This window comes from Pseudomonas mandelii (assembly GCF_024138395.1).
In the GTDB taxonomy this organism is placed as follows: domain Bacteria; phylum Pseudomonadota; class Gammaproteobacteria; order Pseudomonadales; family Pseudomonadaceae; genus Aquipseudomonas; species Aquipseudomonas mandelii_E.
In genome coordinates, this window is sequence record NZ_JAMYDU010000019.1 from 57672 (window position 1) to 102834 (window position 45163).

Genomic DNA, 45163 nt, shown 5'->3' on the forward strand with positions numbered 1-45163 from the left:
GCATGCGGCGTCCTTCAAGCAGTGGTCGGAATGAGGCGCTCGAATAGCGCCTCTACAGTGTTAAAGCGCTCTTCCGGGCGCTCCATAGGCACCTGGAATTTGAACATCGTGGCGCCTTCGAATTTGTAGCGTTTGGGCTGGCTCTGAATCAATTTGATCAGTGTCAGCGGATCGACCGGGGTCTGCGCCGCGAACTCGATACGACCGCCTTGCGGACCGCCGTCGACTTTCTTGATGCCCAGTTGTTCGGCCTGCAATTTCAGCGCCGTGATCCGCACCAGGTTCTTGGTCGGCTCCGGCAGCAGACCGAAACGGTCGATCATCTCCACTTGCAGGTCCTTGAGGCCTTCCTCATCGGTGGCCGAGGCAATGCGTTTGTAGAGAATCAGTCGAGCATGCACATCCGGCAGATAGTCCTCGGGAATCAACGCCGGTACACGCAGATTGACTTCGGGACCACCGCCCAACGGTTGATCAAGGTTCGGCTGTTCGCCCTTGCGGATCGACTTCACCGCGCGCTCGAGCATTTCCATATACAGCGTGAAACCGACGGCCTGGATCTGCCCGCTCTGGCCATCGCCCAGCAGTTCACCAGCGCCACGGATTTCCAGGTCGTTGGTCGCGAGCACGAAGCCCGCGCCGAGGTCCTGGGTATTGGCGATCGCTTCCAGGCGCTTTTCCGCGTCGGGAGTGATTTGCTGGCGCGGCGGTGTCAGCAGGTAAGCATACGCCTGGTGGTGACTGCGCCCGACGCGACCACGCAATTGGTGCAGCTGCGCCAGGCCGAACTTGTCGGCACGCTCGATGATGATGGTGTTGGCGCTCGGCACGTCGATGCCGGTCTCGATGATGGTCGAGGCGATCAGCACGTTGAAGCGCTTGTGGTAGAAGTCGCTCATCACTTGTTCGAGATCGCGTTCACGCATCTGTCCGTGGCCAATGCCAATCCGTGCTTCCGGCACCAGTTCAGCGAGGTCGGCGGCGCATTTCTCGATGGTCTTCACGTCGTTGTGCAGGTAGTAGACCTGCCCGCCACGCAGCAACTCACGCAGCAGGGCCTCTTTGACCGTGCTCTTGTTCTGCTCCATGACGAAGGTACGCACCGACAGGCGACGGGCCGGTGGCGTGGCGATGATCGACAGGTCACGCATGCCCGACACCGCCATGTTCAGCGTGCGCGGAATTGGCGTAGCGGTCAGCGTCAGGATGTCGACTTCGCTGCGCAGTGCTTTGAGCTGTTCTTTCTGACGGACACCGAAACGGTGCTCTTCGTCGATGATCACCAGCCCGAGGTTTTTGATTTTGACGTCATCTTGCAGCAGCTTGTGCGTGCCGATGACGATGTCGATCTTGCCTTCGGCCAGGTCCGCGACCGCGGCGTTCACTTCCTTGGTCGACTTGAAGCGGCTCATCACTTCCACGCTCACCGGCCAGTCGGCGAAGCGGTCGCGGAAGCTGTTGTAGTGTTGCTGGGCGAGCAGGGTGGTCGGCACCAGAATCGCCACCTGACGACCGCCATGCACGGCAATGAACGCCGCGCGCATCGCCACTTCGGTCTTGCCGAAACCGACGTCGCCGCAGACCAGACGATCCATCGGTTTTGGCGCGAGCATGTCGGCGCGCACCGCTTCGATGGTGGTCTGCTGGTCCGGGGTTTCTTCGAACGGGAATCCGGCGCTGAAGGTCGCGTAATCGGCTTTCGGATCGGCAAAGGCATAACCCTCGCGAGCGGCGCGGCGGGCATAGATGTCGAGCAACTCGGCGGCCACGTCGCGCACCTGTTCGGCGGCTTTGCGCTTGGCTTTCTGCCAGGTCTCGGAGCCGAGGCGGTGCAGCGGCGCCAGGGCATCGTCGCTGCCGGTGTAACGGGCAATCAAATGCAGGTTGGCTACCGGGACGTACAGCTTGGCGTTCTCGGCATATTCAAGGGTCAGGAACTCGGCGGCTTGATTGTCGATTTCCAGAATCGTCAGCCCCAGATAGCGGCCGACACCATGATCGATGTGCACCACCGGCGCGCCTTCGCGCAGCTCGGTGAGGTTTTTGATCACGGCATCGTTGTTGGCGTCGGCGCGTTTCTCGCGACGACGGCGCTGCATTACGCGCTGCCCGAACAACGGGCTTTCGGCGACCAGGGCCAGGGCTGGATCGTCCAGCAACAGACCTTCGTCGAGCGGTGCAATGGTGATCGCCAAGCGCTCCTTGCTCGCAACGAAGTCTGGCCAGCTGTCGACGGTTTTTGGTCGCAGCTTCAAGCGTTCCAGCAATTCCAGCAGCACTTCACGACGGCCCGCGGACTCGGCGGTAAACAGCACGCGGCCAGGGAATTCGTCGAGGAAACCGGCCAGCGCCGCCAGCGGCTGAGAGGCCTTGGCTTCGATGGCCAGATTCGGCAGCGGCTGAGCCGGGAAGCGTTCGCGGCCGACACCGGTTTCCACGTCCTGTTGACTGGCAACTACACGAGGCCAGCTCTTTAGGCGGGCAAAGCAATCTTCCACAGGCAAGAACAGCTCGGCCGGTGGCAATAAAGGACGGGATGGATCGACGCGGCGCTCTTCGTAACGATTGCGCACGTCATTCCAGAAATTTTCCGCGGCCTGTTCGATACCCGGCAAAGAGAACACTTGTGTGTCCTGGGGCAGATAGTCGAACAGGGTGGAGGTTTCGTCGAAGAACAGCGGCAAGTAGTACTCGATACCCGCCGGTGTAATCCCGCTGCTCAAATCCTGAAAGATCGGGCAGCGACGGAAATCGACATCGAAGCGCTCGCGAAAGCGCGCCTTGAAACGGGTGACCGCATCCTTTTGCAGCGGGAATTCCCGCGCCGGCAGCAGGCGAACAGTGTCCACCTTGTCGATGGAGCGCTGGTTTTCCGGATCGAAGGTACGCAGGGTTTCGATTTCGTCGTCGAACAGATCGATGCGGAAGGGCAGTTTGCTGCCCATCGGGAACAGATCGATCAACGAGCCGCGTACGGTGAATTCGCCATGCTCATAGACGGTATCGACGTAACGATAGCCGCTGGCCTCAAGCCGGCTGCGCATTTGCTCGACATCAAGCTTCTGGCCGACGTCCAGCACCAGGCTGCTGCCGAGCAGAAACTTGGTCGGCGCCAAACGGTGCAGAGCCGTGGTGATCGGCACCACCAGAATCCCATGCTCCAGCTCCGGCAACCGATACAGGCTGGCGATGCGCTGAGAGATGATGTCCTGGTGTGGCGAGAACAGGTCGTAGGGCAGGGTTTCCCAGTCGGGGAAATGCAGGACAGGCAAATCCGGGGCGAAGAAACTCAGCTCCTGTTCCAGCCGTTCGGCACTCTGGCTGTCGGCGGTCAGTAGCAGGGTAAAGCGCTTGGCAGCGCTGGCGGCCTCGGCAATGGCCAGGCTCAGGGCAGCACCGGGCAAGTTGCCCCAGTGCTGTTTACCTGCCGCGGCAGGGAGAAGCGGTAGACGCAGAACGGGCACGGAAGGTTGAGCTCCAAGCGTTGCGACAAAGTCGACAATTGTAACGGCCTCAGGTGCCGGCTGTCAGTTGCAGACTGTGTCTATATGCACAGGTTGGGGAAAATGTAGTGGTAATGACAAAAACTGGCGGTTTGATACTGAAAATGTAGTGCCAAAACCGCTCAGTGTTACGGAGGGTTACGGACACGGCAGCGTTATCGTCGAAAAATTGACTGTGCTGAAAGCCCCGGTTTTACTGGGCTGGCGCAGGGCGTGATTTTTTTGAACAGGATTTTGTTACCGCCTGTGCGACAGGCGCGCATTGCTACGGGAGGCACTCGGCGGCATAATGTAGCCCCTTTTTTCTGCCCCTACATGTGGAAGGTTCCCGTGACTCAGAAGCCCGACCAGTGTCTTGGTGAATGGATCGACCGTGAAGCACTCGCAGAAGCGATGATTCCGCTTATCGGTCAGCTCTACCGCAATAACAACGTGGTGAGCTCGATCTATGGCCGCAGCCTGATCAATCGTTCAGTCATCGCGATTCTCAAAGCTCACCGCTTTGCTCGCCATCGCCAATCCGATGCCAGCGAATTGTCCGTCCACGAAACATTCCCGCTGCTCAAAGCAATGAGCGAGCTCAAGCTCGGCGCCGCTTCGGTAGACCTGGGCAAGTTGGCCGTCAAGTTCAAGGCCGAAGGCAATGGCCGCAGCGCCGAAGAGTTCGTCCGTGACGAACTGGCTGATGTGGTCGGCAAGCAAAATGGTTCCGGTCGCACAGGCACCGACGTTGTTCTGTACGGCTTCGGTCGTATCGGCCGTCTGCTGGCGCGCATCCTGATCGAGAAAACCGGTGGTGGCGACGGCCTGCGTCTGCGCGCCATCGTGGTCCGCAAGGGCGCCGAGAACGATCTGGTCAAACGTGCCAGCCTGTTGCGTCGTGATTCGGTACACGGTCCATTCGATGGCACCATCACTATCGATGAAGCCAACAACACCATCACCGCCAACGGCAACCTGATCCAGGTTATCTACGCGAAGAACCCTACCGAAGTGGACTACACCCAGTACGGCATCAAAGATGCGCTGCTGGTGGACAACACCGGTGTATGGCGTGACGCCGATGGTCTGGGCCAGCACCTGGCATGCCCGGGTATCGACCGCGTTGTTCTGACCGCGCCTGGCAAAGGCAAGCTGAAGAACATCGTTCACGGCATCAACCACGGTGAAATCACCGCTGACGACAAGATCGTGTCCGCCGCTTCCTGCACCACCAACGCCATCGTGCCGGTGCTGAAGGCTGTGAATGACAAGTTCGGCATCATCAACGGTCACGTCGAAACGGTTCACTCGTACACCAACGACCAGAACCTGATCGACAACTTCCACAAGGGTGATCGCCGTGGCCGTAGCGCCGCGTTGAACATGGTCATCACCGAGACTGGTGCTGCCACCGCTGCCGCCAAGGCGCTGCCTGAGCTGGCCGGCAAGCTGACCGGTAACGCGATCCGTGTTCCGACACCGAACGTGTCGATGGCCATTCTCAACCTGAACCTTGAGAAAGCCGCCACCCGTGAAGAGATGAACGAGTACCTGCGCTACATGGCGCTGCACTCCGATCTGCACAAGCAAATCGACTACGTCAATTCGCAGGAAGTGGTTTCCACCGACTTCGTTGGCTCGCGCCACGCAGGCGTGGTGGACGCTGAAGCGACCATCGTTCAGGACAACCGCGTTGTTCTGTACGTTTGGTACGACAACGAGTTCGGTTACAGCTGCCAGGTAGTTCGCGTGATGGAAGACATGGCCGGTGTAAACCCGCCAGCATTCCCGCGCTAAGCCTTAGCCGCAAATAAAAACGCCCCGACTTTGTTCGGGGCGTTTTTATTTGTGGATGATCGTTCCCACGCTCTGCGTGGGAATGCCTCAACGGACGCTCTGCGTTCGGCTTTGGAAGGGACGCGGAGCGTCCCGGGCTGCATTCCCACGCAGAGCGTGGGAACGATCCTCAGGGGGTGCATAATGGCCGGTCTTGGTGGTTTTTTGGGGATGCAGGATTTGTTGAGATGGCGGCTGTGCGGTCTCGTGGTTCTGATGGGTGCCTTATCCGGCTGCGACAAAGGCGCCTCCATGGAAAGTTTCGGCGGTCCGACCATGGGCAGCACCTATTCGATCAAGTACGTGCGTCTTGCAGGTCTTCCCCATCCGGCAGAAGTCCGCGTCCAGGTCGAAAGAATCCTCGCGGATGTCGATCAGCAAATGTCGACTTATCGCAGCGACTCGGACATCGAACGTTTCAATAATTTGCCCGCCAACCACTGTCAAAAAATGCCCGCACCGATCCTCGAATTGGTCCGCGTCGGCGAACAACTGTCTTCGCTAAGCGATGGTTCCTTCGACCTGACGGTGGAACCGCTGCTCAACCTCTGGGGATTCGGTCCGCAGGCGCGCGAGGAAAAAGTCCCGAGTGCCGAGGCGCTCGCCGAGGTGCGGCAACGCGTTGGCCACGGCCACCTGCGTATCGAGGGTGATCGGTTGTGCAAGGACGCCGCGGTCGAGGTCGACTTCAACAGCATCGCCGCCGGTTACGCGGTCGACACGATTGCCGCCAGACTTGAAGCGCTGGGTATCCACAACTACCTCGCTGAAGCCACTGGAGAACTCAAGGCCGCCGGCAAAAAGCTCGATGGCTCACCTTGGCTCATCGCGTTAGAAGAACCTCGGGACGATCAGCAAGTCGCGCAAAAAATCATAGCCGTCGACGGCTACGGTGTGTCCACGTCCGGCGACTACCGCAATTATTTTCAACAAAACGGCCAGCGCTATTCCCACACCTTCGATGCCCGCACCGGAGCGCCGGTCCTACACACCCTGGCGTCAGTCACAGTCATTCATCCTTCAGCGTTAATGGCCGATGGCCTATCGACGCTGTTGCTGATTCTCGGTCCTGAACGGGGTTGGGACTATGCCGAAACCCATGACATTGGTGCATTCTTTGTGATTCGTGCCGATACAGGTTTCATCACACGCACCAATCAGGCTTTTGAGCGTCTCGTGGGTAAGAAAACCAAGTGATTACGGCTTAAAAAAGCATTTTTGATGGCGTTGTAGTGCAGGCAAAACTAGCCTACGACGCGACCAAGGGTTAATGTGCCCGGCGTTGACGCTTCTATAGACTGTGTCCGGGTTCTGCACTGGCCCCAAATTGTTCCTTCACGCCGCAGATCGGCGTGATTTAGCCGCAGGTGCCGAGGGCGCCGCGGCCTGTTCTGAGGAGTATGCATGGCTGTCTACAACTACGACGTGGTGGTGTTGGGTTCTGGCCCGGCGGGAGAAGGTGCGGCAATGAATGCCGCCAAAGCAGGGCGCAAGGTGGCGATGGTCGATAGTCGTCGCCAGGTCGGCGGCAACTGCACCCACCTGGGCACCATCCCGTCCAAGGCCTTGCGTCACTCGGTCCGGCAGATCATGCAGTTCAACACCAACCCGATGTTCCGGGCGATTGGTGAGCCGCGCTGGTTTTCGTTCCCGGACGTTTTGAAAAGCGCCGAAAAAGTCATCTCCAAACAAGTCGCCTCGCGTACCGGCTACTACGCCCGTAACCGCGTCGACGTGTTCTTCGGCACCGGCAGCTTCGCCGACGAGCAAACCATCGAAGTGGTCTGCGCCAACGGCGTGGTTGAAAAACTGGTGGCCAAGCACATCATCATCGCCACCGGTTCGCGCCCGTATCGCCCGGCGGACATCGATTTCCATCACCCGCGTATCTACGATAGCGACACTATCCTCAGCCTCGGCCACACCCCGCGCAAACTCATCGTTTACGGCGCTGGCGTGATTGGTTGCGAATACGCCTCGATCTTCAGTGGTCTGGGTGTGCTGGTCGAACTGGTGGATAACCGCGGTCAATTGCTGAGCTTCCTCGACTCGGAAATTTCCCAGGCGCTGAGCTATCACTTCAGCAACAACAACATCACGGTTCGCCACAACGAAGACTACGACCGCGTCGAAGGCGTGGATAACGGCGTGATCCTGCACCTGAAGTCCGGCAAGAAGATCAAGGCTGATGCCTTGCTCTGGTGCAACGGCCGTACCGGCAACACCGATCAGTTGGGCCTGGAAAACATCGGCGTGAAGGTCAACAGCCGTGGCCAGATCGAAGTCGACGAGGCCTATCGCACCTGCGTACCGAACATCTACGGTGCCGGTGACGTGATCGGCTGGCCGAGCCTGGCCAGTGCCGCCCACGACCAAGGTCGTTCAGCGGCTGGCAGCATCGTCGATAACAACAGCTGGCGCTTCGTCAACGACGTGCCGACCGGTATCTACACCATTCCGGAGATCAGCTCGATCGGCAAGAACGAGCAAGAGCTGACGCAGGCCAAGGTGCCGTACGAAGTCGGCAAGGCATTCTTCAAGAGCATGGCGCGGGCGCAGATCGCCGGCGAGCCGCAAGGCATGCTGAAGATCCTGTTCCACCGCGAGACGCTGGAAGTGCTGGGCGTTCACTGCTTCGGTTATCAGGCGTCGGAGATCGTGCACATCGGTCAGGCGATCATGAGTCAGCCGGGCGAACTAAACACCCTGAAGTACTTCGTCAACACCACGTTCAACTACCCGACCATGGCTGAAGCCTATCGGGTAGCGGCGTACGATGGCCTCAACCGGCTTTTTTGAGCGGCTCCGGCCGGTGGCCTGAGCCGGCCGGGGAGACCGATTTCAGCAATTCTCGAGCGTGGCAGTGGCCAAACCGGGAAAGTCTGTAATCAGGCTGTCAACGCCGAAGTCGGCGAGTCTGCGCATCAGCGCGGGCTCGTTGACTGTCCATACCGACACATGCAGCCCCTGACGCTGCGCCTTCTGCAGGCGTTCCGGCGTACACAGGGTCCAGTTCAGCGCCAGAATCTCACAGCCATAGTTTTGCGCGACCTTCAGCGGGTCGAGCCACGCATATTCGGCCACCAATCCGCGAGACACGTCCGGCACCAAGTCCAGCGCGGCTTTCAATACTTCGCGTGAACTCGACGTAATCGTGATCTTGTCCCGCATGCCAAAACGCTGAGCCATTTCGCGAATCGCCAGCACGGTGGTCGCGGCACGGGTGCGTGAAGCGCTTTTGACTTCCAGTTGCCAGTGCTCGAAATCACATTGCTCGAACAATTCTTCAAGCGTTGGAATCGGGCAGGGTTTGATCCAGCCCGGGCCACCCTTGCGCGCGTCGTAGGTCACCAACTCCGCGGCGGTATGCTCGACGACTTTGCCGCGGCGGTCGGTGGTGCGTTTGAGGGTCGGGTCGTGAATCACCATCAACTCGCCGTCCCTGGACAGGTGCAAGTCCAGTTCGCAGCGGCGTACGCCGTGCTTGAGGCATTCCTGAAAGCTGGTCAGGGTGTTTTCCGGTGCTTCGCCCTTGGCGCCGCGATGGCCGTAGATGAGAGTCACGGTTCTTCCTTAATTAAATGCCTGATTCGTTTTGTTCGCGGGCCAGGCGTCGTTCTTGTGCCTGTCGCTGCAAGATGTAACGGGCCAGCAATTGCCGCTGGGCATCGGACAGGTATTCGAACTCGGTGCCGACATCGTAGCCGTCGCCCTTGCGGTCGCAATGGGTGACGCGGGCCCGCAGCAGCAGCCCAAGGGCTTGCGGCATCAGCACCAGTTTGACCGACAGGTGCGCGCCGGTGGCGATGGGCGTCGGATGCTGAAAGTCGATACCGCCTTCGGAGATGATTACCGGCTGCGGTTCGCCGATCTGTCCGAGCACAGTCAGGGCGACCACCTGACTCAGCAGATCGATGCGTTTGTTCTGGGATTTCAGGAACGCGGCGATGGTGCGGTCGCGTTCGCTGATCTGTCGCAGCAGGTGTTGCGACTCGAATTCGCTCAGGTGCAGTTCGCTGAGCAGGTTGAATAGAGGGGAAGCATCCTGCAACACTTCCTGGCCTGCGGCTTCGGGAGCAGACAGGGGCCGAATTTCCAGTGCGATCGTGTCCTCGATACGGTAGTATTCGCGGCGATCTTCTTCATCTAATGTCGACATGGCGAACCCATGGTAGCGGCGGTGGTCTGAGTGTAAAGCTGGTTATCGACCCCCGCCACAAGGACGTTCCTTTTCCCTCCGAACAAGCCCCGACATGTTCAGACCTCTCTTCGTATTTATTGGCACGCGTTATACCCGTGCAAAGCGTCGCAATCATTTTGTGTCATTCATTTCCCTGACCTCGATGATCGGACTCGCCCTCGGCGTGGTCGTGATGATCGTCGTGCTGTCGGTCATGAACGGCTTCGATCATGAGATGCGCACCCGCGTGCTGGGCATGGTGCCCCACGCGACCATCGAGTCCGGTGAGCCGATCAGCGACTGGCAAAGCCTCGCCGCCAAGGTCAAGCAGAACCCGCAGGTGACGGCGGTTGCGCCCTTCGTCCAGATGCAGGGCTTGCTGACCAACAACGGCAAGGTCTCCAAAGTGCTGCTCAATGCCATCGACCCTGTGCAGGAACGGCAGGTGTCGATCATTGATAATTTCATGCAGCAGGGCAAACTCGATGACCTGGCGCCGGGCAGTTTCGGCATCGTCATCGGCGACAAGGCCGCAGCCAAGCTCGGCGTGGCGGTTGGCGACAAGCTGACGTTTGTCGCGCCGGAAGTCACCGTGACCCCGGCCGGGATGTTCCCGCGCATGAAACGCTTTACCGTGGTCGGCATCTTTCATGTCGGCGCCGGTGAGATCGACGGCTATCTGGGCATCACCAATTTGCAGGATCTGGCGAAGCTGCACCGGTGGAAGCCGGATCAGGTGCAGGGCATCCGTCTGAAGTTCGACGATTTGTTCCAGGCGCCACGCACGGCGTGGACCATCGCCCAGCAGCTTGGCGAAGACACGTATTACGCCCGCGACTGGACCCGCACCCATGGCAATCTGTATCAGGCGATCCGCATGGAAAAAGCCATGATCGGCCTGCTGTTGCTGCTGATCGTCGCCGTTGCGGCGTTCAACATCATTTCCACGCTGGTGATGGTGGTGAACGACAAGAAGGGCGACATCGCGATCCTGCGCACCCTCGGCGCCACGCCGGGTTCGATCATGGCGACGTTCATGGTTCAGGGCACGGTCATTGGTGTGGTCGGGACGCTGATCGGCGCTGTGGTCGGGATCTTCGCCGCGCTGAACGTCAGCGCCGCGATTTCGGCCCTTGAAGGGCTGATCGGTCATAAATTCCTCAACGCCGACGTGTATTTCATCGATTACCTGCCGTCGCAAGTGCAGAGCCAGGACGTGTTGATGGTCTGCGCCGCCGCGTTGGTCCTGAGTTTCCTCGCCACCCTGTATCCAGCCTGGCGTGCCGCGCGCACCCAGCCTGCGGAGGCGCTACGTTATGAGTGAGTCGGGCATGAGTGATAAAGCAATCTTGAGCTGCCGCAACCTGGGCAAATCCTATGTGGAAGGCCCGGAATCGGTAGAGGTTCTGGCCGGTCTGCAACTGGAGCTGCACCCCGGCGAGCGCGTGGCGATCGTCGGTACGTCGGGTTCGGGCAAAAGTACCTTGCTCAACCTGCTGGGCGGTCTCGATACGCCGACCAAGGGCAGCGTCTGGCTGGCCGGTGAAGAGCTCTCGGCATTGAACGAAAAGGCCCGTGGCCTGCTGCGCAATCGGTCGCTGGGTTTCGTTTACCAGTTCCACCATTTGCTGCCTGAGTTCACCGCGCTGGAAAACGTCTGCATGCCGTTGCTGATCGGCAAAACCGCGATCCCGGAAGCGCGTCAGCGTGCGACGGCGTTGTTGGAGCGGGTAGGGCTGGGTCATCGACTGGAGCACAAACCGGCGGAATTGTCCGGTGGCGAACGCCAGCGTGTGGCCATCGCCCGTGCCCTGGTGAACAAGCCAGGCCTGGTGATGCTCGACGAGCCGACCGGCAACCTCGACTCTCACACCGCACAAGGCATTCAGGATTTGATGCTGGAACTCAGCACCTCGATGCGCACCGCGTTCCTGGTGGTGACCCACGACATGAACCTGGCTCGCCAGATGGATCGCGTCCTGCATTTGCAGGAAGGTTACCTGACACCCATCTGATTGACCGAAACCCGGCGTACTGAACAGTGCGTCGGGTCTTTTATTTTTATACGGTGCCCCAGCGAATGTTCAGACCGTTATCGATCTTTATCGGCACGCGCTATACCCGCGCCAAGCGCCGCAATCGCTTTGTTTCCTTCATCTCGATGACCTCGATGATCGGCCTCGCCCTGGGCGTGCTGGCGATGATCGTGGTGCTGTCGGTGATGAACGGCTTCCAGCGCGAAATGAGCTCGCGCATCCTCGGCATGGTGCCCCACGCGACCATCGTCGGCGTGAATCCTATCGACGATTGGCAGCCGGTGGCCGCCGCGGCGATGAAGAATCCTGCGGTAACAGCGGCGGTGCCGTTCACCGAGATGGAAGGCATGCTGTCCTACAAGGGCACGATGCAGCCGATCCAGGTCAGTGGTGTCGACCCGGCACTGGAAGGCAAGGTGTCGATCGTTGCCAAGCACATTGTTCAGGGGCGTCTCGACGCCTTGAAGCCGGGCGAGTTTGGTGTAGTGATCGGTGAGATCACTGCGCGGCGCTTTCGCTTGAACGTCGGCGACAGGATCACCCTGATCGTGCCGGAAATCAGCACCGCACCGGGTGGGATTACCCCACGCATGCAGCGATTGAACGTGGTCGGCGTGTTCAAGGTTGGCGCCGAGCTGGACGGCTCCATGGCGCTGATCCACCTCGCCGATGCCGCGCAGATGCAGCACTGGCAGCCGAATCAGGTGCAGAGCGTGCGCCTGGCGGTGACGGATCTGTACGCCGCGCCGCAAGTGTCGAGCGACATCGCGACAGGCCTGGGCGCCGCCTACAAGGCGGACGACTGGACTCACACCCAAGGCAGTCTGTTCAGCGCGATGAAGATGGAAAAAACCATGATCGGCCTGTTGTTGCTGATGATCGTCGCGGTGGCGGCATTCAACATCATCGCCACCCTGATCATGGTGGTGAACGACAAGGGCGCGGACATCGCAATCCTGCGCACCATCGGCGCCACGCCTCGGCAGATCATGGCGATCTTCATGGTGCAGGGCACGGTGATCGGGGTTGTCGGTACCTTGATTGGCGGAGTGCTGGGCGTGATCGCGGCGTTGAACGTCAGTGAGCTGGTGGGCTGGATGGAGCGGGTCAGCGGGCAGCACATCTTCAGTTCCGATGTGTACTTCGTCAGTAACCTGCCGTCGGAGCTGCAGGGCGCGGATGTGTTGTTGATCTGTTCCGCCGGTTTCATCATGAGCTTTTTGGCGACGGTGTACCCAGCGTGGCGAGCGGCGAAAGTCGAGCCGGCTACTGCGTTGCGGTATTCGTAAGCCTGTAGATCGCTATCGCGGGCAAGCCCGCTCCCACAGTGACCGAGTTGAATCGCAATGACGTGAACGACTCAAAACCCTGTGGGAGCGGGCTTGCCCGCGAAGGGGCCGGCCCAGCTGGCCTCAATCCCCCTTCGGCAACTCAATCACAAACCGCGTCCACCCCTGATCCGATTCGCAACGAATCTGCCCGCCATGGGCGCGGATGATCGACCGGGTAATCGCCAACCCCAACCCCGCATGCTCACTGCTGCCTTCACGGCGTGCCGGGTCTGCCCGGTAGAAACGGTCAAACAAACGCGGCAACAAGTCCTCAGAAATCCCTTCACCACTGTTTTCAACGGTCAGGCTCAAGCCATTCGGCTGCTCGATAATCCGCACCCGAACCTCGCCACCGACTGGGGTAAACCGCAGTGCATTGTCCAGCAAATTGGACAGTGCCCGACGCAACATGCTGCGATCGCCCTGCATGCTCGCGCTGCCGTCACGACTCAACTTCACCTGCGCGTCCTCGGCCAGCGGCGCGAAAAACTCCAGCAGCACATCGGTTTCTTCCGCCAGTTCCAGCGGTTCGCGCTTGGGCATCAGCAAGCCGTGGTCAGCCTTGGCCAGGTACAACATGTCGTTGACCAGTTGCGCCATCCATTGCAGTTCTTCGAGGTTGCTGTGCAGCGCTTCGCGGTAATCCTCAATGGGGCGCGGGCGGGTGAGGGTGACCTGAGTGTGGGTCAGCAGGTTCGACAGCGGTGTGCGCAGTTCATGGGCGATGTCGGCAGAGAAGGCCGAAAGCCGCTGAAAAGAGTCGTCGAGGCGTCCGAGCATGGCGTTGAAGCTGTGGGCCAATTCCTCGAGCTCTGGCGGCATGTCTGCTTCTGGCAGGCGAGCATTGAGCGATTGCGCCGACACGCCGCTGGCAACCGCGCTCATGCGCCGCAACGGGCGCAAACCACTGCGCGCCGCCCAGGCACCGAGCAGGGCGGTGGCCAGCGCCGACAAACCGACCGTCAGCCAGATCAAATGCTGCATGCGCTGCAGAAAGTGCTGGTGATGGGTGATGTCCAGCAGCAGTGTCAGTTGCGGTGAATCAGCTTTGTCGGGGTACAACGGCGCGTTCAATACCCGATAGTCGGTGCCGTTGTCGCTCATCGTCGACAGGCCCGGTTGGCGCGGCAAGTCTTTGGGTAAGCGGGCTGAGCTGTCGTACAAGCGTTGCCCGTCACTGCCGATGATGCGCAGGGAAAGATCGGCTTGTTGGCTCAATTCATCGGCCAGTTTGGTCTCGCTTTCGCTGGACTGAATGTCATCCAGCGCCCGGCGTAAACCAATCAGTTTGCCGTCGAGCAATTGCTGGTCCAGTTCCACAAAATGCGCCTCGCTGGCGCGGCTGAATAACACCCCGGCGAACAACGACACCACCGCGGTGCAGGCCGCAAACAGCAGCGCCAGACGGCTGCTCAAAGAAAGTCGGCGCATCAGGCAGGGCGCTCTTCAAGGACATAGCCCATGCCGCGCACGGTGTGGATCAACTTGTTCGGGAAGTCATCGTCGATCTTCAGGCGCAAACGACGGATCGCCACTTCGATAACGTTGGTGTCGCTGTCGAAATTCATGTCCCACACCTGGGAAGCGATCAGTGACTTGGGCAGAACTTCACCCTGACGTCGTAGGAGCATTTCCAGCAGGGCGAATTCCTTGGCGGTCAGGTCGATGCGCTGGCCGTTGCGCTCGACCCGGCGGCGGATCAGGTCCAGGCGCAAGTCGGCCAGTTGCAGGCTGGTTTCCTGAGGTGTGGCGCTGCCACGACGCAGCAGACTGCGAACCCGCGCCAGCAGTTCGGAGAAAGCGAAAGGCTTGACCAGATAATCGTCGGCGCCCAGTTCGAGGCCGTGAACCCTGTCCTCCACCGCATCTCGGGCTGTAAGAAACAGTACCGGTGTGTCGAGTCCGGCACCGCGCACCGCTTGCAGAATCTGCCAACCATCGCGACCGGGCAGCATTACATCGAGGATCAACAAGGCGTAATCGCCGCTCAACGCCAATTGCTGGCCGGTGCTGCCATCGGCCACCAGTTCGGTAGTGAAACCGGCCTCGGTCAGGCCTTGGCGCAGGTAGTGGCCGGTTTTCGGTTGGTCTTCGACAATCAGCAGTTTCATGGGCGGCTCGGGCAGTTGGAACAGGTGCGTTATACCGTGGGCGGCGGCGATAAAGGCCAACCTGACAAAGTTGTAATCTGCCTGTCAGGTGGCTGGCAGAGCCCGCGGGTTAGAGTTTCCCACAAGCTGAACCTCATCTTGTTGGAGTGCGATTATGTTTTTGCGAAAGCGTCTGGTGTTGGCGGCTTGCTTGCTGACACTGAGTGTAGGGCTTGAAGCCTCACCGGCGCAGACCTACGACTTCGGTCAATCGGCCCCGGCCGCCCAGGCTACCCGTAGCATTGAAGTGGTAATGGGCGATATGTCGTTCGATCCGAAAGCCATCGAGATCAAGGCCGGTGAGACCGTTCGCTTTGTACTGGTGAATAAAGGCCAGTTGCTGCACGAATTCAACCTCGGCGACGCGGTGATGCATGCCCGGCACCAGCAGGAAATGCTGCAGATGCAGCAAAGCGGCATGCTGATGCCTACAGGCATGAAGGCCATGGACCACGGCTCAATGGGCCATTCTTCCGAAGGGCATGGGATGAAACATGATGACCCGAACAGTGTGCTGGTGGAGCCGGGCAAAACCGCCGAGCTGACCTGGACCTTCACCAAGGCCACCAACCTGGAATTTGCCTGCAATATTCCAGGCCACTATCAGGCCGGTATGGTCGGCAAACTGACAGTCAGTCAGTAAGCACTCAAAGGCGGGAGCAAAGGCTGGTAGAATCCGCTGATTCTTCAGTCAGGTTTCCGCCATGCATCCCGCAGCCGAACATTCGCCGCTGGGCAAATCCAGCGAATACATCGCCACCTACACGCCGTCCTTGCTGTTCCCGATCCCGCGCACCGCGAAATGGGCCGAGCTGGGTCTGACGGCGCAAACCCTGCCGTACAAGGGCGTGGATTTCTGGAATTGCTTCGAACTGTCGTGGCTGTTGCCGTCCGGCAAGCCCGTGGTGGCGATTGGCGAATTCAGCATTCCGGCGGATTCGCCGAACATCATCGAATCCAAGTCGTTCAAGCTGTACCTCAACTCGCTGAACCAGACAGCGTTTGTCGACACCGCGAGCCTTGAAGCGACACTGGCGAAAGACCTCTCGGCCGCTGCCGGCAAACCGGTGGGCGTGCGAATTCGCAGCCTGAAAGAGGTTGAGGCAGAAGGTGTCGTGGCATTGCCGGGTGTGTGCATCGATGACCTGGACATCAGTGTCAGCAACTATGAGCATCCGCGACCGGAACTGCTGCGGTGCGATGAGTCGCGCATTGTCGAAGAGTCCGTGCACAGCCATTTGCTCAAATCCAACTGCCCGGTCACCAGCCAGCCGGATTGGGGCAGCGTGGCGGTGGAGTACCGCGGCGCGGCGCTGGATCATGCGAGTTTGCTGGAGTACATCGTGAGTTTCCGTCAGCACTCGGACTTCCATGAGCAGTGTGTGGAGCGAATCTTCCTCGACCTGCAACGGTTGCTGAAGCCAGAGAAACTGACGGTGTATGCACGGTATGTGCGTCGCGGCGGGTTGGACATCAACCCGTATCGCAGCACCGAAGACGTACAGCTGCCGAACCATCGCCTGGTCCGTCAGTAGAATCAAGATCAAAAGATCGTCCGAACGCGGCCCGAGCCTTCGGCAGCTTCCTACAGGGTGTACGCCGTCCCAATGTAGGAGCTGCCGAAGGCTGCGATCTTGGCGCAATTCCAGTCGCCCAATAACTCAGCGGCTGGAAACCAAAAAGCCCCGCTATCAATAGTGGGGCTTTTTGCATCTGGCGGGTTCAGATCCCCATGTTGGCCAAGGCTTGCACGATGTTGCGCAAGGTGCCGGCAAGGGTCGGGTGTTCGAGTTCGAAGCGCTCGACGGCCAGATTTACATTGTCGGCGAGGTTGGTGTTCTGGGTTTTGGTTTCGAGTTCAAGTTCCAGTTCGATCTGTTCCATCAGCGCGTGCAGGTCAGCGCGCTCGGCTTCGGAAAGCGGTGGATTCTGTTCCAATTGCTCGCGCAGTTTGTTGAGCTGTTCTTGCAGTTCGCGGGCAGGCATGGCGTTCTTCCTTTTATCGATAGGCACTGGCATAGACCGCGGCGGCGCGCCAAAGGTCTATGGCTGACCTTTAGATTAATCCACTCCCGGGCTATCTGCATGATCTCAGTCAGGGCTTTTCGCCCTTGAGCCGGCGCAGGCTGATATCGGCCAGGCAAGTGTCGAGCTCGCCCAGATGATCGATCACCGAATGCACGCCCAGGCCGAACAACTGCATTGTCGCCCTGCCGCGCAGATGTTCCCGTTCCTTTTGACTCAAGGCCTGCCATTCGCTGGGAGCCAGCCCGCACAGCGAGCCGCAGGACGCCAAGCCAATGGTCCACAACCCGGCATTCAGGCCCGATTGCAGAAGTCGCGGCTCACCGCTGACCAGCACGCAGCCGTCCAGACGCTTGACATTCAACGCCATCAAGGCTTGCCAGCAGGCATTCGGGGCCGGCCATGGATTGATAGTTGCCGGGTGTTGCGAAGGTTTGATCCAGTCCGGGAGTGCCGCGGCCAAAGAGTGGCTGAGGGCGGGGGGCAGTTCATCGAGCCAAGCACAAGGAATCTGTTGGCGCTGCAAGCTGGACAGGCTATCCAGAGCACCGAGCGTGACTTCGGCGTGCTCGGCAGTCAGGGTCCCGGCTTGACGAGTGCGTGCGCCAAAATCCACCAGACATCCACTGAGGCCGAACAGTACAGCGGTCAGGCTGGGTGCGATGAGAGGCGAGGTTTCGGCGCGTGGCATGTCAACATCCTTGAAATAGTAACAAGGCTATTCGTGGACGGTGACAGTTGAGTGACACGGATGTGAATGGAGCGAAGTCAAACGAATCATCTGTAGGCCATCGCGCACGATGCTGCCTAAACCGATTTTTACGTCATATACTAGCGGCCTTTGCGCCTGGGCCAAGCCCCAGCGCCAGTACGAATCCAAGGAGTTTCTCTATGCGCTGGAGCAATCATCTCGCTCAGCTTTGTTTGTGTGCCAGTGTATTGCTGGTTCCGTTCGCGGCCCAGGCTGCCACCGAAGAAGATCCTTGGGAAAGCATTAACCGCCCGATCTACAAATTCAACGATTTTGTTGACACCTACGCACTGAAGCCATTGGCTCAGGGCTATCAGTTCGTTACGCCGCAGTTTCTGGAAGACGGCATCCACAACATGTTCCGCAACGTCGGCGACGTGACCAACCTGGCCAACGACGTGTTGCAGGCCAAACCCGCTGCGGCAGGCGTCGATACTGCGCGTTTGATCTTCAACACCACCTTCGGCCTGCTGGGCTTCTTCGACGTGGGTACCCAGATGGGTCTGCATCGCAATGACGAAGACTTCGGCCAGACCCTCGGTTACTGGGGTGTGGGCAGCGGCCCGTACCTGATGCTGCCGCTTCTGGGCCCAAGCACCTTGCGCGATGCGCCTTCCAAGTATGTCGACGGCTATACCGGTCCGTACCGTTATATCCACGACGTGCCGGTGCGTAACTCGATCTTCGGCCTGAATATCGTCGACACCCGCGCCAATCTGCTATCGGCCGAAAAGCTGGTCAGCGGCGACAAATACACCTTCATTCGCAATGCGTACCTGCAAAATCGCGAATTCAAAGTCAAGGACGGCCAGGTCGAAGACGATTTTTAATCTCGACCGGTAAAATGTAGAGGGCGGCCATTTGGCCGCCTTCTTTCGTTTGGCTTGCGGGTTAAATGGGGGTTATTTCATCTTCAGGATTGTAAGCCCGAGTTTCTGATTACCGCCGTCCTGTGCTTTCACCCATACCACCTCGGTGTCGGCTTCAAGGCCTTTTAGCGCCGCATGATCGGAATCGATCCGCACGCTGAGCCGGTCACCGACCTTGAATAAGCGGGGCGCGTGAACCTGCATACCGCTGCTGGAAAGGTCGATGCAGACGGCTGGCACCTCGTCGCCTTCATGGATAAGCGCCACATCAGCATCAACCCGCATGCGGATGAAATCGCGCTTTTCGCTGTAGTCCCGATCAGTTTGGCTCATGGGCTAGATCCTTCCTTTGGGTTACGGTTTTGCCTGTTCTTATAACTCCCGGTCATTTGACAAGTAAAGACGTCAAGCGACCATCGGCGTGAGCTTGAAACGCCTCGCGGATGGGAGTACCGTCTGCGCCTTAGAAGGGCACCTTTGGTGTACCTGTGAGTAGGGCGAATGCTCGAAAACGGTGCGGCAGAGAGGCTAGAAGCGAATCCAGTAGTGTGTGCGGGGCTAATGCCCAGCCAGCTACGCCAACCTAATTCTGGCGCCGTTTGCCCACATGCCAAAAACCAGTGCCACGCTGCTGATAATCGATGATGACGAAGTAGTGCGCGCGAGCCTCGCCGCCTACTTGGAAGACAGTGGTTTCAGTGTCCTGCAGGCCAGCAACGGCCAGCAGGGTCTTCAGGTATTCGAGCAAGACAAGCCCGACTTGGTCATCTGCGATCTGCGCATGCCGCAGATGGGCGGACTCGAACTCATTCGCCAGGTCACCGAGCTGTCACCGCAAACCCCGGTGATCGTGGTATCGGGCGCGGGCGTGATGAACGACGCGGTCGAGGCCCTGCGCCTGGGCGCGGCGGACTACCTGATCAAGCCTCTCGAAGATCTGGCCGTGCTCGAGCACTCCGTGCGCCGGGCCCTGGATCGTGCGCGCCTGCTGCTGGAAAACCAGCGCTACCGCGAGAAGCTGGAAAAGGCCAACCGCGAGCTCGAAGCCAGCCTGAACCTGCTCCAGGAAGACCAGAACGCCGGTCGCCAGGTGCAGATGAACATGCTGCCGGTCAGCCCCTGGCGCATCGACGAGTTCCAGTTTGCGCACCAGATCATTCCGTCGCTGTACCTTTCGGGCGATTTTGTCGACTACTTTCGGGTCGACGAACGTCGGGTAGCGTTTTATCTGGCAGACGTTTCCGGTCATGGCGCCTCTTCAGCCTTCGTCACCGTACTGCTGAAGTTCATGACCACGCGCTTGCTGTTCGAGTCCAAGCGCAACGGCACATTGCCAGAGTTCAAGCCTTCAGAGGTTCTTGGTCATATCAACCGGGGCCTGATCAGTTGTAAGCTGGGTAAACACGTCACAATGGTCGGTGGAGTCATCGACGAGGAGACCGGTTTGTTGACCTATAGCATCGGCGGTCATCTGCCGTTGCCTGTGTTGTACACGCCAGACAGTGTTCGTTACCTGGAAGGGCGCGGTTTGCCGGTGGGCCTCTTCAATGAAGCCACCTACGAAGACCACGTACTGGAATTGCCGCCAGTGTTCAGCTTGACGCTGATGTCTGATGGCATTTTGGACCTTTTGCCAGAACCCACACTCAAAGATAAGGAAGCTGCTTTACCTCAACGGGTGAAAGCAGCGGGCGGCAGCCTGGATGGTCTGCGCCAGGTTTTTGGATTGGCCACGCTAGGGGAGATGCCGGATGATATCGCCCTGTTGGTGTTGAGCAGGAATCTTTAATGAGTACCGGTAGAATCCAGTTCGCCGAGCAGGACGGCACCTTCGTCCTGAAGTTCGTCGGTGAAGTTCGCCTGACCCTGTGTTCGGCGTTGGATGCGACTATTGAGCGGATCTTCACTGCGTTGAATTTCAACGCCATCGTGATCGACCTGACCGAAACCCGCAGCATCGACAGCACCACCTTGGGCCTGCTGGCCAAACTGTCGATCCTGTCGCGGCAAAAAGTCGGCCTGCTGCCGACCGTCGTCACCACCCACGAAGACATCACCCGTCTGCTGCAGTCCATGGGCTTCGAGCAAGTGTTCAACATCGTTGACCGTCCGATCCCATGCCCTGAATGCCTGACCGACCTGCCAGACCAGGATCAGTCCGAAGAAGTGGTACGAGTCAAAGTCCTCGAAGCGCACAAAATCCTCATGGGCCTGAACGATTCCAACCGTGAAGCATTCCATGACTTGGTGAATGCGTTGGAGCGGCATTGATTCCCTGAGGCGGTGTGGGTCAGTCTGATCCCTACCGCGACCCACCACAAATCCCTTGTAGGAGCGAGGCTTGCCCGCGAAGGCGTCCGCACACCCACCATGGCCACCAGCGCGAAGCCACCTCAATCCCCCCTACCAAACGCACACAAAAAAGGGCGAACCCGCTAAGGTTCGCCCTTTTTGCATTACTCCGAGCTAGATCACAGCTTGGCCTGCAACAACGCCTCAAGCTTCTCCTGATCCCGAGCGAACTGACGAATACCCTCAGCCAGCTTCTCGGTCGCCATCGCATCCTCGTTGGACAACCAGCGGAACTGCGCTTCATTCAAGCTCAGACGCGCTTCACCGGCATGCCCCGGCGCCAATTTGCGCTCCAGCTTGCCAGTGTCCGCCGCCAGTTTCTCCAGCAGATCCGGGCTAACGGTCAGACGATCACAACCGGCCAACTGCTCGATCTGATTCAGATTACGGAAGCTCGCGCCCATCACCACAGTCTTGTAGTCATTGGCCTTGTAGTAGTTGTAGATACGCGTCACCGACTGCACGCCCGGATCATCCGCGCCGGTGTAGTCGTTGCCGGTCGCTTTCTTGTACCAGTCGTAGATGCGGCCCACGAACGGCGAAATCAGAAACACCCCGGCATCGGCACAAGCGGCAGCCTGAGCGAAGGAGAACAGCAGCGTCAGGTTGCACTGAATGCCTTCCTTTTCCAGCTTCTCGGCAGCACGAATACCTTCCCAGGTCGAAGCGATCTTGATCAGAACGCGGTCACGGCCAACGCCGGCCTTTTCGTACAGGTCGATCAGACGGTGCGCACGCTTCAATACGGCGTCAGTGTCGAACGACAGGCGCGCATCCACTTCAGTGGAAATACGACCCGGTACAACCTTCAGAATCTCTTGCCCTACCGCAACGCCAAAACGGTCGCTGGCCAGACCCACATCGCCCTTGCAGTCGTGAACGCAAGCGTTCAGCAACTCGGCATAACCGGGAATGGCCGCCGCTTTGAGCAGCAGGGAAGGGTTGGTGGTAGCGTCCACGGGTTTAACGCGAGCGATTGCTTCGAAGTCGCCGGTATCAGCAACCACGGTGGTCATTTGTTTGAGTTGTTCCAGCTTGGAAGTCATGAGCGTGCTCTGTCCTATGGGTCCAATGACATTACCCGAGCGCTTGCAGCCACTCAAGGGCGCGTACGTGTATCGATGGCCCCAGCGGCAACAACCTGAAAACGGCTGTTTGAAAGGCGGGGCGGGGTATCGGTAAATACGATGCGGAAATGGGGGGGAGGTTCAATGCAGGTGACCGTTAACGCGCTGGGCCGGCCTGGGCCATGTCCTTGATGTGTACCGGTTTGGCCGGTTTGCGGATTAGACCTTTGAGCGTTCGGGCTGAACAAGTGACGGCCATAATTTCAAAGCTGCCATTTTCTAACGAAACAAACTGAACGCGATCACCGGCGCGAAGCCCCAGTGAAGCGCGCAGCTCGGCTGGAAGGGTGACCCGTCCTTTAGAGGTCAGCGTGGCCATTGCCATAGGTGATTACTCCGTTTCGTTTTACGAATGAGCGGCAGGAGAATCAACGCCCCTCCAACAACTCCGCCGCCTGATCCAGCAACGCCAAAGGCTCTTTGGCCTTATGAATATCCACCGACAACAACTGCCGAAACTTCCGCGCCCCCGGAAACCCGGTGCCCAGCCCCAGCACATGCCGGGTGATATGGTGCATCGATCCACCCGCCAGCAAATGCTCAGCGATATAAGGCCGCAACTGCGCCAGCGCCTCGGCCCGGCTGATCACAGGGGCCTTGCTGCCGAACAGCTGCTGATCCACCTCAGCCATCACATAAGGATTGTGATACGCCTCACGGCCCAGCATCACGCCGTCGAATGTCTGCAAATGCTCGTGACAAGCCTCCAGCGTCTTGATCCCGCCGTTGAGAATAATCTCCAACTCCGGAAAATCCGTCTTCAACCGCGCCGCCACATCATAGCGCAGAGGCGGAATGTCGCGGTTCTCCTTCGGCGACAACCCCTCCAGAATCGCAATCCGCGCATGTACCGTAAAACTTGTGCACCCGGCGTCCCGAACCGTGCCGACGAAATCGCACAACTGCTCGTAACTGTCCCGCCCATTAATCCCGATCCGATGCTTCACCGTCACCGGAATCGACACCGCATCCCGCATCGCCTTCACACAATCGGCTACCAACTGCGGATGCCCCATCAGGCACGCACCGATCATATTGTTCTGCACCCGATCACTCGGGCAGCCGACATTCAGATTCACCTCGTCATAGCCGTGCTCCTGGGCCATGCGTGCGCAGGCGGCCAGGTCCAGCGGAACACTGCCGCCGAGTTGCAGGGCGAGCGGGTGTTCGGCTTCGTTGTGACGGAGGAAGCGGTCGTGATCGCCGTTGAGGAGCGCGCCGGTGGTGACCATTTCGGTGTAGAGGAGGGCGTGCTTGGAGAGTAGGCGTAGGAAGAAACGGCAGTGGCGGTCGGTCCAATCCATCATCGGGGCGACGGAGAAGCGGCGGGAGAGGGCTGGGTAGGTGTTTGGAGCGAGATCTAGAGGCATTGGGGGGTCTGTTGGATTGCGGTTTTTTTAGCTGGGCGCAGAAATGAAGAGTTTGCTGGCTTGGCTACGGAATTCGCAGGTTGGGCAAAGAATGAAGTTTATCAGGATTGGAGAAAGATTGACTGGGCAGGGACTCGATTGGAAACCGTGGTCTGTCCCTATTTTTCCGTCCCTGTTTTTCCATTTTTCCCCTGCGCAGCTGAGAGGGCAATCAATGCCATGGGCCGCAAGACGTGTTCCGGCAAAAAACGAGGGAGGTAGAGCCGGATGGAGGAGGGCTTCGACATCGCTAATTGCTAATAGAAGACCCCTGTGAGATTGCCATCTTCTACGAATTTACGCGGCTCGCGTAAAATTTGCTCCAAAACTGCGAATCTCGAGCCGCTTTCTTGGCGTAGAAGGGTACCGATGAGTAAGCCTCTTTTAAACGTTGCGAGCCCTGCGCCCGCCTTTCGGCTTCCTGGATGCTCAGAACTCCACGTTGCCAGATCTCCATCCAGAAGCTGTCTGCCCGCAGCGTCGCGGAAGGTTTTACTTTCGAAGTCGTAACAAGCATTTCGTACCTCCGGCACGTAGAAGGCTAAGGATTCGTATGTGGTTTCAATCATACGTTGGATATTGCCAATAATATCACCGTCTATCCATTTGAGCGACGGGATGCCTAGCAGTTCATCACCGTCAGCCTGGCGTTGATGCGGTCTGATATGGTCAGTCGTCCGTTGTTTAAGCGCGGATGAAAGCATTGCATCAGACCGTCGGCGCGTAGCAATGTCTGAAAGCCCCTCAGGATCGCCAATAAATTCCCGTTTTGTCTTGGCGGCAAAGGCACCTACCGCAGCATAGATACCGTTACCACCTCGGCCGGGATCAACCCAACTGACATCAATCCAAACCTTGCTGGGTGTCACCATTACCGAGAAATAATTTCCGTTCGTTCCCTCTGTACGGAAGGTGTAGATCTCTATATCAATGTGATCTTTCTCGATTTCGACACTTATAAACTTAGTACCAAGGCTCACTTCTGGCATTGACTGGCGCAGTTCTGTAGCGCTGCTGTTCTGGTACAGAAAAAGGTCTTCAGCGCCTGCCAATATCTGCAAGCAGTTAGCTGCAAAATTATCATCGGGTGGATTGCCCCTTGCAACATTCCCTTCTTTAAGGACGATTTTGGCTCCTTTATTTATCTCCACCAACGCCAAATCCTCCTGTGTGATAGCACCCTCTATGGCAGGTAACTCACCGCACACCTTATAGTTATAAAAGTATGCGGCGAAGTTTTGCCAATTGTTTATTTCTTCAAAAAGCGCGGAGATTTGATTGCCAGTATCCAGGCCTACTTTGTAACGGGCAGCTTGCCAGTCATCACAAAGGTATCAAACACTTTCTGCCCATCACGCGCGGTTTGCTGAACATCAAGGAACGTCAGCTCACGCGGAACGGCCTTTTTGTTGGGTTTGTCGACTTTTTTGGTGGTGGCCATCGGAGCCTCCGGTACAAGGACGCGCCGAAAGGCGCGACACGCCATATGGGTGTCGGCTGGACTATAAGCCTCGTGACGAAAGCACAGCAATGCACAAGTGTGCGGACAATTCCTGAAGTCGTGTAGGACGGTGCTGTTTTGGATGTTGCACTCGTTTGTAGCCATTGCGATGGTGCATTTCGTTCCTGAGGAAAGCTCTCTTTTTGCTTCAAGAATACGTACTAGCTGAACCAACGCTGTCGCCCAGCAATGTTTCATCAAGTTCGGCAGGCTCGCAGCATAGGATGACCACCTAAGATCGTGTCGCCACGCTTCCACCCCACAGGAACTGAAAAATGAACCTCCTCAAAGTCGTGATGATCTCCAGTGCCTTGCTCCTGAGCGCCTGTTCGGGTATGAACACCAGCATGTGTTTTTCAGAAGGCTGCCGACAGTTCGATGGTCATAACCCCAACAAGTTGAACCTTGGCGGGAGCGCCATCGGCAACAGCTTTAATGAGTACAGCTCGGGGTTGCTGCATGACTAAGGAGTGACGCAACGGCGGAAATATTTCCGCCGGTCTGCGTGAGTTGCCTAATGGAGAGTGAGTTCTGATTTTACGACTGCTGCGCAGCCGGACGCAGGCTTCGCCAGCTGCTACATAGCAGCGGCGACTAGCGGGTTATTTCGCCTCCGGCACCGCTATCCACTGGCCCAGAACTTTCTGATAATTCCCCGTCACCTTGGCCAGATGCAGCCACTGATCGACGTACAACTTCCAGCTGATGTCATCACGCGGCAGCAGATAAGCCTTCTCCCCATACTGCATAAATTGCGTCGGGTTTACCGCACACAAACCGGGTTTGAGTTTCTGCTGATACAGCGCTTCCGAAGCATCGGTAATCATCACGTCAGCCTTCTTATCCAGCAGCTCCTGAAAGATGGTCACGTTGTCGTGCAGTCGCAATTGCGCCTTGGGCAGGAAGGCGTGAACGAAGGCTTCGTTGGTGCCGCCGGCCGGTTCGACCAGGCGAACCGAAGGTTGGTTGATTTGTTCGATGGTCTGGTATTGCGCCTGGTTTTCGCAGCGCACGAGTGGGATTTTGCCGTCGACGTCCAGCGTGGTGCTGAAGAAGGCTTTTTTCTGGCGTTCCAGTGTGACGGAGATGCCGCCGACGCCGATGTCGCATTTGCCCGCGAGCATGTCGGGCATCAGGGTTTTCCAGGTGGTCTGGACCCACTCAACCTTCACGCCCAGGCTGTCGGCCAGTGAGCGGGCCATGGCGATGTCGATCCCTGAGTATTCGCCGTCTTCACCTTTGAAAGTATAGGGTTTGTAGTCGCCGGTCGTGCAAACGCGCAGTTGGCCTTGTTGCAGGACGGTGTCCAGATGGGAAGGGCTTTGCTCTGCCTGAACGCCGCTGGCTAACGCGAGCAGGCCACAGAGTATCATGGTGCTTTTTATGGTTTTCATTGTTATTGGGCTTTTGTGATGGAGTGGGGTTCAAGCGGGAGTCAGTGTAGTGAAAGCGCTTCTTGACTGTCATCCACGGTCCCTATATTCCGAAATCGCGACCAAATTCGGGTTTTTTCATCCACCAGAACCCACGAGGCCAATTGCCGATATGTGTGGCTGCGGTAGGTATGATTTAAGTACCAATTTCCGGACTCAATGTCCCCAACCAAGCCACTAACCCCACAATCAACACCGCTGCCGCCAATTCCACCATCACGCTACGCCGCAACGCATTGGCGGCGACCGTGTATTGCCCATCCCGCAACGACCGCTCCAGAAACGGTCCAAGGTGAAACCGGTTCAGCGCGGCGAGCACGAGCATCCCGGCAAACAGCACCACTTTGATGAACAGTAAAACCCCATAAGTGCTGAGAAAAACCTCATCCAGTTTCGGCCCGACGATGAACAGATAATTCACAATCCCCGTCACCGCGACGACCACCACGATGACCGCGCCAATCACCTCAAACCGATTAACCGCGCGGGTCAATAATCGGATGCGCGCTTCAGTTTTTAGCGCATTAATCTTCGCCATCAACGCAAACGCTACCAATGCCCCAACCCATGCCCCAGCCGCCAGCAAGTGCAGAATATCCACCACGAAATGCCAATAACGACGGCTACCTTCATCCATCGCCCCGTGCCCGCTCCAGGCCAGGCTGGCGAGGGCGATACCGCCGGCAAAAGACGCGACCCATAAACTGAAACCAGGCGCACAGAGCATCACCGCTAAACCAGCGACGACTAGCGCAACAATGCGAACCACACAGGCCAACCCGACGTCCGTTTCAAACACCATCATTTCGATGTGCGGACGCAGCTCGGCGAAGTCCGATTCGCCGCTCATGGCACTCGCCATCATCAGCATGCTGGCAACGGACAACACTGCACCCAGCACTGTCGTCCCCGCCAATATCGACCGGAACGGCAACACCGCTCCCGACTCCCGTTCCTGCCCTTTAAGGCTGTACAGCCCAAAAAGCGCCAACCCAAACAACAGCATCAAATCCATATACAACGCAAAGCGCAGGGCAATGCTGACCGAGTCGCTCATCAATCACTTCACTTTGAACGTAACGTTGCCGGTTATCGGGTGAGTGTCCGAAGACACGGCGCGCCATTCGACTTTGTAGCTGCCGGTGGGCAATGGCGAGAGCGGGGTGATGACCATGGTTTTCGGGTCGCTGCCGCCGGAGACCTTGGCCTTCATCGGCATGGGGGCATGGGCCATGCCGGGCATTTCGGTCATGACCAGTTTGGCGCCGGAGAACTGGGTCACGAGGTTTTTGGAGAAATGCAGTTCGATCTTGTTTGGCGCTGCGCCGTTCGCGCCTTCGGCCGGGGTGGAGGAGAGCAGTTTTGGGTGGGCTTGAGCCAGTGCGCTCATGAGCAGCCCGACGACAACAGCGGTAGTTTTAATCATGCGCATGCAAGGCCTCTTTCCGCTTTAAGCGGTTGGTTTTCAGGTTTTTGAGTTGAAGCGTTTAGAACCACAGCCGAACGCCGAGCACGAGACGGGCTTCGCTGCGGTCCTCGCCTTCGTCCCTGGCGTAGTCGGCGGTTTTGCCGTAGGTGCGGTTCCAGGTCACGCCGATATAGGGCGCGAATTCCCGGCGGATTTCATAGCGCAATCGCAGGCCGGCTTCGGTGTTGGACAACCCGGAGCCGATGCCCCGTTGCGGGTCGTTTTTGCCGTAGACGTTGAGCTCGGCGGTCGGCTGCAAAATCAGTCGGTTGGTGAGCAGGATGTCGTAGTCGCCTTCCAGGCGTGCGGCGGTCTGACCACCTTCGCCGATGAAGGCGGTGGCCTCGGTTTCGAAGTTGTACAGCGCCATGCCTTGCACGCCGAACGCGGCCCAGGTTTGCGGGGCGCCGGGTTTGAAATCCTGGCGAACGCCGGTCACCACGTCCCACCAAGGGGAAATGGCATGGCCCCAGAGGGCCTGGACTTCGGCGTCTTCGGTTTTGCCATTGACGCGTTCGCCTTCGGAGCGCAACCACAGGCGATCGATGTCGCCACCGATCCACCCGGACAGATCCCACGCCAACGCGCTGCCGTCATCGGCGTCCTGCCATTCGAGTTTGTCGGCGAGGAAGTAATAGTTGAGCGCGGTGTCATGCACGGCGTGGCCGGTGGGGCTGACGTAGACGGCGGCGCGGTCGGCATCGGTCAATGCGGGAATGGGCGTGCGGCTTTGGGTCGGCGCGGCGGGCTGCATCTGGCCGTCGTCCATGCTCTGCATTTGGCTGTGATCCATGCCCGGCATCTGGCTATGGTCCATGCCCTGCATGTCGTCGGTGGCGGCCATGGCCGAAGAAACCGTGAAGCCTGCGAGTGCCAAAGCGAGGCGGGTAGAGCGAATCAATCTGGTCATGGGTAGCGCCTCATTCTTCCACGCGAACTTCACGGAACATGCCCATTTCCATGTGGTACAGGAGATGGCAGTGATAGGCCCAGCGGCCGAGCGCGTCGGCGGTGACCCGGTAGCTGCGCTTTGATCCCGGCGGCATGTCGATGGTGTGTTTGCGCACCATGAACTGGCCGTTCTCGTCTTCGAGGTCGCTCCACATACCGTGCAGGTGAATGGGGTGAGTCATCATCGTGTCGTTCACCAGCACCACCCGGATGCGCTCGCCGTATTTGAGGTGCAGCGGTTCGGCATCGGAGAATTTCACGCCGTTGAACGACCAGGCGAACTTCTCCATGTGGCTGGTGAGGTGCAGCTCGAGGGTGCGGCCGGGCTCGCGGCCGTCCGGGTCTTCGAAGGTGCTGCGCAGGTCGGAGTAAGTCAGCACGCGACGGCCGTTGTCGCGCAGGCCAAGGCCCGGGTCGTCGAGTTTCGGCGAGGTGGTCATGGCTTGCATGTCCACCAGCGGGTTGTCTTTTTCCGTATCGGGATGGGATTGCATACCGGCCATGCTGCTGTGATCCATTCCCGCCATGTCGCCGCCCATGCTGCCGTGATCCATCCCGCCCATGCCCATGTCATCCATGGTCACCAGCGGTCGCGGATCCAGCGGAGGAACCGGCGCCGATAACCCGGCCTTCACCGCCAGGGTGCCTCGCGCATAACCCGTTCGATCCATCGATTGCGCGAACAGGGTGTAGGCGTCCTGGGTCGGTTCGACGATCACATCGAACGTCTCCGCCACCGCGATGCGGAACTCATCGACGCTCACCGGTTTGACGTGTTGGCCATCCGCCGCGACCACGGTCATTTTCAGGCCGGGGATGCGCACGTCGAAGTAGGTCATGGACGAGCCGTTGATGAAACGCAGTCGCAGCTTTTCGCCGGGGCGGAACACGCCAGTCCAGTTCATGTTCGGCGCCTGGCCGTTCATCAAGTAGGTGTAAGTGGCGCCACTGACGTCGGCCAGATCGGTGGGGTTCATCTTCATCTCGGCCCACATCTTGCGATCGGCAACCGTCGAGCCCCAACCTTTCTCGCTGACGTCGTGGATGAAGTCGCCCACGGTGCGCTTGTGGTAGTTGTAGTAATCGGACTGCTTTTTCAGCGTCTTCATCAGGCCGACCGCATCTTCGTCAGTCCAGTCGGTGAGCATCACTATATAGTCGCGGTCGTACTGGAAAGGCTCCGGTTCCCTGGCGTCGATCACCAATGGCCCGTAAACCCCGGACTGTTCCTGAAAGCCCGAATGGCTGTGATACCAGTAAGTGCCGTTCTGCCGGACCTTGAACTGGTAGACGTACATGCCATCCGGCTCGATGCCGTGAAAACTCAGGCCCGGCACGCCGTCCATGTTGGCGGGCAGCAAGATGCCGTGCCAGTGAATGGAGGTACTGTCCTTGAGTTTGTTCTTCACCCGCAGCGTGACGGTGTCGCCTTCACGCCAGCGCAGCAGCGGGCCGGGAATGCCGCCATTGATGGCCATCGCCGTGCGAGGGTTGCCGGTGATGTTGACCGGGGTTTCGCCGATGAACAGGTCGAACTCGGTACCGGCCAGCACATTGGGTTCGCCGGGGCTGGTGACCGCCCAGACCGGCGTGCGCCACAGCCCGAGGCCAGTGAGGACTCCGCCGGCGGCGAGGCCCTTCACGAAGGTGCGTCTTGAGGTATTGGAATGCATGCCGTTTTCCCGTCCGTCAGCCTGATGAAGCCCTCACGTGCGCCCTGAGCGGAGGGAGAGAGCTTCTATAAGACGAGGCTAACGGGCGGCGCCTTTCAGCAGGCTGAGGCCAAGATTACAGTTTTGACAGTTTCACACCGTTTTAGCGACTTCTACTCGGCTTGGACGAGTCCGCCACGGTAGCGCTACCGCAATTGATGTACGAAGAAGACTTCAACCAGCGCTGATCCGGATAGTAAGAAAACAACAACTGCCCATCCTTCATCGAGTCGATCAGTTGATGCGCAATCGCAGGCCTCACAGCCGGGCAACCCAGGCTTCTGCCGATCCGGCCATTCGCCCGCGCCAGGTCCGGGCTGACATACGGCGCGCCATGAATGACGATCGCTCGCTCGAAAGCGTTGTCGTTGAAACCCGGTTCCAGACCTTCCATGCGCAACGAATAACCGTTCTGCCCGACATAGCTGGACTGGGTTCGGTACAAACCCAGACTGGTGGCGAAGCTGGCATTGCGGTTGGAGAACTGGCGGGCCATGTTTTCGCCGCTGTTGCGACCGTGGGCGACCAGTTCGTGGAACAACAATTTGCGTTGTTTAAGGTCGAACACCCAAAGACGCTGCGCGGTCGAGGGCAGGGAATAATCGATGACTGCTAGTCTTTGAGCCGGGGCTGCGCTTTGAGCCCGGCTACATTGGGAGGCGCGTACGGCCAAGGCAATTACCTTGGCGTTGGCATTCGGGGCCGCTTTGATCAGCGCGGCTTCAAGCGAATCGGCGGAGGCTGCCGGAAAGGTACACGCGGTCAGCAACAGGGCCGTTATTAAGAAGCCGAAGCGGTCTGGGGCCATACGCAAGTCTCATCTGATTGTTTCGAGTCTAGCAGCGCGCACGACGCTAGCCGGTTGAAAACGGGAGATTAAGGATTATCCATGGGGCAATTAACAAGGTTATTCGTCATAAGCCGCATATTTTTTATGGGCTTTCTGATAAGCGGCATGGCGGTTGCGCAAACTTCGCCGATTGAGCCGTCATCTCCCGTTAGCGTGGTCGCGGAGGCAGCGCCTGGCGATTACGTCGCTCAGGCGATTCAGGCGGCACTGGCGCCATTGAGTTCGGCATTTCCCCCATTGATCACCTCGCCGCGTCATCAACGGGTCGACATTAACCGAGCCGTGCTGGATTTTTATAGCCATCGTGGCTATCGCGCTGCCTGGACGGACGATGACGATGTCGTCCAGTTGTTGAAAAGCCTGAGCAATACCGAGGTCGATGGCCTGGACCCTGCGGATTTTCGAATTGCCGAACTGGTCACGGCCAGAACGTCGATGCAGACAACAGCGCCAACCCCCGGGCAACAGGCAGCTTTTGATATCGCGGCGACCCAGACGTTTATCACGGCGCTGCTGCAGTTGCGGCGCGGCAAGGTCGATCCTTCGCGGCTGGACATCCATTGGAATTTCGACCCGCTCGGCATCGACCCTCGGGAGGACGTCAATCTGTTCTTCGCCGCTCTCGACAGCCATGACGTCGCGCGCGCGTTCGCCCAGGCGCCGCCACAAGAAGCGATTTATGGCACGTTGCGACAGGGCTTGGCGCAACTGCGCAGGGTTCGCGACAGTGGCGGCTGGCCAAAGATCCCGGAAGGGCAGACGCTCAGACCCGGCATGGACGACGCCTCGGTTGCGCAATTGCGAGCCCGTTTGGTAGCGGGTGGTTATCTGACCGCGAAAATGAACGCGCGCTCTGACTATGACGACACCGTCACTGCGGCGGTGAAGAAGTATCAGGCCGAGCAATACCTCGGGGCGGATGGTGTGGCCGGGCCGGCGACACTCGCGGCGCTGAATGTGCCGGTCGAAGCGCGAATCGACCAGGTCCGCGTGAACATGGAGCGGGCGCGGTGGCTGCTGTACAAACTTCAGGGCACCTTTGTCATCGTCGACATCGCCGGGTACAAGGTTTCGTTCTATCGCGATGGCAAGCTGATATGGCGCTCCCGGGTGCAGGTGGGTAAACCGTATCGCAGCACGCCGATTTTTCAATCGGAGATCACCTACATCACGTTCAACCCGACCTGGACCGTGCCGCCGACCATTCTGGTCAAGGACATGCTGCCGAAGATTCGCAACAATCCTGGCTATCTCGATGCAAACCGGATTCGTGTGATCGATCGAGAAGGCAACGTGCTCGACCCGTCGACCGTGGATTGGGACAACCCGCGCGGCCTTACGCTGCGCCAGGATGCAGGGTCGGATAACTCGCTGGGGCAGGTGGTCATTCGCTTTCCCAATGACTATGCGATTTATCTGCACGACACACCGCATCGCGAGTTGTTTGCGCAATCCAATCGCGCGACCAGTTCCGGCTGTATTCGGGTGGAAAACCCGCTGCAATTAGTGGAGCTGTTGTTCAATGACCCGATTCGCTGGGACAGCGCAGGGATTCAAAAGCAGTTAGCCAACGGCAAGACAGAAAACATCAGGCTTCCCGTAAAAGTGCCGGTGTTGTTGGCCTATTGGACGGTGGACCTGAGCCTTGATGGGCGAGTGACGTTCAAACCCGATGTGTATGGGTACGATAAGCCGGTGTTGCGGGCACTGAATCTGCCTTTGGAACGGCCAACGCTGGACGGGAGGCGAGCGGCGCCTCCCTCGATGGCGGTGGGGCGGAACAAGCTTTAAAGCCCCAGGCCTTCTTGTATTGCCAGCAGCAGATTATGTTCCGTCAGTGCGATCGCATCCGGTTGTTGTACGGATTGCTCGATCGCCTGCAGCCACCACTGCGTCTTGCCGTGTTCGGTCACGGTTCGCAATAGATGGGCGAGTTCCTTGTCTGCCGAGCGTATTTCGATCCGCCCGGCACCATCGGCGGTGAAGCGGGCGACGGGATCGAAGGTGATGCCGTGGTGGTTGCCTTCGATCAGCAATTGGTCGATGGCGTAATCGTAACTCGCCCCGTCCGGCGCCCTCTCGAACACATGAGTGGAATTGCGTCGTAGCTTCAGACCCACTTCGATCAGTGGCTGCAGCCAGGCTTCGATCTGGTGATACAACTCGTAGACCTGGGCGGGCCAGCTGTCGATAGCCTGATCGGCGATGGTCGCGTCGGCACTGGTTTGCCGGGATTGTTTCAGCTTCTCGGCGAGCTCGTCTGCTTTACTCATTTCGATTTCCTGTCGTGATGTCAGTTAATCGTAGCTCCTTCAAGATAATGCGGTTTTGCCTTGCGTCATGCGATTGAAACACCCGCGTGACAAAACCATTCTTCGGCCCTTTACGGCCAAATCAAATCATCCCAAGGAGTGGGTAATGAAGAAATTTTACGCAATTGTCGCGCTGATCGCGCTGACCTTCGGCAACATCGGTCCGAGCAGTGCCCGCGAAACCCAGAGCGGTAAAGTCCAGGCGGAATCGGTCGCGGGGGTGTTCGATTACTACTTGCTGACGCTCTCCTGGTCGCCGACCTTCTGCCTGACCCACCAAGACGATGCGCAATGTTCCGGTAAAGGCTACGGCTTCGTGCTTCACGGTCTCTGGCCGCAATACGCCAAGGGCGGCTGGCCGGAGTCTTGCCCGCCGAGGGTGACCTTGTCGCCGGCGGAAAACGCCAAAGGCCTGACCTTGTTCCCGACCCAGAAGCTACTCGATCACGAATGGGCCAAGCACGGTACATGCAGCGGCCTCGGCGCCATGGGTTACCTGGACGCGTCCGACAAGGCGCTCGGTGCGGTCAAGATCCCGCAGAAGCTGCAACCGTTTACCAACTCGTATTACTTCGAAGCCCAGGAAATCGCGCAGATGTTCCGCCAAAGCAATCCCGGTATTCCGGCCAATGGCATTGCCGTGATCTGCAATGGCCCGGAACTGTCGGAAGTGCGGGTATGCATGGGCAAGGACCTGGGGTTTGGCGCGTGCGGGAAAGGCGTGAAGACGCAGTGCCGGGCGGGGGATATCCGGGTTCCGCCTTCGCGGTGATGGATTGGTTGTCGCTATGGTCTTGAAGGAAATGGGCACCCCCTAAGGGCTAATGCCAGCCAGTTAAGCAATTTCAGCCGCGATGCACTTCCATGTAGCAGCTGCCGAAGGCTGCGTTCGGCTGCGAAGCAGTCGTGAATCCGACTAACGCGGTCCGCCTGACGCACCGCAGTTGCCGATTTTACGACTGCTACGCAGCCGAACGCAGGCTCCGCCAGCTGCTACAGATAGCATTGCGGCTTGACTGGCAACCCAAGCGTCATCAGTTCCTCGCGCAATTGTTCCGGGCTAAAGAACTGAACCGCATGAAATCCCTCCCGGCGTGCTCCTGCAATGTTCGGCGCATGATCATCGATGAACACCGCGCGGCGGCTATCAACGTCGAACCGCGAGAGCAGTAACTGAAAAATCTCCGGCGAAGGCTTGATAATCCCCTCGGCACCCGACACCAGAATGCCTTCGAATCTCTGCAAGAACTCAAAGCGCTCAAGGGCAATCGGAAAGGTTTCGGCGGACCAGTTGGTCAGAGCCAATAACCTCACACCTTTGGCATGCAGTTCATCGAGGATGTTCACCGTCTCTTCTATGGCGCCATCGAGCATTTCTTCCCAGCGCTCGCGATAGGCGCGAATCAATGCCTCCTGGGACGGATGTCGGGCGATGGCTTCCTCAATCGCCTCCTGCCAGGTTCTGCCTTGATCCTGTTGTTCGTTCCAGGCGGTATGGCAGACCTCTGACAGAAAAATTTCCATGGCCTCCAGGTCTTCACCGAACAGCTTTCGGTAAAGGTTTCTGGGGTTCCAGCGGATAAGGACATTGCCGAGATCGAACACAACAGTATCGATGGGTGCAGGGTGGTGCGCAGCGCTCATGTTTTTCCTCCTTGGGTAAACGGAATGGGGCAGGCACGGAAGCCGATGGTCTTCTGAGATTTTTCATCCTAGCAGAGACGGTTTTCGCATTTCAGGCATAACGTCACAACCATTTATCCCCCAACTCTCCGTTTACCCCGCACAACCCCGTAGACTAAGCTCCCAAAAAATAAGGGTTTTGGGCCTTGCCCATGCCTTACCCGTTCAGGACTCGCTTTTGCCTATCCCCTTTCCCGATCCGCACCATGCGCCCGACGGTGCCTTGAAGCGGCTGCCTCTGCTTAAAGCTGCGGTGCTGTTTATTGCGGCGGTGTGCCTCTGCCTCTGTGGGTTGCTTTACCTGCAACTGGAGCAGTCGCGTCGGCACGATCTGGCGTTGGCCGAGGTGTCTTCGTCGAACCTGACCCGGGCCATGGCACAGCAGGCCGAAGACACCTTCATGAAAGCCGATCTGGTGCTGACCAGTCTGGTGGACTGGATTCAGGCTGATGGTTTCGAGTCTGTCCAGATGCCGCGCTTGCAGAAAACCTTCGCGCGGCGGGTGCAGGCGCTGCATCAGTTGCACGGAATATTTCTGTTCGACAAGCGGGGACAATGGGTCGTGACATCGTTCGAAAATCTGCCTCGTGGCCCAGGTGTGGCGGATCGTGATTATTTCATGTTTCACCAGCAGAACATCTCGTCCCTGGCACACATCGGCCCGGCGATTCGCAGTCGGGAAAATGGCGAGTGGATCATTCCGGTTTCCAAGCGGATAAACGACAAGAACGGCGATTTTCAGGGCGTATTGCTCGCCGGGATCAAGATGTCGTACTTCGATCAGTTCTTCAAAAGCTTCAGCATCGATGACCAGGGTGCGATGTTTTTGGGGTTGACCGATGGGACACTGCTGGCGCGACGGCCGTTTGTGGAGTCGCAGATCGGCACGTCATTGGCCCAGGGCGAGATCTTTCAAACGCTCTTGCCCAGCGCGACGTCGGGCAACGCCATGATCGGCTCGGTGGTGGATGGCATCGTTCGGTTGTATGGCTACCGTCAGCTCGATGCCTATCCAGTGGTGGTCGCGGCGGCATCCTCTAAAGACGCGATCCTCCAGGACTGGTACGACACGGCGATTCGATCCAGTGTGATCGTCGCTCTGGCCGTCCTCGGCGTGGGGTTGTTCGGTTGGGTGTTCGTTCATCAGGTGCGTGCGGGCGAGCGCATCGAGGCGGATTTGCGCAAGGCGCAGAAAACCCTGGAATTGATCGCTACGCACGACAGCCTGACCGGGTTGGCCAACCGTCGATTGTTCGAGCGGGCGCTGGAGATCGAGTTCGGGCGCGGTGCCCGGCGGTCGAGTCCGCTGAGCCTGATCATGCTCGATATCGATTATTTCAAGCGCTATAACGACACCTACGGTCATGTGGCCGGGGACCATTGTCTGGCCGAAGTGGCGCGGGCATTGAAGAGTTGCTGTCACCGCAAAGCCGATCTGGCGGTGCGCTACGGCGGTGAAGAGTTCGCGGTGTTGCTGCCGGATACCGAGATCCATGGCGCGCTGACAATCGCCGAGCAGATCCGCCGCAGTGTCATGGACAAGAACATCACCCACAGCGGTTCACCCACGGGCTATGTCACGGTCAGTCTCGGCTGTTATTCGTTTGTGCCAACGGGACATGACAGCACCGAAATGTTGATCAAACGCGCGGATGCGGCGCTGTACCAGGCCAAGCATTCGGGGCGAAATCGTTCGGCGGTGTTGTCGATGGAAGGGGGCGTCGAGGCGCTGATGCGCTCGGACCGCTGAAGTTTTCCTTCGTCTAAACGACGCATACTCTGTAGCAGCTGCCAAAAGTGTGCGTTCGGCCGTAGTAGCTGTCGAGCCCCAGCGAGGCTGCGTTCGGCTGCGAAGCAGTCGTAAAATCATATCTTGCACTACGTCAAGCAGACCGCATTAGCCGGATTCACGACTGCTTCGCAGCCGAACGCAGGCTTCGCCAGCTGCTACAGATGCATACGGCGTAACTGACTGCATTAGCTCATGGATTGCTTTTATGCGTCGAACTGCCCGTCCCACCGCCAGCACCGCCAGTGCCACCACCGGCAGATCCCGTACCGCCTCCGGCACCCGAGCCGGAACCGCTGGCCCCGCCATCGGTGCCCGTTCCGCTGCTGCCATGGGTGTCCGAACTTGTCCCACCCGCAGGTGAGCCGGGGGTGTTGTCGGGTGGCATCGTCGAGCCGCTGATGCTGCCAGACTTTGTGCCGGTGGCGTCTGCCGCGTCTTCGGCTGCCGTAAAGAGGTTGGCAGATGCAGTGGACAGCAACCCGATCAATAACAGAGCGGTGATATTCATCAGGGTACATCTCCGCAAAATGAGCCGTTATTTGATATTGGTGCAATGGCGGGGCGATTGGTGCCGGTTGGATGACAAGTGGTGGGGGGATGGCAATGAGCTTGTGATCGGTTCTTCAAGTGCGGCAATGACTTGCGTTATTCAGGGGCGGTGACCGAGCATGGCTGCTATGGTCAGTGAAGAGCCTGGCTGTCATGACGACAGACTAGACCCCGCCGGCCTCACCCGATAAGGCGACCGATCGACAGGATCAAGTGCATGGATTTGACTGCCGTTACCACCGCCGCACCTGCTCGTCATACACCGATTACTCGCAACCTGATGTTCGTCATCGGCGTGCTGTTTGTGGTTGGGGTGTTGATCGCGCTGATGGCTCTGTTCAGCATTGCCGCACGGCTCGATGCCCAGGATCTGAGCAAAACCACGTTCTACACGCAACGCGCACTTGAGAACCGCATCACCGCCTCGAAAAACTACATTGCCAGTTACGCCAACTGGACGACCGCCTACGACCATCTGAACGACAAGGTCGATGTGCAATGGGCCTACGTCGAGCAGAACCTGGGTAAAACCCTGTTCACTATCGATCACTACGACGGGGTTTTCGTCATCGATGGTCAGCGAACCAAATACGCCACGGTGCGCGGGCTGCTGATTCAGGATCAGGCGACAACCTATCTGTCGACCTCGATGGCGACGCTGATAGACGAGGTTCAAAGTCAGGAAAGCCTCATCGAGCCCGTCAGCCGATACACCTTGTTCGAAGGCAAACCGGCGCTGTTGACGGCGGCCGCGATCGTGCCCAATGACGAACGCCCGGCGGTCGATCCCAAGAGCACCTCGGTGCTGATCTACGTCGACCAGTTGAACCCTGAAAAGCTCACTACCTTGAGCGCCGATTACGGGCTGAATGATTTGAGCCTGACGGCCGACGACGCCATTGTTCCGGGTCAGCCCGCCGTCGCCCTGACCGGCACCGGTTACAGCCTGGTCTCCCGGCTCGAGCAGCCGGGTCATCAATTGCTCTGGTCGTTGCTGCCGCCACTGGGTGGGGCGCTGTTGATTCTGGCGCTGTTGACGGCTTACTTCTTTCGATATGTCCTGCGTACGTCCGGGCATGTGGATGCGAGTTACACCAGTCTCGACTTGTCGAATCAGGCGCTGGAGGCCAGTGAAGAACGTTTTCGTGCGGTGGCCGAAGCCGCGTCCGACTGGATCTGGGAAATCGACGACCAGCACTGCATCACTTATCTGTCGGGGCGCTTCAGTACCGTCACCGGATTTTCCGATCAGCAATGGCTGGGGCAGAACATCGGGCAACTGCTCAATTGCGAAACCACGCCCCTGTCGCTGTGGCTGAATAAACTCGATGAAGAGCAGGCCGTCAGTCATTTGCGCTGTTCCTACCGTGATCAATCGGGGCAACAGCGAGTGTGCCGAGTGTCGGCGCGACCGATCCAGCGCAAGGGCGCGGTACTGGGTTTTCGCGGGACGGCCAACGACATCACCGATGAAGTCGCCGCCCATGCGCAGATCCAGCATCTGTCGATGCACGATGCCCTGACCGGCCTGCCGAATCGCAACAAACTGGCGCGCTACCTGGAAGATGCGCTGGCATTGAAAGAGCAATCGACGGCGTTGACGTTGTTGATGATCGATCTGGATAACTTCAAGCCGATCAACGATTCCCTCGGCCACCCGGCCGGCGATGCGGTATTGCTGGAGGTTGCCATTCGTTTGCGCGAGTGCACGCGGGACATCGATCTGGTTGCCCGATTAGGTGGCGATGAGTTCGTGCTGGTGCTCCACGGCATGGACAGCCACGCGGAAATCGACCGGTTTTGCGAGCGCTTGCTCGACAGCTTGCATCAACCGATCCATCACGATCACCACACGCTGCACATTGGCGCGAGCATCGGTGTCGCCCTGAGCCGGCGCCAGGGGCATCTTCCGGAGGAGCTGATTCGCTGTGCCGATATCGCGTTGTATCAGGCCAAATCCGATGGCAAGAAAACCTGGTGCTATTTTGCCGCGCACATGAACGATCAGATCCAGCACCGCCGGCAACTGGAAAACGACCTGCGTCAGGCGATCAAGCACAACGAATTCGTGATGCATTACCAGCCGCGTTATCACGTCGATGGCAAGCAGATTGTCTCGGTTGAAGCGCTGCTGCGCTGGCAGCATCCGGTGCAAGGCTTGTTGAGTCCCGACGCGTTTATTCCATTGGCCGAGCAGACCGATCTGATCGTGCCGTTAGGGCGCTGGGTGTTGCGCGAGGCCTGCGAGACGGCTTTGACCTGGCCCGGTGCGATGATGGTCTCGGTCAACCTGTCGCCGGTGCAGTTTGCCCGTAGCGATGTGATCGAGGACGTCCGGGAAGTGTTGATCCAGACCCGCTTGCCCGCCAGTCGGCTGGAGCTGGAGATCACTGAAAACGTGATGCTCATCGATGTCGATGGCGCCTTGGCGACCATGAATGCGCTCAAGGAGTTGGGCGTGCGGTTGAACATGGACGACTTCGGCACCGGTTATTCTTCGCTGGGTTACCTGCGCACGTATCCGTTCGACGGGATCAAGATCGACAAGCGCTTCATTGCGTCCATGAGCAACGGCAGTAATGACCGCGCCGTGGTGCAGGCGATCATCAATCTGGGCAAAGCCATGGGCCTGACCGTCACCGCAGAGGGCGTCGAGACGCTGGAGCAACTGGACTTCCTGATCTCGGACCAGTGCCATGAAGTGCAGGGGTTCTACCTCAGTCGGCCGGTGGACAAGTATGCTCTGCTGCCATTGCTCAAGGCATCAAGGGATGATTTTCCGCCGCAGGGCACGCACCTTTAGTCGCCTGTTTCGTGCGTCACGGCAACTGCCGGGGCGCATTCCGGTCACAACTGGATACCGCCCATCCGTTGCGAGCGTCGGATCATGAAGAACCTGAAAATCGCTACCTTCAATGTCAACGGCATGCGCGCCCGGTTGCCGAATCTACTGGCCTGGCTTGCGCGGGAGCAGCCAGACATCGCCTGTTTGCAAGAACTCAAGTCGGTGGATGGAGCGTTCCCCGTGGCTGAGCTGGAAGCGGCCGGGTATGGCGCCGTCTGGCACGGCCAGGTGTCGTGGAATGGGGTGGCGATTCTGGCGCGCGATGCGCAACCGCTGGAAAGCCGACGGGGTTTGCCGGGTGATGACAACGATACCCATAGCCGCTACGTAGAAGCTGCCGTGCATGGGGTTCTGGTGGGCTGTCTGTACCTGCCCAATGGCAATCCGCAGCCGGGACCAAAGTTCGATTACAAACTGGCGTGGTTCGAGCGTCTGATCTCGCACGCCAAGGAGCTTCAGAGCAGCGACCATCCGGTGGTGCTGGCCGGTGACTACAACGTGGTGCCCACCGATCTGGACATCTACAACCCGCGCTCCTGGCTCAAGGACGCGCTGCTGCAACCCGAGAGTCGCGCGTGTTATCAGCGTTTGCTGGATCAGGGCTGGACCGATGCCCTGCGTCATCTGTATCCAGAGGAGCGTATCTACACGTTCTGGGATTATTTCCGGCAGCACTGGCAGAAAAACTCGGGATTGCGCATCGATCATCTGCTGCTCAATCCGGCACTGAGTCCTTACCTGCAAGAGGCCGGCGTCGATGCCTGGGTTCGTAACGAACCTCATGCCAGCGATCATGCGCCAACATGGATTCGATTGGGTTCGCGCAAGCGTCGATAGTCTTGGCGCGTGCGGCGATTGGCTAAATCAATTGTCAGTCCGACCGTGTTTTCCCTTATACATGGCGCCCATCGGCGGAGCGATCCGCGGACCTCTGCATAAAGGATTGAGCGATGAGCGAGACACGACTGACGAATATGGCGTTGTACCTGCAACGCCTGGGCTTCGACGCGCCCCCGGCGCCGACCCTGGAAACCCTGCGCCAATTGCAACTGCGCCACACGGGTGTCTTCCCGTTCGAAAACCTCACCACGTTATTGGGCGAACCGGTGCTCATTGATCTGCCCTCCATAGAGCAGAAAGTCCTGCACGACGGTCGCGGTGGTTACTGCTACGAACTCAACAACCTGTTCCTGGCGTTGCTTCAGACACTGGGCTTCGACGCACGTGGCATCACCGGTCGCGTGGTCATGGGCCAGTCTGAAGGCGCATGGACTGCCCGCACCCACCGCTTGAGTCTGGTGACCCTCGACGGCGTGCGCTACATCACTGACGTTGGCTTCGGCGGCATGGTGCCCACCGCACCGCTGATGCTGGATACCGAAGCCGAGCAATTCACCCCCCACGAACCCTATCGCATCGAATCGCACGCCGATGGCTACACCTTGCGCGCCAACGTTGGCGGTGAATGGCGGGCGATGTACATCTTCGATCTGCAGCGTCAGGAAGACATTGATTACACCCTGGGCAACTGGTACGTCTCGACCCATCCCGAATCGTCCTTCGTGAAACAACTGATGGTGGCGCGGACGGGGGAGGGATGGCGGCGGACGTTGAACAACGGCAGTTTTGCCATTCATCACATAGGCAGCGAGAGCGAACGGCGGCAGGTGGCGGACGTTGAGGAGTTGATCGGGTTACTGGAAAGTGAATTCGGGATTCGGGTGCCGGCGCATGAGGCATTAAAGCGAGTACTTGAACGGTTGATTGAGCCTGTCTCGCAGGCAAATTAAGTCTCAAACAAAGGGGCGGATTTGATCAATTCGCCCTTTTTTCTTTTGATTGTGTGTTGTGTCTAGGAACGAACTTCAAGCTCCATCACATGATGGATTTCGCTGAGGGCTTCTGACAATTTTTTCTCCAGGCTTTTCAGCTCGGAGGCGGTGAGGCCTTTTTTGAGGTGCCCGACATGGGCAACAGCCGTGTTCTGATCGGGCTTCGCCGCTTTGCCTTTATCGCTGAGCAAGGCCTGGCGCAAAGTGTTGTTGATCACCGTCTGGTAGCCATACCCCTCGGTTTCTGCGAGAGAGCGCGCGGTCTCTATGACGACATCATCGAGCATGATGGTGATTCGGGTCTTTCCTTTGCTGGAGGCAACCGCTCCACGCTTGGCATTGCTGAAGTCGTATTCATCTTTCATCGGTCAAGCCTCCATGTAGTGGCGACGCTCGTTTTTAGTGGCGATGCGCGCGGAAATGATTCGCACGAAATTCGGGTCGCGGTAGGTGTATGCAACGACCAGCAAACGACCTTTGGCATCCAGCCCGATGATGATCCATCGCTGCTCATCGTGGTGGTTGTCCTGTAGCGTCAGGGCTCGTTCGTCATGAAACACGGGTTCTGTTTCGGCGAGGCTGACGCCTTGATGCTTTAGTTTGTTGGCCGCGTTCTTTGCCTTGTGATACTGAATTTCGAATGACTTCATTATGCATACTTTATATGTATAAGCGAGGGGCGGCCGTGCCGGCGGTCGCTTGGAAAGCAAAAGATTAGCGGTGGGGAGAGAAAGGGCAGGAAGGATGTATTACAAGAGTTTTGGGCTGGAGGCGCCATGGGTAGGGCGGCATGAACACATGTCCATAATCTGACTGGATAGTTGTATACAACTCTATAGACATTTGTCCTGACTATTGAATACAGTGTGCGCACAACAAAAAACCAGGGAACCCCCCAACCATGAAAACGCCCCATGTTTCACTCCAGCGGCCTGAGGATGAAAATCTCGGGATCGGCGCGAATATGGCTTATGGCTTGCAACACGTTCTAACCATGTATGGCGGTATTGTCGCGGTACCTTTGATCATCGGCCAGGCGGCCGGGCTTTCGCCGGCGGACATCGGTTTGTTGATTGCTGCTTCATTGTTTGCAGGGGGGCTGGCGACACTGCTGCAGACCCTGGGTTTACCGTTTTTCGGTTGTCAGTTGCCGCTGGTGCAGGGCGTATCGTTCTCTGGCGTTGCGACCATGGTGGCGATTGTCGGCAGTGGCGGGGAGGGTGGCTTTCAGTCGATTCTCGGGGCGGTGATTGCCGCGTCGCTGATCGGTTTGCTGATCACGCCGGTGTTCTCACGGATTACCAAGTTCTTTCCGCCGCTGGTAACCGGCATTGTGATTACCACTATCGGCCTGACGCTAATGCCGGTGGCCGCGCGCTGGGCCATGGGTGGCAACAGCCATGCGCCAGACTTCGGCAGCATGGCGAACATTGGTCTGGCGGCGGTGACACTGGTGCTGGTGCTGCTACTGAGCAAGATCGGCAGTGCGACCATCTCCCGTTTGTCGATCCTCTTGGCCATGGTCATCGGCACAGTCATCGCCGTGTTCCTCGGCATGGCGGATTTCTCGTCCGTCACCCAGGGCCCGATGTTTGGCTTCCCGGCACCGTTCCATTTCGGCATGCCCACCTTCCACTTCGCCGCGATCTTGTCGATGTGCATCGTGATCATGGTGACCCTGGTGGAAACCTCGGCCGATATTCTGGCCGTCGGTGAAATCATCGACACCAAAGTCGACTCCAAACGCTTGGGCAATGGCCTGCGTGCGGACATGCTGTCGAGTATGATCGCGCCGATCTTCGGCTCCTTCACCCAAAGCGCCTTCGCCCAGAACGTCGGGCTGGTGGCGGTAACCGGGATCAAGAGCCGTTTCGTGGTGGCCACCGGCGGTGTGTTCCTGGTGGTCCTCGGATTGCTGCCCTTCATGGGCCGGGTCATCGCCGCTGTACCGACCTCCGTCCTCGGCGGTGCCGGCATCGTACTGTTCGGCACCGTAGCGGCCAGCGGCATTCGGACGCTGTCCAAGGTCGACTACCGCAACAACGTCAACCTGATCATCGTCGCCACTTCGATCGGTTTTGGCATGATCCCCATCGCCGCACCGAGCTTCTACGACCAATTCCCTAGCTGGTTCGCGACGATCTTCCACTCGGGCATCAGCTCCTCGGCGATCATGGCTATCATGCTGAACCTGGCCTTCAACCACCTCACTGCCGGCAACTCGGATCAACAATCGGTGTTTGCAGCCGGTACCGAGCGAGTCTTGCGTTATCAGGATCTGGCGGCGTTGCGGGAAGGGGATTACTTCAGCGAAGGCAAGCTGCGTGACTGCGACGGGAATGAGATCCCGGTGGTGGAGGCAGAGCATGGGCATGCAGAGCCGCGGGTGATGCATGCGAAAAGCGAGCATGTCTGACGGCGGTACCCGGTAAAAAGGCAGGTAGATCAAAAGATCGCAGCCGGCGGCAGCTCCTACAGAGGATTCGTGTGTGATGCGATCCCTTGCAGGAGCTGCCGCAGGCTGCGATCTTTTGACTTTATAGCGTGTCTAGTCCTGAAATAGGTTTACACCTGTTTCACCCTAACGCCCGATGCACCGCATCGGGCGTTTTGTATTTCAGGGATAGGTGCGGACGCTCCTGGTTGTAGATCAAGATTGCCTCCCGCACCATCTGCTCCGCTTG

Annotated in this window: 45 protein-coding genes (1 of these 45 running past the window's edge); 19 read left to right on the forward strand and 26 right to left on the reverse strand. The window is 58.5% G+C overall.

What is annotated here, in order from left to right; translation table 11 throughout:
- Nucleotides 1-4, reverse strand: the 5' end (the start) of a protein-coding gene (locus NHU87_RS22215; RefSeq protein ID WP_253552534.1) for a CsiV family protein. 575 nt of this gene lie to the left of the window's left edge; 4 of the gene's 579 nt are visible here — the first part of the coding sequence; its start codon is at nt 2-4; its stop codon lies off the left edge, out of view.
- A 10-nt stretch (nt 5-14) separates the two neighbouring features.
- Nucleotides 15-3464, reverse strand: a complete 3450-nt coding sequence (gene mfd / locus NHU87_RS22220; protein ID WP_253552536.1) for a transcription-repair coupling factor — start codon at nt 3462-3464, stop codon at nt 15-17.
- 354 nt (nt 3465-3818) lie between these two features.
- Here mfd and NHU87_RS22225 point away from each other — a divergent pair, with 354 nt between their 5' ends.
- From NHU87_RS22225 to sthA, 3 genes are all read left to right on the forward strand, one after another.
- Complete coding sequence (locus tag NHU87_RS22225) at nt 3819-5282, forward strand: glyceraldehyde-3-phosphate dehydrogenase (protein WP_253552538.1); 1464 nt, start codon at nt 3819-3821, stop codon at nt 5280-5282.
- Nucleotides 5283-5492: 210 nt separating this feature from the next.
- Nucleotides 5493-6518, forward strand: coding sequence for an FAD:protein FMN transferase (locus NHU87_RS22230; RefSeq protein WP_253552598.1), 1026 nt, complete (start codon nt 5493-5495; stop codon nt 6516-6518).
- A 207-nt stretch (nt 6519-6725) separates the two neighbouring features.
- Nucleotides 6726-8120: a Si-specific NAD(P)(+) transhydrogenase gene (gene sthA / locus NHU87_RS22235; protein ID WP_007907752.1), complete on the forward strand. Its 1395-nt coding sequence runs from the start codon at nt 6726-6728 to the stop codon at nt 8118-8120.
- Between the two features lie 42 nt (nt 8121-8162).
- Here the strand turns inward: sthA and NHU87_RS22240 are convergent, their stop codons facing one another.
- On the reverse strand, nt 8163-8885 hold the full coding sequence (locus tag NHU87_RS22240; RefSeq protein WP_237886332.1) for a glycerophosphodiester phosphodiesterase: 723 nt from the start codon (nt 8883-8885) through the stop codon (nt 8163-8165).
- Between the two features lie 13 nt (nt 8886-8898).
- Complete coding sequence (locus NHU87_RS22245; RefSeq protein ID WP_253552539.1) at nt 8899-9480, reverse strand: PilZ domain-containing protein; 582 nt, start codon at nt 9478-9480, stop codon at nt 8899-8901.
- A 94-nt stretch (nt 9481-9574) separates the two neighbouring features.
- Between NHU87_RS22245 and NHU87_RS22250 the strand changes: the two genes are divergently transcribed.
- The 3 genes from NHU87_RS22250 to NHU87_RS22260 all read left to right on the forward strand — a co-directional run bounded on the left by NHU87_RS22250 (nt 9575) and on the right by NHU87_RS22260 (nt 12826).
- Entirely contained in the window at nt 9575-10825 is a 1251-nt protein-coding gene (locus tag NHU87_RS22250) for a lipoprotein-releasing ABC transporter permease subunit (protein WP_253552540.1), read from the forward strand.
- A gap of 7 nt (nt 10826-10832) precedes the next feature.
- Nucleotides 10833-11516, forward strand: a complete 684-nt coding sequence (gene lolD / locus NHU87_RS22255) for a lipoprotein-releasing ABC transporter ATP-binding protein LolD (protein ID WP_020700644.1) — start codon at nt 10833-10835, stop codon at nt 11514-11516.
- Between the two features lie 65 nt (nt 11517-11581).
- Entirely contained in the window at nt 11582-12826 is a 1245-nt protein-coding gene (locus NHU87_RS22260) for a lipoprotein-releasing ABC transporter permease subunit (protein WP_253552541.1), read from the forward strand.
- A gap of 123 nt (nt 12827-12949) precedes the next feature.
- Here NHU87_RS22260 and NHU87_RS22265 read toward each other — a convergent pair whose 3' ends face one another.
- The gene (locus NHU87_RS22265; protein ID WP_253552542.1) at nt 12950-14299 is read right to left on the reverse strand and encodes a heavy metal sensor histidine kinase; all 1350 of its coding nucleotides are present in this window, start codon (nt 14297-14299) and stop codon (nt 12950-12952) included.
- Entirely contained in the window at nt 14299-14979 is a 681-nt protein-coding gene (locus tag NHU87_RS22270; RefSeq protein ID WP_008007114.1) for a heavy metal response regulator transcription factor, read from the reverse strand. Before NHU87_RS22270 ends, NHU87_RS22265 begins: the two co-directional genes overlap by 1 nt.
- Before the next feature lie 154 nt (nt 14980-15133).
- Here NHU87_RS22270 and copI point away from each other — a divergent pair, with 154 nt between their 5' ends.
- Both copI and queF read left to right on the forward strand, forming a co-directional pair.
- Nucleotides 15134-15661, forward strand: coding sequence for a copper-resistant cuproprotein CopI (copI, locus tag NHU87_RS22275; RefSeq protein WP_253552543.1), 528 nt, complete (start codon nt 15134-15136; stop codon nt 15659-15661).
- A gap of 61 nt (nt 15662-15722) precedes the next feature.
- On the forward strand, nt 15723-16553 hold the full coding sequence (queF, locus tag NHU87_RS22280) for an NADPH-dependent 7-cyano-7-deazaguanine reductase QueF (protein WP_253552544.1): 831 nt from the start codon (nt 15723-15725) through the stop codon (nt 16551-16553).
- 187 nt (nt 16554-16740) lie between these two features.
- On the opposite strand, the gene NHU87_RS22285 is transcribed toward queF, so the two are convergent.
- On the reverse strand, nt 16741-17004 hold the full coding sequence (locus NHU87_RS22285; protein WP_253552546.1) for a DUF4404 family protein: 264 nt from the start codon (nt 17002-17004) through the stop codon (nt 16741-16743).
- Between the two features lie 109 nt (nt 17005-17113).
- Entirely contained in the window at nt 17114-17734 is a 621-nt protein-coding gene (locus tag NHU87_RS22290) for an HAD family phosphatase (protein WP_253552548.1), read from the reverse strand.
- A 200-nt stretch (nt 17735-17934) separates the two neighbouring features.
- Here NHU87_RS22290 and NHU87_RS22295 point away from each other — a divergent pair, with 200 nt between their 5' ends.
- Nucleotides 17935-18624, forward strand: coding sequence for an MlaA family lipoprotein (locus tag NHU87_RS22295; protein WP_253552550.1), 690 nt, complete (start codon nt 17935-17937; stop codon nt 18622-18624).
- A gap of 72 nt (nt 18625-18696) precedes the next feature.
- On the opposite strand, the gene NHU87_RS22300 is transcribed toward NHU87_RS22295, so the two are convergent.
- A complete protein-coding gene (locus tag NHU87_RS22300; RefSeq protein ID WP_253552553.1) occupies nt 18697-18996 on the reverse strand; it encodes a PilZ domain-containing protein in 300 nt (99 codons plus the stop codon).
- A 274-nt stretch (nt 18997-19270) separates the two neighbouring features.
- Between NHU87_RS22300 and rssB the strand changes: the two genes are divergently transcribed.
- Nucleotides 19271-20452, forward strand: a complete 1182-nt coding sequence (rssB, locus tag NHU87_RS22305; RefSeq protein ID WP_253552555.1) for a two-component system response regulator RssB — start codon at nt 19271-19273, stop codon at nt 20450-20452.
- A complete protein-coding gene (gene rssC, locus NHU87_RS22310; RefSeq protein ID WP_007897104.1) occupies nt 20452-20934 on the forward strand; it encodes an anti-sigma factor antagonist RssC in 483 nt (160 codons plus the stop codon). The genes rssB and rssC overlap by 1 nt, the downstream gene beginning before the upstream one ends.
- Before the next feature lie 200 nt (nt 20935-21134).
- Here rssC and tal read toward each other — a convergent pair whose 3' ends face one another.
- The 5 genes from tal to NHU87_RS22335 form a co-directional block, all read right to left on the reverse strand.
- Nucleotides 21135-22061: a transaldolase gene (tal, locus tag NHU87_RS22315; protein WP_253552557.1), complete on the reverse strand. Its 927-nt coding sequence runs from the start codon at nt 22059-22061 to the stop codon at nt 21135-21137.
- 178 nt (nt 22062-22239) lie between these two features.
- Nucleotides 22240-22467, reverse strand: a complete 228-nt coding sequence (locus NHU87_RS22320) for an AbrB/MazE/SpoVT family DNA-binding domain-containing protein (protein ID WP_253552559.1) — start codon at nt 22465-22467, stop codon at nt 22240-22242.
- Between the two features lie 43 nt (nt 22468-22510).
- A complete protein-coding gene (gene dusA, locus NHU87_RS22325; RefSeq protein ID WP_253552561.1) occupies nt 22511-23512 on the reverse strand; it encodes a tRNA dihydrouridine(20/20a) synthase DusA in 1002 nt (333 codons plus the stop codon).
- A gap of 296 nt (nt 23513-23808) precedes the next feature.
- Nucleotides 23809-24702, reverse strand: coding sequence for a hypothetical protein (locus tag NHU87_RS22330; protein ID WP_253552564.1), 894 nt, complete (start codon nt 24700-24702; stop codon nt 23809-23811).
- Nucleotides 24703-24845: 143 nt separating this feature from the next.
- Nucleotides 24846-24992, reverse strand: coding sequence for a hypothetical protein (locus NHU87_RS22335; protein ID WP_253552566.1), 147 nt, complete (start codon nt 24990-24992; stop codon nt 24846-24848).
- 335 nt (nt 24993-25327) lie between these two features.
- On the opposite strand from NHU87_RS22335, the gene NHU87_RS22340 reads away from it, so the two are divergent.
- A complete protein-coding gene (locus NHU87_RS22340) occupies nt 25328-25519 on the forward strand; it encodes a hypothetical protein (protein ID WP_253552568.1) in 192 nt (63 codons plus the stop codon).
- Nucleotides 25520-25654: 135 nt separating this feature from the next.
- On the opposite strand, the gene NHU87_RS22345 is transcribed toward NHU87_RS22340, so the two are convergent.
- From NHU87_RS22345 to NHU87_RS22370, 6 genes are all read right to left on the reverse strand, one after another.
- On the reverse strand, nt 25655-26446 hold the full coding sequence (locus NHU87_RS22345; protein WP_253552570.1) for a transporter substrate-binding domain-containing protein: 792 nt from the start codon (nt 26444-26446) through the stop codon (nt 25655-25657).
- A gap of 175 nt (nt 26447-26621) precedes the next feature.
- Nucleotides 26622-27542, reverse strand: a complete 921-nt coding sequence (copD, locus tag NHU87_RS22350; protein ID WP_253552572.1) for a copper homeostasis membrane protein CopD — start codon at nt 27540-27542, stop codon at nt 26622-26624.
- Between the two features lie 3 nt (nt 27543-27545).
- Nucleotides 27546-27917, reverse strand: a complete 372-nt coding sequence (copC, locus tag NHU87_RS22355) for a copper homeostasis periplasmic binding protein CopC (RefSeq protein ID WP_253552574.1) — start codon at nt 27915-27917, stop codon at nt 27546-27548.
- 55 nt (nt 27918-27972) lie between these two features.
- Nucleotides 27973-28863, reverse strand: a complete 891-nt coding sequence (locus NHU87_RS22360) for a copper resistance protein B (protein WP_253552576.1) — start codon at nt 28861-28863, stop codon at nt 27973-27975.
- Nucleotides 28864-28873: 10 nt separating this feature from the next.
- On the reverse strand, nt 28874-30577 hold the full coding sequence (locus NHU87_RS22365) for a copper resistance system multicopper oxidase (RefSeq protein WP_253552578.1): 1704 nt from the start codon (nt 30575-30577) through the stop codon (nt 28874-28876).
- A gap of 142 nt (nt 30578-30719) precedes the next feature.
- On the reverse strand, nt 30720-31424 hold the full coding sequence (locus NHU87_RS22370; protein WP_253552580.1) for a murein L,D-transpeptidase catalytic domain family protein: 705 nt from the start codon (nt 31422-31424) through the stop codon (nt 30720-30722).
- A gap of 81 nt (nt 31425-31505) precedes the next feature.
- Between NHU87_RS22370 and NHU87_RS22375 the strand changes: the two genes are divergently transcribed.
- A complete protein-coding gene (locus NHU87_RS22375) occupies nt 31506-33257 on the forward strand; it encodes a L,D-transpeptidase family protein (protein WP_253552583.1) in 1752 nt (583 codons plus the stop codon).
- Here NHU87_RS22375 and NHU87_RS22380 read toward each other — a convergent pair.
- Nucleotides 33254-33739 carry a hypothetical protein gene (locus tag NHU87_RS22380; RefSeq protein WP_253552584.1) on the reverse strand — a complete coding sequence of 162 codons (486 nt, stop codon included), beginning with the start codon at nt 33737-33739 and terminating at the stop codon, nt 33254-33256. The genes NHU87_RS22375 and NHU87_RS22380 overlap by 4 nt on opposite strands.
- A 145-nt stretch (nt 33740-33884) precedes the next feature.
- Here NHU87_RS22380 and NHU87_RS22385 point away from each other — a divergent pair, with 145 nt between their 5' ends.
- Nucleotides 33885-34550: a ribonuclease T2 gene (locus tag NHU87_RS22385; RefSeq protein ID WP_253552585.1), complete on the forward strand. Its 666-nt coding sequence runs from the start codon at nt 33885-33887 to the stop codon at nt 34548-34550.
- A gap of 221 nt (nt 34551-34771) precedes the next feature.
- On the opposite strand, the gene NHU87_RS22390 is transcribed toward NHU87_RS22385, so the two are convergent.
- Nucleotides 34772-35422, reverse strand: a complete 651-nt coding sequence (locus NHU87_RS22390; RefSeq protein ID WP_253552586.1) for an HAD family hydrolase — start codon at nt 35420-35422, stop codon at nt 34772-34774.
- Nucleotides 35423-35639: 217 nt separating this feature from the next.
- Between NHU87_RS22390 and NHU87_RS22395 the strand changes: the two genes are divergently transcribed.
- A complete protein-coding gene (locus NHU87_RS22395) occupies nt 35640-37211 on the forward strand; it encodes a sensor domain-containing diguanylate cyclase (RefSeq protein WP_253552587.1) in 1572 nt (523 codons plus the stop codon).
- 232 nt (nt 37212-37443) lie between these two features.
- Here NHU87_RS22395 and NHU87_RS22400 read toward each other — a convergent pair whose 3' ends face one another.
- Nucleotides 37444-37761: a hypothetical protein gene (locus tag NHU87_RS22400; RefSeq protein WP_253552588.1), complete on the reverse strand. Its 318-nt coding sequence runs from the start codon at nt 37759-37761 to the stop codon at nt 37444-37446.
- Between the two features lie 258 nt (nt 37762-38019).
- Between NHU87_RS22400 and NHU87_RS22405 the strand changes: the two genes are divergently transcribed.
- The 3 genes from NHU87_RS22405 to NHU87_RS22415 all read left to right on the forward strand — a co-directional run bounded on the left by NHU87_RS22405 (nt 38020) and on the right by NHU87_RS22415 (nt 42437).
- Entirely contained in the window at nt 38020-40605 is a 2586-nt protein-coding gene (locus NHU87_RS22405; RefSeq protein WP_253552590.1) for a bifunctional diguanylate cyclase/phosphodiesterase, read from the forward strand.
- A gap of 84 nt (nt 40606-40689) precedes the next feature.
- Nucleotides 40690-41484 carry an exodeoxyribonuclease III gene (xth, locus tag NHU87_RS22410; protein ID WP_253552592.1) on the forward strand — a complete coding sequence of 265 codons (795 nt, stop codon included), beginning with the start codon at nt 40690-40692 and terminating at the stop codon, nt 41482-41484.
- A 113-nt stretch (nt 41485-41597) separates the two neighbouring features.
- A complete protein-coding gene (locus NHU87_RS22415) occupies nt 41598-42437 on the forward strand; it encodes an arylamine N-acetyltransferase family protein (RefSeq protein WP_253552594.1) in 840 nt (279 codons plus the stop codon).
- 62 nt (nt 42438-42499) lie between these two features.
- Here NHU87_RS22415 and NHU87_RS22420 read toward each other — a convergent pair whose 3' ends face one another.
- Together NHU87_RS22420 and NHU87_RS22425 are read right to left on the reverse strand one after the other, a co-directional pair.
- Nucleotides 42500-42844: a BrnA antitoxin family protein gene (locus tag NHU87_RS22420; RefSeq protein WP_253552595.1), complete on the reverse strand. Its 345-nt coding sequence runs from the start codon at nt 42842-42844 to the stop codon at nt 42500-42502.
- 3 nt (nt 42845-42847) lie between these two features.
- On the reverse strand, nt 42848-43129 hold the full coding sequence (locus NHU87_RS22425; RefSeq protein ID WP_253552596.1) for a BrnT family toxin: 282 nt from the start codon (nt 43127-43129) through the stop codon (nt 42848-42850).
- A gap of 251 nt (nt 43130-43380) precedes the next feature.
- On the opposite strand from NHU87_RS22425, the gene NHU87_RS22430 reads away from it, so the two are divergent.
- Nucleotides 43381-44895 carry a nucleobase:cation symporter-2 family protein gene (locus tag NHU87_RS22430; protein WP_253552597.1) on the forward strand — a complete coding sequence of 505 codons (1515 nt, stop codon included), beginning with the start codon at nt 43381-43383 and terminating at the stop codon, nt 44893-44895.
- A 160-nt stretch (nt 44896-45055) separates the two neighbouring features.
- Here the strand turns inward: NHU87_RS22430 and NHU87_RS22435 are convergent.
- Nucleotides 45056-45163: integrase core domain-containing protein (locus NHU87_RS22435; RefSeq protein WP_253552599.1), on the reverse strand; the 108-nt coding region annotated here is incomplete at its 5' end.

What these genes read in the sequence shown, in the direction of transcription:
- NHU87_RS22225 (WP_253552538.1), top strand. Translation starts at nt 3,819, where the DNA reads ATGTGGAAGGTTCCCGTGACTCAGAAGCCCGACCAGTGTCTTGGTGAA.
- NHU87_RS22230 (WP_253552598.1), top strand. Translation starts at nt 5,493, where the DNA reads ATGCAGGATTTGTTGAGATGGCGGCTGTGCGGTCTCGTGGTTCTGATG.
- sthA (WP_007907752.1), top strand. Translation starts at nt 6,726, where the DNA reads ATGGCTGTCTACAACTACGACGTGGTGGTGTTGGGTTCTGGCCCGGCG.
- NHU87_RS22245 (WP_253552539.1), bottom strand. Translation starts at nt 9,480, where the DNA reads ATGTCGACATTAGATGAAGAAGATCGCCGCGAATACTACCGTATCGAG.
- NHU87_RS22250 (WP_253552540.1), top strand. Translation starts at nt 9,575, where the DNA reads ATGTTCAGACCTCTCTTCGTATTTATTGGCACGCGTTATACCCGTGCA.
- lolD (WP_020700644.1), top strand. Translation starts at nt 10,833, where the DNA reads ATGAGTGATAAAGCAATCTTGAGCTGCCGCAACCTGGGCAAATCCTAT.
- NHU87_RS22260 (WP_253552541.1), top strand. Translation starts at nt 11,582, where the DNA reads ATGTTCAGACCGTTATCGATCTTTATCGGCACGCGCTATACCCGCGCC.
- NHU87_RS22265 (WP_253552542.1), bottom strand. Translation starts at nt 14,299, where the DNA reads ATGCGCCGACTTTCTTTGAGCAGCCGTCTGGCGCTGCTGTTTGCGGCC.
- NHU87_RS22270 (WP_008007114.1), bottom strand. Translation starts at nt 14,979, where the DNA reads ATGAAACTGCTGATTGTCGAAGACCAACCGAAAACCGGCCACTACCTG.
- copI (WP_253552543.1), top strand. Translation starts at nt 15,134, where the DNA reads ATGTTTTTGCGAAAGCGTCTGGTGTTGGCGGCTTGCTTGCTGACACTG.
- queF (WP_253552544.1), top strand. Translation starts at nt 15,723, where the DNA reads ATGCATCCCGCAGCCGAACATTCGCCGCTGGGCAAATCCAGCGAATAC.
- NHU87_RS22285 (WP_253552546.1), bottom strand. Translation starts at nt 17,004, where the DNA reads ATGCCTGCCCGCGAACTGCAAGAACAGCTCAACAAACTGCGCGAGCAA.
- NHU87_RS22290 (WP_253552548.1), bottom strand. Translation starts at nt 17,734, where the DNA reads ATGCCACGCGCCGAAACCTCGCCTCTCATCGCACCCAGCCTGACCGCT.
- NHU87_RS22295 (WP_253552550.1), top strand. Translation starts at nt 17,935, where the DNA reads ATGCGCTGGAGCAATCATCTCGCTCAGCTTTGTTTGTGTGCCAGTGTA.
- NHU87_RS22300 (WP_253552553.1), bottom strand. Translation starts at nt 18,996, where the DNA reads ATGAGCCAAACTGATCGGGACTACAGCGAAAAGCGCGATTTCATCCGC.
- rssB (WP_253552555.1), top strand. Translation starts at nt 19,271, where the DNA reads ATGCCAAAAACCAGTGCCACGCTGCTGATAATCGATGATGACGAAGTA.
- rssC (WP_007897104.1), top strand. Translation starts at nt 20,452, where the DNA reads ATGAGTACCGGTAGAATCCAGTTCGCCGAGCAGGACGGCACCTTCGTC.
- tal (WP_253552557.1), bottom strand. Translation starts at nt 22,061, where the DNA reads ATGACTTCCAAGCTGGAACAACTCAAACAAATGACCACCGTGGTTGCT.
- NHU87_RS22320 (WP_253552559.1), bottom strand. Translation starts at nt 22,467, where the DNA reads ATGGCAATGGCCACGCTGACCTCTAAAGGACGGGTCACCCTTCCAGCC.
- dusA (WP_253552561.1), bottom strand. Translation starts at nt 23,512, where the DNA reads ATGCCTCTAGATCTCGCTCCAAACACCTACCCAGCCCTCTCCCGCCGC.
- NHU87_RS22335 (WP_253552566.1), bottom strand. Translation starts at nt 24,992, where the DNA reads ATGGCCACCACCAAAAAAGTCGACAAACCCAACAAAAAGGCCGTTCCG.
- NHU87_RS22340 (WP_253552568.1), top strand. Translation starts at nt 25,328, where the DNA reads ATGAACCTCCTCAAAGTCGTGATGATCTCCAGTGCCTTGCTCCTGAGC.
- NHU87_RS22345 (WP_253552570.1), bottom strand. Translation starts at nt 26,446, where the DNA reads ATGAAAACCATAAAAAGCACCATGATACTCTGTGGCCTGCTCGCGTTA.
- copD (WP_253552572.1), bottom strand. Translation starts at nt 27,542, where the DNA reads ATGAGCGACTCGGTCAGCATTGCCCTGCGCTTTGCGTTGTATATGGAT.
- copC (WP_253552574.1), bottom strand. Translation starts at nt 27,917, where the DNA reads ATGCGCATGATTAAAACTACCGCTGTTGTCGTCGGGCTGCTCATGAGC.
- NHU87_RS22360 (WP_253552576.1), bottom strand. Translation starts at nt 28,863, where the DNA reads ATGACCAGATTGATTCGCTCTACCCGCCTCGCTTTGGCACTCGCAGGC.
- NHU87_RS22365 (WP_253552578.1), bottom strand. Translation starts at nt 30,577, where the DNA reads ATGCATTCCAATACCTCAAGACGCACCTTCGTGAAGGGCCTCGCCGCC.
- NHU87_RS22370 (WP_253552580.1), bottom strand. Translation starts at nt 31,424, where the DNA reads ATGGCCCCAGACCGCTTCGGCTTCTTAATAACGGCCCTGTTGCTGACC.
- NHU87_RS22375 (WP_253552583.1), top strand. Translation starts at nt 31,506, where the DNA reads ATGGGGCAATTAACAAGGTTATTCGTCATAAGCCGCATATTTTTTATG.
- NHU87_RS22380 (WP_253552584.1), bottom strand. Translation starts at nt 33,739, where the DNA reads ATGAGTAAAGCAGACGAGCTCGCCGAGAAGCTGAAACAATCCCGGCAA.
- NHU87_RS22385 (WP_253552585.1), top strand. Translation starts at nt 33,885, where the DNA reads ATGAAGAAATTTTACGCAATTGTCGCGCTGATCGCGCTGACCTTCGGC.
- NHU87_RS22390 (WP_253552586.1), bottom strand. Translation starts at nt 35,422, where the DNA reads ATGAGCGCTGCGCACCACCCTGCACCCATCGATACTGTTGTGTTCGAT.
- NHU87_RS22400 (WP_253552588.1), bottom strand. Translation starts at nt 37,761, where the DNA reads ATGAATATCACCGCTCTGTTATTGATCGGGTTGCTGTCCACTGCATCT.
- NHU87_RS22405 (WP_253552590.1), top strand. Translation starts at nt 38,020, where the DNA reads ATGGATTTGACTGCCGTTACCACCGCCGCACCTGCTCGTCATACACCG.
- xth (WP_253552592.1), top strand. Translation starts at nt 40,690, where the DNA reads ATGAAGAACCTGAAAATCGCTACCTTCAATGTCAACGGCATGCGCGCC.
- NHU87_RS22415 (WP_253552594.1), top strand. Translation starts at nt 41,598, where the DNA reads ATGAGCGAGACACGACTGACGAATATGGCGTTGTACCTGCAACGCCTG.
- NHU87_RS22420 (WP_253552595.1), bottom strand. Translation starts at nt 42,844, where the DNA reads ATGAAAGATGAATACGACTTCAGCAATGCCAAGCGTGGAGCGGTTGCC.
- NHU87_RS22425 (WP_253552596.1), bottom strand. Translation starts at nt 43,129, where the DNA reads ATGAAGTCATTCGAAATTCAGTATCACAAGGCAAAGAACGCGGCCAAC.
- NHU87_RS22430 (WP_253552597.1), top strand. Translation starts at nt 43,381, where the DNA reads ATGAAAACGCCCCATGTTTCACTCCAGCGGCCTGAGGATGAAAATCTC.